Here is a 57,671-nt window from a genome sequence, read left to right as displayed (position 1 = left end):
GCGCCTCCACTCGCGGGATCACATCGCCCGCCTTGTAGACGGTCACGTGGTCGCCGAGCATGAGGCCGCGCCGGGTGATGTCCGCCGGGTTGTGCAGCGTGGCGTAGGTGACCACGCTGCCGTCCAGTCGCACCGGTTCGAGCACCGCGCGCGGCGCGATGACGCCGGTGCGGCCGACGTTCCACTCCACGCCGACCAGCTTGGTGACCTTCTCAACCGCGGGCAGCTTGTACGCGATGGCCCACCGGGGCGCCCGGGAACTGAAACCGGCCTGCTCCTGGTCGGCGGCCAGGTCGGCCTTGACGACGATGCCGTCGATGCCGAACGGCAGCTCCGCGCGGACCGCGGCGATCTCCTCGACACGGGCCTGAACCTGCTCGACCGTGGCGACGGCGATCACGCCGACGGGCGTCGCGCCTGTGGTCTGCACACCGAGGTCGGCGACCAGGTCCATGATCCGGCTGTGCGGCAGCTCCCGCAGCCGACCGGCCAGGTCGCCGTCGTCGTCGGGCGGCAACGGCAGCGCGCCGTATCCGAAGAACGTCATCTCGCAGCGGTATGGCCGGTCCTTGGCGCGCAGTGTGCCGGCGGCGGCGCTGCGCGGGTTGGCGAACGTGGTGCCGTCGTGGGCGGTGCGCTTGGCGCACGCCTCCTCGAACTGGGCGGCGGTCATCAGCACCTCGCCGCGGATCTCCACCGTCACCGGCTCCGGCAGCGCCTCGGGCAGGCCCTCGACGGTGCCGATCGCGTGTGACACGTCCTCGCCGGCCACGCCGTCGCCGCGGGTCACGAGCTGCACCAGCCGCCCGCCGTGGTAGCGGGCCGACACCGCCAGCCCGTCGAGCTTGGGCTCGACGCTCCACATCTCGACCGGGCGGCCCAGCCGCCGCTCCAGGCCGGCCGCCCACCCGGCCAGATCCTCGGCGGAGAACACGTTGTCCAGGCTCAGCATCGGGACGGTGTGCGGGACGTCTCCGGTCACGGCACCGCCCGCCACCTTTCCCGTGGGTGAGCCGGGCAGCACGTGCTCAGGGTGGGCGGTCTCGTACGCCTCGATGCCGCGCACCAGGCGGTCGTAGGCGTCGTCGTCCAGAGCGGAGTCGCCGGCGCCGTAGTACGCGGCGGCCGCGTCGACCGCCACCCGCACGGCCTGGGCGTATTCGGCCTGGTCGGCGAGGGGCGTGGCGTGGAGTGCGTCGGTCATGCGCACATAGTGCCGTGCCCGACCGACAAACGAGGACGGCGGTGCCGGCACCGCGCCGGGCCCCGACCGTAAATACCCGCGGCTATTATTGACACAATCATGACGCGACGGTGCGCATTCGTAGCATGTTAGGCGAAGGAGAGTCCCCTGAACGAGACATTGAAGATCGATGAGGGGCAGGGTCGGATGCTGGTCCGGCTGGACCGTCCTCACGTGCGCAACGCGATCGACGCGGCCATGGTGGCCGATCTTCACGAGGTGTGCGCCGAGCTCGAGAGGCGGCCCCGGCTGCTGGTGCTCACCGGGGCCGACGGAGTCTTCGCCGCCGGCGCGGACATCCGCGAGCTGCGCGAGCGCCGCCGCGAGGACGCGCTCGCGGGCATCAACAGCGGCCTGTTCGACCGGATCGCCAAGCTGCCGATGCCCACGATCGCCGCCGTCGACGGTCCGGCCTTCGGGGGTGGAGCCGAGCTGGCCTACGCTTGCGACTTCCGCATCGCCACGCCACGGGCCCGCTTCGGCAATCCGGAGGCGGGGCTCGGCATCATGGCCGCGGCCGGAGCATGCTGGCGACTGCGTGAGCTGGTCGGCGAACCGCTCGCCAAGGAGATCCTGCTCGCCGGACGGGTCGTGTCGGCCGAGGAGGCGCTGGCCTTCCGGCTGGTGAACGAGCTGGTCCCCGAGGAGGACCTGTTGGCCGCCGCGGATCGGTTGGCCGACCGCATCGGCAAGAACGCGCCGCTGGCGTTGCGCCTGACGAAGCTCGCCCTCGCCGCTCCGCCTGGCGCGCATCCCCGCTTCGACGACGTGGCACAGGCCGTACTGTTCGAGACCGAGGAGAAGCATGACCGCATGACCGCGTTCCTGGAGCGCCGCCGCTGACACCGGGCGGACGGACGGCGGGCCCGTCGTCACTCATCGTCTCGTTCCGTCCGCGTCGATCCTGCCCGGGTCATCCCTGCCCGGGTCGATCCGGCGCAGTTCGAGCCGATAGCGCTTGGCGTTGCCGAGGTACTCGCGTACGCCGTAGTCGATCCACTCGGCCTGCACCGCGCTGTCCATCGGCCGGGTCCGGGCGGGCACGCCGAGCGCCATGTGGTGCGTGGGGACCTCCAGGTCCTCGGGCACGAGCGCCTGGGCGCCGACGACGGATCCCGCGCGCACCACGGCTCGGTTGAGGACCACCGAGCCGGAGCCGATGAGGCAGCGGTCCTCGACCGTGCAGCCCTCGAGATGCGCGTTGTGCCCGACCACGCAGTCGCTGCCGATCACTGTCGGCCACTCCTCGGTGGTGTGCAGGATCGTGCCGTCCTGGATGGAGGTGCGTTCACCGATCTCGATGCGCCCGAAGTCTGCTCGCAGCACCGCGGTCGGCCATACCGACGACTCGGCGCCGATGGTGACGTCGCCGATGACGACGGCATCCGGGTGCACGTAGGCGTCCGGATGGATTCGGGGCACCTTGGGCCCAAGCGCGTAGACGGCCATCGGTCACCCGCGCGTGAACGGGGCCGCGGACGGAATCGGCGGCAACCCGGCGTACACCCGCATCGCGTTCCCGCCGAGCACGGCGGCGGCGACGTCGTCCGGCAGCAGGCCGGCGACGGCTCGCGCGTTGGCGGCCGTGCCCGGCACACCGGGCCAGTCGGTGCCGAAGATCCACCGGCGGGCAAGGCGGACGAGGTCATAGTTCGCGTAGTACTCGGGGAGCCGCTTCGGCGGCAGCCCGGAAAGTTCCAGCCACACCGTGTCGTTCGACAGCGCCAGGAAGGCGGCCGAGTCGTACCACCAGCCGCGCCCGCCGTGGGCCAGCACGACGTTGAGCCCCGGGAAGTCCCGCACGACCGGGATGAGGAAGCGCGGGTCGGCGTTCTCGTTCGCCGAACCGGGGAACGAGCTCGTGCCGCAGTGCACGACGAGCGGCACGCCCCGCTCCTCGAGCACGTGGTAGGCGGGGTAGAGCGCCGCGTCGTCGCAGCGGAACCCGCCGTGCACCGGGTGGAGCTTCAGCGCGGCGGCCCCGAGGTCAAGCTGCCGCCGTACCTCGGCCGCGATCGGGAAGTGCAGGTGCGGGTTGACGTTGGCGACCGGACGGAACCGCGCCGGGTTGTACTCGACGATCGACAGCAGGTCCTCGAAGGCCTGCATGCCCGTCGCCTTCGGGCTGTATTCGCAGAACAGGAGTGCGACGTCGACGCCCTGGGCGGCGAAGATCTCGTCGAGGCGCGCCGGCAGCGGCCTGCCGTCCTCGTCCCAGGCGTCCTCCATGATCCCGTCGACTCCGAAGTCGCGCGCCCACTGGAGCCAGGCGGGACGCAGCGTCTCCAGCAGCGGCACATGGACGTGCGCGTCGATGAGCGGGGTGCCGTCGAGCATGCTCACGTCTCCTGACGGTCCGCGACCATGGGGGTGTCCACGCCGATGCGCCCCGTCTTGTGCGCGCCTCCGGGCGCGCCGAGCGGCACGTCGCGGCCCGCCAGCGTCTCGACGAAGAACCGGCGGTTGTCCTCGACGAAGTCGACGTGCTCCGCGGCGACGCGCCTGTCCTGGCTGATCGCCTCAACGGGGCACACCGGCTCGCAGGCACCGCAGTCGATGCACTCCTTGGGGTTGATGTAAAGCTTCCTGTCCCCCTCGTAGATGCAGTCGACCGGGCATTCCTCCACGCATGACTGGTCCATGACGTCGATGCACGGGGCGGCGATGACGTACGGCATTGGATCTCCTGATGTGCGAGAACTCGGAGCTGTCGGGCTGCCGCCTCAGACGGGGACCGGCTGCGGCGCCGATGCCGGGTTGTCAGTCGAGTGGCCCGGGAATAGCTGGGCATTCGGATCGATGTGCACCGCGGCGTTGTTGACCGCGGTCGCCACCTCACCGAAACCGACCGCGATCAGACGGACTTTGCCGTCGTAGTCGGTGATGTCACCGGCCGCGTAGATGCCGGGCACATTGGTCCGCATCGCGGAGTCGACCACGAGGTGGCGGTTGTCGTGCAGGTCGATGCCCCACTCGCGCAGCGGCCCGAGGTTGGCGGTGAAGCCCAGGGCCGCGACGAGTTTCTCGCACGGCAGGGTGCGCTTTCCCTCCTCGCCGGTGACGGCGACCTCGATCCGCTCCAGCCGGCCGTCGCCGGTGGTGGCGGTGACCTGAGCGTTGACGATGACCTCGACGGGCGAGGCCCTGAGCCGCTCCACCGAGCCGCGGTGGGCCCGGAACGCCGCGCGGCGGTGCACGAGCGTCACGCTTCTGGCGACGGGGTGGAGCATCAGCGCCCAGTCCACCGCGCTGTCGCCCCCGCCGACGATGACGACGTCCTTTCCGGCGTACTCCGCGCTGTCCGGCACGAAGTACTCCAGGCCGTTGCCGAGGAATTCCTCCCCGGCCGGCAGCGGTCGCGGCGTGAAGGTGCCGATCCCGCCGGTGACGACGACGGCTCCGGCGGCGATCTCGGTTCCGGCGCTGGTCTTGACGACGAGCAGGTCGGGCCCGCCGTCGCGGGGGACACGGTCGAGCCGTTGCGCCTCCTGGCCGAGCAGGTACGTCGGGTCGTACTGCGCGGCCTGCTCCACCAGGTTGGCGACGAGCCGGCGGCCGGAGACGGCGGGGAAGCCGGCGATGTCGAAGATCTGCTTCTCCGGGTACATCGCGCTGACCTGGCCGCCGACCTGGCTCAGGGAGTCGACGACGGCGGTCCTGAGGCCGCGCACGCCGGCGTAATAGGCGCCGAACAGGCCGACGGGCCCGGCCCCGATGATGAGGAGGTCGACTTCGGGGGCGCTCACTGGTGCGCTCCTTCGCTGGTGGGTGCCGCCTCGGCGGTGTGGTCCGCGGACGGTGCCGCGGTGATGTCCGCCACCATCTGACGGACCTTGAAGCGCTGCATCTTGCCGGTGGCGGTCTTGGGCAACGCGTCGACGAAGACGATCTCGCGGGGACGCTTGAACGAGGCGAGGCCGTCGCGGCACCACTGGACGAGCTCCTCGGCCGTGACCTCGCCACTGGTGACGACGCACGCGACCGGCTTGTCGAGCCCGTGGGCGTCGGAGACGCCGACCACCGCGGCCTCCGCGACGGCGTCGTGCTCCAGCAACCGGCTCTCGACCTCGGCCGGCGAGACCCAGATGCCGCCCGCCTTGAGCAGGTCGTTGCTGCGGCCCATGCAGGCGTAGAACCCGTCCACGGTCCGCACGTAGGTGTCACCGGTGCTGAGCCACTCCCCCGCGAAGACGGTGCGGCTGGCGTCCGCTCGGCGCCAGTAGCCCAGGGCGATGGATTCGCCGCGGACGTAGAGCGATCCCGGCTCGCCGTCGGGCACCTTCTGGCCGTCGGCGTCGCGCAGCTCGATGTCGTAGCCCGGCACGGGGCGGCCCGTGGTGCCCGGACGGATCTCGCCGGGCCGGTTGGACAGGAAGATGTGCAGCGCCTCGGTGGAGCCGATGCCGTCGATGATCTCCACGCCGAAGCGCCGGGTGAACCTCTCCTGGAGCGCCGCCGGCAGCGCCTCTCCAGCCGACGCGCCGAGCCGCACCGGCGCGAAAGCGTCGTCGGGGAGGTCGCTGACGACCAGCGCCGCGTAGAAGGTCGGGACGCCGAAGAACAGCGTCGGCCGGTCGGCGGCCACCCGCTCGGCCACCACCGCGGGGCTGGGACGGCGCGGTTCGAGAACGGTCGCCGCGCCGACCGAGAGCGGGAAGAACATCGAGTTGCCGATGCCGTACGCGAAGAAGAGCTTCGCGATTGAGAAGCAGACGTCGTCCGGCCGGATGCCCAGCACCTGGTCGCCGTAGGTCTCGCAGACGTGCCGGATGTTGGCGTGGCGGTGCATGGCGCCCTTGGGCGATCCGGTGGTGCCGGAGGTGTAGAGCCACAGGGCCCACGAGTCCTCCGACGTGGCGGCGGGCGCCCGCCCCTCGACGGACTCCCGCTCCCCCGCCGCGACGAGCTCGGCCCACGTGCTCGACGTGGCCCAGGCCGGAGCGGTCAACGCGGCGTCCCCGTCGCACACCAGGTGGCGCAGCTCAGGCGCCATGGCGACCGCCTGCTCGATCTGGGGTTCGTATTCGGCGCTCACCACGACCACCGAGGCGCCGGAGTCGGCGATGATCTCACCGAGCTCCCTGGCCCCGAGCATGGTCGACACCGGTACGGCCACGAACCCGCCGCAGAAGGCGGCGAGGATCCCGGTGAACATGGGCACGTCGTCGTTGGTGACGAACACGACGCGGTCGTCGCGCCGTAACCCGAGAGAGCGCAGGCCGGCGGTGACGATCCCGACGAGGTCCGACAGCTCGGCATAGGTGAGCCCGGCGCCGCCGCGAACCGCGGCCCGGTCGCCACGTCCCTCCTCGACGTGGCGGTGGGTCAGCCAGGAACCCGCGTTGAACTCCACGGCGCTCATGGATCACACTCGCTTCAGGTCGTAGTCGCCCTTGCGGCCGGAGCCGTAGCGTGGCAGGGCGCCATTCGGGCCGGAGGCGTTGGGACGGATGAAGATCCAGTTCTGCCAGGCGGTCAGCCGGCCGAAGATCTTGGTCTCCACGGACTCCGGACCGACGAAACGGTGGTTGGCCTCCATGCCGGTCAGCGCGTCGGGCGACAGTGAGGCCCGCTCTTCGAGCACGATCCGCAACTCGTCCTCGAAGTCGATGTCGTCGAGGGCCAGGGTGACCAGACCGACGTCGACGGCGGCGGCGGCGTCGAGCGGCTGACCGATCCTGCCGCGGGCGGTGTCGAGGTCGTCCTGCTTGCCCCAGAAACGGGACTCCAGGCGGGAGAGGCCGTTGCCCATCGGGAAGGCGCCGTTGTTCGACTCGCTCAGCTGGATGGCGGCCGGCGCGGCGTCGGGATCGCGGTCCTCGTAGATGCCCTCGAGCATGTACTGACGGTCGGACGCGAGGGCGAGCTCGAGCAGCAGGCCGGCGAAGGCGGTGCCGGGCTCGATGACGGCGATGAGGCTGCGGCTCGTGACGTCGAGACGCTTGAGCGTGCGCTTGTAGAACTGGGACACCTCGTTCACGAACCAGTCGTCGGCGAGTTCGCGGAGCTGGGCGTCGTAAGCCAGGACCTTCTCGGTGTCGCCGACGGCACGGAACACCCAGATGCCGAGCTCCAGCTCGTTGGTGCGCAGGTGCAGGATCAGGTCGTCCAGCGCGCGGGTCAGGGCCAGCGGCCAGTAGTCGACACCCTGCGCCAGCACGGCCGCGGCGTCGGCGGGCGGGGCGTCCTTCGGGCCTTCGACCGTGATCTCGACGCGGCGGCCCGCGCGGTCGATCTTCGCCGACACGTACGGGTAGGTGATGGTGTCGGCGTCGTCCGTGCGGTCGAGGGGCGTCAGCCGTACGCCCTTGGCGGCGGACGGGCGCTTCGACAGGGCCGCCGCCTCCCGCGCACGCCTGCCGATCTCCTCGTTCCAGGCGTTGCGCGGCACGGCGGCGTCCACCAGGCCCCACTCGACGGCGGTGCGGCCGCGGTAGCCCTCGGACTTGGTGGCGAAGAGGTCGGCGCGGTCCTTGCGGACGTGGCGCTTGTCGACGACGCGGGTCAGGCCACCGGTGCCGGGGAGCACGCCGAGGAGCGGAACCTCGGGGAGGGAGACGGCGGATGAGCCGTCGTCGACGAGGACGATCTGGTCGCAGGCGAGCGCGAGCTCGTAGCCTCCGCCGGCCGCGGTCCCGTTGAGCGCGGCGATCCAGGTCTGGCCGGAGTTGGCGGTCGCGTCCTCGATCCCGTTGCGGGTTTCGTTGGTGAACTTGCAGAAGTTCACCTTCCACGCGTGGGTGGACTGGGCCAGCATGCGGATGTTGGCCCCGGCGCAGAACATGCGCTCGAGGCCGCCGGTCATGACGACCGACTTGACCTCGGGATGCTCGAAGCGGAGCCGCTGCACGAGGTCGTAGAGCTCGATGTCGACGCCGAGGTCGTAGGAGTTCATCTTGAGCTCGTAGCCGGGGACGAGGCTGCCCTGCTCGTCGACGGTCAGCGTGGCGGTGGCCACCTCTCCGTCCACCTCGAGCTTCCAGTGACGGTACCGCTCAGGGGATGTCACGAAGCCGACCACCGGAGGCGTCACCGTCGTAGCCGGCTCGGCATCCGCCCTGCTGTGCACGGTTTCAACGTTCTCGGTGACGGTCAATGCGCACTCCGTGGGGGTTGGGGAGGGACCTTATATCGAACAATAGTCGACGCATTCAGAGTCTTACGTCAAGTATTTGTAGTACTTATTCTCGACGTGAGGCGGATCCCGCACGCCTTGCCAACGGTTACCGCGCAGAGGTTCCCACCTGGGAGAATGCGCCTCACCGAGGGTGTCGAGCGACAGGAGAGTGATGTGGCCACGCGCGAGAGGCGCAAGCCGGCCGGTCCGGCGGCCGAACCTTCCGAGGGGCGGCGGGAGCCTTCCGAGCGCCATCGGGAGACGTCCCCGAGCGCGCGCTCGCTCCTGCTGACGATCCTCGGCGAGTTCGTCCTCCCCCGCCAGGGCGAGGTCTGGACGGGCACCCTCGTCGACGCGCTGGGCGCGCTCGGCGTCGAGGAGAAGTCCGCGCGCCAGGCGCTGTCCCGGACCGCCGCCGAGGGGCTGCTCACCTCGACCCGGCACGGCCGAAAGGTGCGCTGGAATCTGACGCGGGCCGGGGAACGCCTGCTCCAGGAGGGCACCGAGCGCATCTACGGCTTCATGCGCAAGCCACACGGATGGGACGGCCGTTGGCTCGTCGTCACGGTGGGAGTGCCGGAGACCCAGCGCCAGCTGCGGCACCGCCTGCGCACCAGGCTGACCTGGCTCGGCCTCGGCTCTCCCGCCCCCGGTCTGTGGATCATCCCTGACGCTTCGAAGGAGGACGCCGTCCGCGCGATCATCACCGAGCTCGACCTCGACGACCGGGCCTTCGGGTGGACCGGCCCGTCGGCGGGGATCGGCGACCCCGCCAAGCTGCTCATGTCAGCCTGGGACCTCGACGACGTCGAGCAGCGCTATGTCGGCTTCATCGACCGCTTCGAGGGGCTGTCGGCCGCGTCAGACCGGGAGGCGTTCGTCAACCAGGTTCAGCTCATCCAGGAATGGCGGCGTTTCCCGTTCCTGGACCCCGACCTCCCCGCCGAGCTGCTCCAGCACGATTGGCCCGGCCCGCGAGCGGCCGCCACGTTCCACGATCAGCACGACCGCTGGCATCGGCGGGCACAGGACGAATGGGATCGCATGAGTGCCGAGGCCGGCGCCCGCAGCTGAGCACCTCGCCCGCCCGATGGGCGTACGGCCGCCCCGCTCCTCAGTTCCAGATCCAGCGCGAGCGCGGCGGTGAACAGACGCGCGCCCGGCACCGCCACGCGGGCGGTCAGGCGAGTCCTTCGTCTGCCAGGTGCACGTAGTCGAACTCGACCGGCTGCTCGTTGGTGCCCGTCAGCGGCGGGGCGATCCAGCCGGCGAACTTGCCGTACTCGTACTCCGGGATCATGAGCGCCCGCACGTCTTCGCGGTCCTGGGCGCTGGGGAGCCACTCGTCGACACGGGCCACCCAGGTGGCCTCGTCGACGACCTCGCCGTGCGGGCTCACGCGATGGCCCGCGTACACGCCGACCTTGCGGTTGAAGCCCTCGTGCGGCAGGTACAGACGCTCCGGCAGTCCGGCGTCCTCGAGCGCCTGGTTCCAGCGGCGGACGCCGTTGGCGCAGTCGGCGACGTACTCGTCCCGCAGGTCGAGGTTGAGCGCGCTCAGCAGCGGCACCGTCTTGGTCCTGATCTGGCCGTCTTCGACGTAGTTCATCTCGCGGGTGGCGTCGAGCAGGACATGGTCGTCCTTACGCCGGGCCTCCATCCAGCGGCCCTTCAGGCCCGAGGAGTAGTAGTTGCCGGCATTGGTCGACTGCTCCGAGCCGAACAGGTCCATGGAGACCGAGAACTGGAAGTTGAGGTACTTCTGGATCACCTCCAGCGGGATGCCGCCGTGCGGAAAGATGTCCTTGGTGTCGTGCTGCTTCATCAGCTCGGCAGTGCGCTCCACGGTCCGCTGGACACCCGTGGTGCCGACGAACATGTGGTGGGCCTCCTCCTTGAGCATGAACTCACAGGTGCGGGCCAGCGGGTCGAAGGCCGACTCCTTGAGGGTGCCGAGCTGGTACTTCCCGTCACGGTCGGTGAAGTACGTGAACATGAAGAACTGCAGCCAGTCAGTGGTCTCCTCGTTGAACGCGCCGAGGATGCGCGGAGCGTCGAGGTCGCCGGAGTTGCGCTTGAGCAGCTGCTCCGCCTCCTCGCGCCCCTCCCTGCCGAAGTAGGCGTGCAGAAGGTAGACCATCGCCCAGAGGTGGCGGCCCTCCTCGACGTTGACCTGGAACAGGTTGCGCAGGTCGTAGATGCTCGGGGCGGTGTTGCCGAGGGTGCGCTGCTGCTCCACCGAGGCCGGCTCGGTGTCGCCCTGGACGACGATGAGACGCATCAGGTCGGCGCGGTGCTCGCCCGGCACCTCCTGCCAGGCCGGCTCCCCCTTGTGCTTGCCGAAGTTGACCTTCCGGTCGGGGTCCCGCTCCGCGAGGAAGATGCCCCAGCGGTACTGGTCCATGGGCACGTGGTCGAAATGCGCCCAGCCGTCGCGGCCCACGGCGATCGCGGTGCGCAGGTAGACGTCCTTGGTCGGCAAGGCCGGGCCGAGCTGTTTCCACCACTCGAGGAACTTCGGCTGCCATCCCTCGAGCGCGCGCTGCAGGCGGCGGTCACTGGCCAGGTCGACATTGTTGGGGATCCGCTCGCTGTAGTCGATCTGGCTGAGCGGTCCGGTGGGCAAGGGTGCGGTGCCGGTACGAGAGTCGGTGCTCATCACTGCTCTCCTGTCGCTAGGGATACTGCTACTCTTTGACGTTCTACACTTCTTTTGCGTTCTTGCATATATTCTGTCGACTATTTCCGCGACCGGGCGCCCACGATCGCCTCCAGGACGGCAGGGCCGCCCTGTACGGCGGTACGCCGCAGGTGGGCATGAACGGCACGCAGACCGCCCTCCTCCTCGCCACCCCCGGCACGGCCGGGGCCGCCGTGGACGAGCTGGGGCATGGGCGTGCCGTGGCCAGTGGACTCCACGGCGCTGTCGCGGTCCAGGACGAGGATGCGGCCGTGATGCGCGGCCGCCCCGAGCACGACCTCACAGACGAAATCCGTGTCGTAGGAGACCACGGAGCCGGCCAGGGACCCCTCTCCACGGGCGATCAGATCGTGCAGCCGCGCGGTGTCGCCGTACGGCATGAGTGTGCTCACCGGGCCGAACGCCTCCACCTCGTGGGGCTCCGGCCGGTCCACGTCGTCGACGCGCAGCAGCAGCGGCGAGAGGAAGGCGCCGCGCTCGGCGTCCGCTCCCACCACTTCGACCGCGTCCGGATCGCCATGGACGACGCGCCCGGCCGAGGCGAGGCGCGCGGCGGCCGCGCGGACGTCCTCACGCTGCGGGAGGCCGACGAGCGCGCCCATGGTCACGCCGTCCGCGCCCGGGGCCCCCACGACGACCTCGGCGAGCCTGGCCTCGATCGCCTCCGACACCGCGTCGATCCGGGCCGCCGGGACGAACGCGCGGCGGATGGCCGTGCACTTCTGCCCCGCCTTGACCGTCATCTCGGTGACCAGCGCGCCGACGAACAGGTCGAACTCCGGCTGCCCCGGAACGGCGTCCGGACCGAGTACCGAGCAGTTGAGCGAGTCGGCCTCGGCGTTGAACCGCGCCGAGCGCCGGGTGACGGCCGCGTCGGCCCGCAGCCGGGCGGCCGTGGCCGCCGAACCCGTGAACCCGATGTGGTCCTGTCCGCCGAGGAGGTCGAAGAGGCCGGGGATGCCGCCGCAGACCAGCTGAATCGCCCCCGGCGGCAGGGCGCCGGACTCCTCGATGATGCGCACCGCGCGCGCGGCGATGTACGCCGTGGGCGTCGCCGGCTTCACGATCGTCGGCAGGCCGGCGAGCAGGGCGGGCGCGAGCTTCTCGAGCATGCCCCAGACCGGGAAGTTGAACGCGTTGATCTGCAGGGAGATGCCGCGCGGGGTGGTGAGGATGTGCTGACCCGCGAAAGTGCCCCCCTTGCCCAGCGGCACCGGGTCGTCCTCGACGATGACCGTGCTGTCGGGGAGGCCCCTGCGGCCGAGGCCGGCGTAGACCAGCGCGGTGCCGATGCCACCGTCGACGTCGACCTTGGCGTCGCGCCGGGTCGCGCCGGCCCGCGTGGAGAGGTCGTACAACTCCTGCTTGCGCGCCTCCAGCGCCAACGCGGCCGCCTTGAGCGCGGCGGCCCGCTGCGGAAAGGTCAGCTCACGTAGCGCGGCACCGCCGGTCTGGCGCGCGAAGTCGACCGCCCTGCCGAGGTCGAGCCCGTCGCTGGTCACCCGGGTGACGGTCTCCCCGGTCACCGCGTCGGCAACCGGGACGCCGTGGCCGTCGCCGGCCCGCCAGGCGCCTGCCAGGTAGCTCTGCAGAATCTCGGTGCTCATGCCTGATCCTCGCTCCAGTCGTAGAAGCCCTTGCCGGTCTTACGCCCCAGATGCCCCTGCTCGACGAGCTCGACGAGCAGCTTCGGCGGCGCGAACCGCGGGCCGAGCTCGCGCTCCAGGTACCTCGCGATGCCAAGGCGGACGTCAAGGCCCACGAGGTCGGTGAGCCGCAGCGGCCCGGTCGGATGGCCGTAGCCGAGCGTCATCGCGGCGTCGATGTCCGCGGCGGAGGCGACGCCGGCTTCGACCATGCGGATCGCCTCGAGCCCGAGGGCGACTCCGAGCCTGCTGCTGGCGAAGCCGGGCGCGTCCTTGACGACCACCGCGGTCTTCTTGATCTGCTCGACCCAGGCGACGGCCCGCGCACGCAGTGCGGGGTCGGTGGCACCGGCGATGACCACCTCGACGAGCTTGCTCGCGGGTACGGGGTTGAAGAAATGGAACCCGAGGAGCCGCTCGGGCCGGGCGAGCGCCTGGGCGAGCGTGTCGAGCGAGATGCTGCTGGTGTTGGAAGCGATGACCGCGTCGGGGGACACCGCGTCCTCGACGGCGCGCAGGGTGACGAGCTTGAGGTCGAGGTCCTCGGGCACCGCCTCGACCACGAGGCCGGACCCGGCGAGATCTCCGTAGTCGGCCACGGCGGCCAACCGGGCCATCACCGTCCCCGCGTCGTCGACCTGGCCCCGCTTCGCACTGCCCTCGACGGCGCGCTCCACCCGGCCCCTGGCGGCCGTCACGGACTGGGCGTCCCGCTCCACGAGGGTGACGTCGCACCCGGCGAGGAGCAGGGCGTGCGCGATGCCGGCGCCCATCCGGCCGCCGCCCACCACGCCGCAGCGGACGGGCAGCCGGGGGCTTCCCGTGACGGCGCCCGTGCTGTCGGCATCGGTCATCGCAGTCCTCCTGTGGCGTCGATGACCGTCCCGGTGACCCAACCGGACTCCTCGGCGCAGAGCATGAGCACGGCGCCGGCGATGTCGTCGGGGGTCCCGAGCCGCTTCATGGCGTTGGACCCGGCCATCGCCTCGATGGCGCGGGGTGATGTGGTCTCGTGCAGTAGCGGCGTGTCCGTCGCGCCGGGGCGTACGACGTTGACGGTGACGCCCCTGCCGGCGACCTCCTTGGCGGCGACTCTGGCCGCGGCCTCCAGGCCGGCCTTGGCGGCGGCGTACGTGCTCTGCCTGGCGGGGGCGACCGCGGCGGCGGCGCTGGAGAGCAGGACGACCCGGCCCCCATCGACGATCCGGCGCGCGGCCTCGCGCAGGGTCAGCAGCGCGGAGCGGAGGTTCAGGGCCAGCGTGGCGTCGATGGACTCCTGCGTGAGCTCGGTGACGCGGGGGTAGTCCCAGCCGCCGACGCAGTGCACCACCACACGCAGCGGGCCGAGCGCCTCCGCGGCGTCGAATGCCTCCACGACGCCCTCATCCGTGGTGGCGTCGGACTTCACGAGGGCGACCGTCCGGCCCGCCGCCCGGAGCCGCTCCGCGAGGGACTCGGCGCGGTCGACGTGATGGAGGTAGCCGATGGCCAGCGCGTGTGTCTCCGCGAGCCGACCACTCACCGCCGCGCCGATTCCTCCGGCTCCTCCGAGCACCAGCGCACTGGATGCCGTCATGACGATTCCTCATCTCGATGCGTGAACGTGGACCCGCCCTAAACTTGCCACACTTCTATTGCGTATCGGAAGACAAATGTAGCAAGTCTCCCTCCGTCGGCACGGTGAGCCGGTCCCACGATGGCCTGCCGCCCATCGCACCGGCGAGGAGGTCTTTCCGTTCCGGGCACGGTTCACCCCGGACGGGAAGGAGATGGCCTACCTGGATCAGGACGGCGCGCTGTGGGTCCTCAACGTCACCACCGGCGACATCCAGAAGATCTTCGACGCGACCTTCGAACCAGGGCGGCCGACCTGGTCGCCGGATGGGAAGACGATCGCCTTGGCCGCGGTCGTCCCGTACTCGCGACGCTACCGCGAGGGCCTGTCCAAGATCCTTCTCGTTGACCGGGCAACAGGTGCCGGTACGTACGTCGACCCGACCCCGCACTGGTCTCTGCAGACCCGTGGCGACGACGGCCCCGTCTGGTCACCAGACGGCACCATGCTCGCCTTCGCCATGGAGTCGCTCCTGTGGGTCCTGCCGGTCGACAAGACCGGACGGCCCACCGGCCCGGCCCGTCAGGTCACCCGAGAGCTGTCCGACGCCCCGACCTGGGCCGGCGACTCCGCCACCCTGCTCTACTTGAACGGCGGGAGGGTCAGCTTCTCGGCCCTGAAGGACCGAGCTTGCAGCTCCTCGCCGTACCTGGCAGGTACAGGTCAGGCCGCGTCGTCGGCAGCGTGACTCACTGCCCAACCCGCGACACCGCGCGAGGCGATGTTGCGGGCCGCGTTGACGTCGGCGTGCTCAGCGAAGCCGCACGACGTACAGGAGAAGGTTGCCTGGCCCGGCCGGTTGGCCTTGTCCACATGCCCGCAGGCCGAGCAGGTTTGGGAGGTGTAGGCCGGATCCACATGGATCACGGCGACCCCGTGCCGGGCCGCCTTGTAGACGATGAAGCTCCCCAACTGGTGGAAACTCCACGAGTGCAGCGTGACCCGCTGGGGCTTGCGGAGCCGTACCCGGTCACGGATGCCGCCCAGGTCTTCCAGGGCGATGCCGCGTCCGGTGCGTTCTGCCTCGGTCACGATGCGTTTGGCGATGCGATGATTAGTGTCGGCGGCGAACCGCGCCTCCTTGCGGCGGCGCTTCTTCAGCAGCCGTTTGGCGGACCTGGTGGCCTTGGCCTGCAACCGGCGGCGTAGCTCCCGGTTGCGGTGGCGGACCGCGTTCAGGCCCTTACCGCAGTGGCGGGCGCCGTCGCTGGTGGTGGCGATGTTGGCGATGCCCAGATCCACCCCTATGAACCCGTCGGGTTCGGTGACCGGAACATCAGGGATCTCGCAGGTCGCGTACAGGAACCACATGCCGTCCCGGCAGACCAGGTCGGATTCGCCCTTCCGGTGGAAGGCGAGCGTCTTGAGCTGGTCGGCCGACCCCGTGAACGCGACATTGCGCACCCGGCCGGCCGTGGTCCAGATCGACACCGTGTGGGCGGTGTGGTCCCAGGACAGGCACCGGTCATCGAACGGCTGCGCGGCATCGGCGCGGAAGGCGATCGGTTTACTCTCGGCCCGCGTACGGCGCCGGGAGCCTCCCGGTCCCAGGTTCCCGGCCCGGATGTTGGCTTTCAGTGTGGTGTAGGCGTCGGCGACCTTCTTGATCACATGCTGGGCGGCCTGCGCCCCCAACCCGCGCGCTTTCACCTCGCGATAGGTGTGCTTGCGCAGCGCGTACTCGCGCCGGTCGCCGGTTGTGAACGCGGTCATCGAGGCGAAGTTGGCGGCGTCGTTGCAGGCGCGCAGCGTCGCCTCCAGCGCCGCCGCCTGCTCGGGCGTCGGCCGGAGCCTCACCTGCACCACCAGCTTCACATCGAACACATTATCGGTTGGTTCATGTCGCCGTGATGGAAACCGAAAACCGGATATCCGCCAAGGTCGCGGTGTGGTCTATAGGTCTACAGCCTCCACGCGCATTCGGTCTTCCCTACCAAGTAGCGGAGGCGGCCGTTTCTGGTCACCGTCGCCCTTCGCGGCGTCCTGCGGCGATGGCCCACTGTCGATCATCAAGGAGTACATCGAGAACCAGAAACGCCCGGACTAGCGTCCTGGTGGGGAGAGGGAAGCGATTCCTCCCGGGCGTGAACGCCCGGGGTTCCTCGCTATACACCGCTGAAGACCGTCCGCGTCGACGGCAAGTCCGGCCGGTCCATCCCCGTCCAGCTGTCCTGGCGGAACGACCCCGGCCCCGACCAGATCGTCGTCCACGCCGGCCGTATGTGGGACGGCGTCTCCGCGACCGTCGCCCGCGACGTCGACATCGTCGTGCGTGGCCAGCGCATCGCCGCGGTCGAGCCGCACAGGGAGGGACGGCCCGGCACCCTGATCGACGCCAGCGACAAGTTCGTCATGCCCAGCATGATCGACATCCACCACCACCGCGAAATGCAGGGCTACGCCTACGGGTCCCGGCAGGGGCCGCTGTGGCTCGCCCTCGGCATCACAACGACCCGTTCACCCGGCTCGCCCGCCTACCACATGGTCGAAGAGCGGGAGTCGGTCCAGTCTGGCGCCCGGCTCGCGCCCCGCTACCTGGGCACCGGCCAGGCCGTCGACGGGCCGCGCATCTACTACAACTTTATGCGCCCGACGTTCTCCCACGACCAGCTGCGACTCGAACTCGAACGGGCCGCCAACCTCGCGACGTCTCCAGCACCCTCTACAAGGAGGACACCTCGCTCGTCACCGACGAATGGGTCCGTCGGCTCTACCCGAACCGGCGGATGGCGAAGCTACAGGAGTCGGTCACCTCCGCGCAGACCACCGACCAGACGGCGCCACCACACGGTCGAGCAGCTGCTCGCGCCGTACCCGTCCTCCACGACCACCGACCAGGCCGCTCCCGGTGCCCCGGCACCTCGCGGCAAGGTCAAGGCCCGCGTCCCGGCCCACCCGAGCACCGCGGGCTTCTGGTGGAACAATCCTGCCGAGTTGGAGAGAGCCCGCGTCTCCTGCGACCACGACCACTGACATCCCCGGTCATCCCTAATGCCGTGACCGGCAAGGTTTGCCCGGATTGACGGGAGGGGCACCAGCACACGAGGGGCGGCTTCCCAGTATCGCGATGCGTGAGGAAGCCGCCCACATCTCAGATACCCCAACTGACGCAATTCATCCCAGATGACACGTTCTATTCCATTAAGTGCAGCGTTGCGCACGCGCCGCCACGGCGACCGAGGCGGACCACGTCCTTGCCGTCGAGCGGACCGATACGTGAACACGTCCGCGTGGCCGGGGCCACGTAGGCGGAAGGCGGTCAGATCGTTCCGGTGTACGTCCAGGCTCCGGCGTGCCGGACGAAATGGCTGTGCTCCTCCATCTCCCCCGGGGTCCCGTGGTCCCGGTAGTGAGCACGGAACCGCACGGTGCCCTCGGCGTGGAAGGCGCTGCCGCCGGTCGTCTCCAGGATCTCCAGGCGGACCCATCGCGGCCCGCCGTCGAGGTCGACCCGTTCCGGGCGGGTCGAGGGATGCCAGGTGCGCAGGAGATAGTCGGCGTCCCCGACGCTGAAGGCGCTGAACCGCGACCGCATCAGCGCCTCCGCGGTGGTCGCGGCGGCCTCTCCCCGGTGCAGCCGCCCGCAGCAGTCGCGGTACGGCGCGGCCGTCCCGCAGGGGCATGCGGAAGCGGCGGCGGGACGGAGCTGGGAGCGTGCGCGGCTTCGGGACATCTCCTCATTCTGCCCGGTGCCCACGTGGCGGGCACACGCCCGCACCCACAACCAATTACGTTCAGTAGCCAATTGGTTACGGTAGGTTTTTGGCGGGCTTCCTGCTGTAGCGCCCAAGCCCGGCGCAGATCGACAAGGACCAGTGATCTCATGTCCAAGCGAACCCGGATCATCACCCTGCTGTCCGGCGTCCTGACCGCCACCGGGACGGCAGCCCTGACCGCCGCCCCCGCTCACGCTGACACGGTTGGCAACCTGCTCGGTGGCCTGCCGCTGGTCGGTGGACTGCTGAGCGACCGCAACATCAAGACCGCTGTCACCCCCATCCGCTGGGACCGGTGAGAGCGCCCCGCGCCTGGCGGAGTCGCCGGTGGGGCCGGACGGCCCCACCGGCGACTCCGGCTTACGCACCGCCCCCGCCCCCCATCGGCCCGGCTCCGGAACAGACGGTGCCCGCCGATCCGGTCAACGGATACGACATCCTGGACAAGGTCGCCGGCCTGCCCATCAGCACCTGGCGGTACGAGTGGGAGCCCGGCCACGTCCGGCACCTCGGGCCCATGGCCCAAGACTGGTCTGCCACCTTCGGCCTGGGCGACACCGACACCCTGATCTACGGCGTCGACGCCAGCGGCGTCGCCCTGGTGTCCATCCAGGCCCTGCACCGCCGCATCGCCGACCTCGAACGGAGACTCGACGCGCTGACCGGCACGCCACCAGCCGGGTCCCCCTCATCGGTATAGCGGGCCAGGGGTCAGAAGCCGAACGGCACGCTCGCTCTCGCGGCGCCTCCCATGCCGGCGGCTGCGAACAGGGCCCGTACGCGGCCCGGCGGGCAGCCCGTCTCCCGGCGCACCGTCCTGGCCATGTGAGCCTGGTCGGCGAAACCGAGTTCGGCCGCCAGCCGGGCCAGGTCGGTCTCGCCCTCCTCTATCCCGGCCAGCGCCCTGCTCACCCGCACCCGGTTGCGGTAGCGGCTGAACGTCATGCCGCAGTGGAAGCGGAAGGTGCGGCTGAGGTGGCCGGGAGAGACGCCGAGCGCACGCGCCAGCCGTACCTGGTCGGCGGCCTCGGGGTCGCCGGACAGCACCGCCTCGCGTGCCAGCGCGGCCAGCTCCGGCCGCCCCTGGACGGCGGGCACGGCGGCGACGATCTCAAGCGCGCGCAGCACCAGCGGCTCGGGGTCGGCGCCGCATAACAGCAGCCGGTGGGCCAGTTCCAGGCGGCCGTCCACGGGGACGCCCGCGCGCACCGGCCGGCCGCCAGTGACCTCGTGCCACAGCCGCTCGCCGACGGCGATCGTGGTGCAGACGTCTCCCCCCATCGGGTGGGAGACGCGGTGGTCGCGGCCGGGGATCAGCAGGTAGCCCAGGCTGGGGTCGGCGGTCAGCCGCTCGCCGTCGCTGTGCACGCGGAAGCCGCCGCTCCTGACGAAGACGATCTGGTGGACGTCGATCGGCCGGGGCGGCGACCACCCGGGGCCCGTGTCGGCGCAGGTGACCACGCGTACGGCGAACTCCACGGCCGGGGATCATATTCGTTCAAGACGGCCCGGATCCCGGCGGGGGATGGTGGCCGCCATGAGAACCGCCCAACGGACCGTTCTGCCGATCCTCCTCGCCGGGCAGGCCATGGCGTCCCTGGACGCCAACGTCGTCACGGTCGTGCTCCCCTCCATCCAGCGCGCCTACGGCGCCGACGGCGCGACCGTGCAGCTGATCGCCACCGGATACGGGCTGACGCTGGGCGTCCTGATCGTCACCGGCGCCCGGCTCGGCGACATGATTGGCCATCGCAGGGCCTTCCTCTCCGGCGTCGCCCTCTTCACCGCGGCCTCCGCGCTGTGCGGGCTCGCGCCGTCGGTCGCCGTCCTGGTCGCGGCGCGGGTCGCGCAGGCGGTCGCGGGCGCGCTGCTCATCCCGCAGGTGTTCTCGCTGATCCAGCTGCGGTTCGCCGGGCGGGCGCGCGAACGGGCCGTCGGGCTGTACTCGATGGTGCTCGGCCTGTGCGTCGCGGTCGGCCAGCTCTTCGGAGGCCTGCTGGCGGGCGCCGATCTGCCCGGCCTGGGGTGGCGAGCCGTGTTCCTGATCAACCTGCCCATCGGCCTGTTCGTGTTCGCCTCCGGCCGGCGGACGTTGCCCGCCGACGAGGGCGACCGGTCGGTGCGGCTGGACCCCGCGGGTGTCGCGCTGCTCACCGCGGCCATGCTCGCCCTCACCGTCCCGCTGATGCTCGGCAGGCAGTACGGCTGGCCGGCCTGGACGTGGCCGGCCCTCCTGACCGGGGCCGGGCTGCTGGTCGCCTTCGCCCGCCACGAGAGCGGGGCCGCCGCTCCCCTGCTCGACCTGCGCCTCGTCCTGCGCGCGGGGATCGTGCCGGGGCTGGTGAACTGCTGCCTGGTGGCGGCCGCGTACGCGGGCCTGATCTTCTCGCTCACCCTCCACCTGCAGGGAGAGCTGGGGGTGGGACCGCTCGGGGCGGGGCTGGCCTTCCTGCCGTACGCCGTCGGGTTCGGCGGCACCAGCCTGCTCGCCCACCGGTTGCCGGGACGCCACCTGCCCGCCGTCGGCACCGCCGTCTTCGCCGCGGCCGTCGCGCTGCTGGCGGCGGGAGGCGGCTGGCTGGGCGCGTGGTCGGCGCCGGTGTTGCTGGTCGCCTCGGCGGGGCACGCGGCGGGCTACACCCCGCTGATCGCGAGGCTGACCCGCCGTGTCGGTCCCGAGGGCGCCTCGGCGCTGACCGCGCTCAACTCGACCGGGCCGATGCTCGCCCAGGTCACCGCGGTCGCCGTCTTCGGCGGCCTGTACCTGAGCGGCGGGCTGGTCTGGGCCGAGATCGCGATCGTGGCGACGCTCGCCGTCGGAGTCCGCTGCTGCCTGCCTTACCCGGACTAGAGACGCTCTCCCACAGCACCCGCACTCGCCTGAGCCGCTCTGACGGAAGCGGTCCTGCTGGGAGAAAAGGCACCCCAGCGCGGGGCGCCGTTTCGTCGTGGCCCATAATCTTGCCCCCAGGGCCGCACGCCGGGACCCGGAGGCCGGGCCCACGTCGCTCCGCGCCGAACCGGGAAAGGATCTCCCTTGCGACCTGACCAGTCCGACAACCACGCCGACTCCCCACAGACCCCGTCCGGCCGTCGCCTGCCCGCCCGGGACCTGGCGCTGATCGCCGTATTCGCCGGCCTCATCGCCGCTCTGGGCCTCGCCCCGCCGGTCTACCTCTTCGGCGGCAGCGTGCCCATCACCCTGCAGACGCTCGGCGTCATGCTCGCCGGGTCCGTCCTCGGCGCCCGCCGCGGCTTCCTCGCCTGCCTGGTGTTCCTCGCCCTGGTGGCCATCGGCCTCCCGTTGCTGTCCGGCGGCCGCGGCGGCCTCGGGGTGTTCGCGGGACCGAGCGCCGGCTACCTCGTCGGCTGGCCGCTCGGCGCCTTCGTCACCGGCTGGATCGTCGAGCGGTCGCGGCGCTACTCGATACCCGTGGGGTTGCTGGCCAACGTCGTCGGCGGCGTTCTCGTGGTCTACGCCCTCGGCATCCCGGTCCAGTCGTGGCGGATCTCCACCTCGACGTTCGTCGGCACCCTCATCGCCGCCGCGGTCTATCTGCCGGGCGACCTGACCAAGGCCGTCGTCTCCACCCTGGTGACCCGCGGCGTGCGGCGCGCCCTTCCCACGCCGGCCGGGCCGGGCCGTACCGGATCGGATCGGACATGACCCCGCGCGACCGCGCGCTGGCGGTTCTCGCCGAGGCGGGCCTGCTGCGGGTCCGCGACGGGCGCGAGTGCCTGGTCCTGCGCACATCGGGGAGCACCGACGTTCCGCGCGCCGTGGTACGCACCGTCGACTCGTGGGTGGACAGCTTCGACTCCTTCTCGGAGATCATCGGGATCCGGCCCCAGGACCGCGTGCTGATCCCGGCGCCGCTGTCCTCCTCGCTGTTCGCGTTCGGGGCCGCGCACACGGCGGCGGCCGGAGCCGCCGTCCTGGCCCTGCCCCGCTGGCACCCCCGGGAGGCGGCCGCCGCGGCCGAGGAGTGCACAATTGCCCACGTGACTCCCCCGATGCTCACCGCGCTGCTGGACCGCCTCCCACCCGGCGTACCCCTGCGCACAGTGGTCTGCGGCGGGGCGGACCTCCCGCGGGCCACGCGCGAGCGCGCGGCGGCGGCGGGCATACGGGTGGTGGACTACTACGGCGCGGCGGAGTTGTCGTTCGTCGCGATCCGCCACCCGGACGCGGCGATGCGCGCGTATCCCGGCGCCGAGATCGCGCTGAGGGACGAGGTCATCTGGGTGCGGAGCCCGTTCCTGTCCGACGGTTACGACGGGCCGACGGCCGGCCCGCTGCTGCGGGACAAGGAGGGCTGGGCCAGCGTCGGCGACCGCGGCGTCTGGAGCGACGCCGAGGGCCTGACCGTGCTCGGCCGCGGCGACGACCTGGTGCTGACCGGCGGCGCGTCCGTCCTGCCCGGCGACGTCGAGCGGGTGATCGGCGACGCGCCCGGGGTGGCGGGCGTCGTGGTGGTCGGCATGCCGCACCATTCGCTCGGCCAGGTCGTCACCGCCGTCATCGTCCCGGACGCGGAGCTCCCCCCGACCGGATCGATCCTGCGTCAGCACGCCGCCGCCCGGCTCGCGCCGGCGCACCGCCCCCGCCGCTGGTACAGCGTGAACCAGATGCCCCTCACCCCGGCCGGCAAGCCCGCCCGCGGGCGGGTACGGCAGGGCCTGGCCGACGGCACCCTCGGCGCGCGGACGCTCTCCTGAAGACCATCATGGATCCCCTGACACCCGTCATCGTCGCGGCCCGGCGCACCCCGATCGGCAGCGCCGGGCACGCCCTGCGCGAGGTGACCGTCGAGCGGTTGGCCGCGCCGGTGCTGCGGTCGGTCCTCGGCGACCTCGACCTCGATCCCGGCCAGGTGGCCGACGTCGTGCTCGGTAACTGCATGGGCCCCGGAGGCAACGTCGCCCGGGTGTCCGCCCTGGCCGCCGGACTCCCCGACACGGTGGCGGGACTCACCGTGGACCGGCAGTGCGGAAGCGGCCTGACCGCCATCACGGTCGCCGCGTCCTTCGTCCGCGCCGGACAGGGAGACGTCTACATCGCCGGTGGCGTCGAGAGCGCGAGCACCGCGCCGTGGCGGCACTGGCCCCCTTCGGCGGACGGCGAGGCGCCGCGGCGTTACTCGCGGGCGCCGTTCGCGCCGCCCGAGGTCGGCGACCCCGAGATGGGGCTGGCCGCCGAGGAGGTCGCCCGCCGGGCCGGCATCGGCCGGGCGCGCCAGGACGCCTACGCCGCCCGCAGTCACGCCCGCGCGGCGGCGGCGCAGGACGCCGGCCGCTTCGCCGCGGAGCTCGTGCCCGTGGCGGGTCTCGAACGGGACGAGCGGGTACGCCGCGGGATCACCGTGGAGCGCCTGGCCCGGCTGCGTCCGGCGTTCGCGGCGGACGGCACTGTCACCGCGGGAAACTCCAGCGGCGTGAACGACGGAGCGGCCGCCGTCGTGATCGTGCCGGAACGGGTTCGTGCCAGGTTCGGCTGGCCGGGACTCGCCATCCTGGGCTGGGAGACGGCGGGGGTGAGTCCCCTCCTCCCCGGGCTCGGGCCGGTCCCGGCGGTGCGCCGGCTGCTCGGCCGGAGCGGGCTGAGCGTGGACGATCTCGGGGTCATCGAGGTCAACGAGGCCTTCGCCGGTCAGGTGCTGGCCTGCTACGACGCGCTCGGCCTCGACCCCGACCGGGTGTGCCGCGACGGCGGGGCGCTGGCGCTGGGGCACCCCTGGGGCGCGTCGGGTGCCGTGCTCGCGGTCCGCCTGTTCAGCCAGATGGTCGTCCACGGCGAGGCCGGCCCCGGGCTGGCCGCCATCGCCGTCGGCGGCGGCATGGGCGTGGCCCTCCTGGTGGAGCGGGTCGCATGATCAGACTCGACGACGTCGGTCACGCGTACGGCGATCGGACGGTGCTCCGCGACGTCTCGCTGCGGCTGACCGAGGCGAGGGTCGGCGTGATCGGAGCCAACGGCTCGGGCAAGTCGACGTTCGCGCGCCTGCTCAACGGGCTCGTGGTGCCCACCACCGGCAGGGTCACCGTCGACGGGCTCGACACCCGGACCAAGGGCCGCGAGATCCGGCGCCGGGTCGGCTTCTGCTTCACCAACCCGGACGCCCAGATCGTCCTGCCCACGGTGGCCGAGGACGTGGCCTTCTCCCTGCGCCGGTCGGGGCTGTCGCGCGCGGAGATCGCCGCCAAGGTGACGGACACGCTGCGGCGGTTCGACCTGAGCGACTTCGCGGACGCTTCGGCGCACCTGCTGTCCGGCGGGCAGAAGCAACTGCTCGCCCTGGCGGCCATCCTCATCATGGAGCCGTCGATCCTCGTCTGCGACGAGCCGACGACGCTGCTGGATCTGCGGAACGCGTCAATGGTCAGCGAGCTGCTGGCCTCCCTGCCGCAGCGCGTCGTGCTCGTCACCCACCACCTCCACCTGCTGGACGGCTTCGACCGGGTGCTCGTCTTCGACCAGGGGCGGGTGGTCTGCGACGCCGCGCCGTCCACGGCGATCGACCACTACCGGCGGCTCATGCGATGAGCGCCCTCGGCGTCTACCTTCCGGGTGACTCCCCACTGCACCGGGCCCCCGCCGGAGCCAAGCTCCTCGGCCTGACGCTGGCCGAGGCGGGCGCGGTGCTGCTGCCCGGACCGTGGAGTGTCGGAGCCGCCCTCGCCGTGGTCGCCGGTCTGTACGCGTTCGCACGGGTCCCGTTCCGGGTCGCCTGGGCGCAGACACGGCCCATCCTGCTGATCGCCCTGCTCGTGGGCGGGTTCCAGATGTTCGGCGCGGGAGTCGACCGCGCTCTCGTCGTCGCCGGGCAGCTCGTCCTCTCCGTTTCCCTCGCCGGTCTGGTCACCCTCACCACGCGCAGCGCCGACCTGCTGGACGTGATCGAGCGAGGGTGCCGGCCGCTGCGCTTCGTGGGCGTGGACGGGGCACGGGTCGCGCTCGTCCTCGCCCTCGCGATCCGGGCCGTCCCCGTCGTGGCGGCGCTGACGCAAGAGGTCCGGGAGGCCCAGCGCGCCCGCGGGGTCACGGGTGGTCTCACCGCGTTCGCCGTCCCCCTCCTGGTGCGCACCCTGCGGTACGCGGACAACCTCGGCGAGGCGCTCGCCGCCCGCGGCGTCGACGACTGACGGCGAGTTCTCCGTCAGCGGCCCGCGAAAATAGAACATGTTCTTGCCAACTGTACGGCGGGCGAGCATGCTGGGGCGCATGGATCTGATCACCCTGGAAGAGATCCGCCAGGCGAAATACCGCTACGTGCGCTGCCTGGACCTCAAGCTCTGGGACGACTTCGCCGAGGCCTTCACCGAGGACGCCGTGGCGGAGTACGACACCCCCATGCTCCGCGACCCGCTGCGCCTGGTCGGGCGCGACGCCATCGTCGACTACATGCGCTCCAACCTGGGGCCCGGGATGATCACGGCGCATCTCGTCAGCCACCCCGAGATCGAGGTCGACGGCGACCACGCCACGGGCACCTGGTGTCTCGAGGACACCGTCATCGTCATGGCGTACCGCCTGCTGATCCGCGGAGCCGCCTACTACGAGGACAGTTACCGGCGCTGCGCCGACGGGCGGTGGCGGGTCAGCCGCACCGGACACCGGCGGACGTACGAGTACAGCGTGTCTTTCGACGACCTGCCCAGCCTGACGTTCACCGCGAACCGCTGGGCGCCGCCGGCCGCGACCTGACCGGCGCCTCGCCGCCGAGTTCGGCGGTGACGGCGGCGGCGGCCGCGACGAGCATCGCCATTGACCATCCCTTAGAACGAGTTCTACTCTCCTGGGAGACAACCTATCGCTTGGGTACATACTTGTACCGCAACCCGAGGGAGTCCGGTGGCCACGCAGTCATTCGCCGAGGCGATCGCCGAAGCCGAGCGGATCATCCGCTCGGCGCCGCACGTGCGGACCGATCAGGATCTGGCCGAGGGCCTGGACTACCTCGCCGGCAGCATCAAGGCCACGCTGCACATGGTCTGGGCCTACGAGCGCGACTTCCCGTTCTTCGCGGCCTCTACCGGGCCGTACACCAAGCTCGGCCTCGACAATCCCGACACGCTCTACTTCCACGCGTACATCCGCGACGACGCCGAGTACGTCGTCACGGGCCGCCGTGGCACCACCGCCGACCTGAGCTTCCAGGTGCTCAACGGCGACTACTCGCCGGCGCGGTCGCCCGACAGCCTCACGGCGTTCGACGACCGCGACATCGAGATCGCCGCGGACGGGTCGTACGAGCTGCGCTTCGGGCCCGCGCGGCCGGACGCGGGCCCGAACCACTTCACGCTCGGGCCGGGTGCGGCGATGCTGGTCGTACGCGAGGTCTTCAGCGACTGGGAAACCGAGCGGCCCGGGGAGATCCGCATCCACCGCGCCGACACGCTCGGGTCGGCTCCCCCGCCGGTGCCGGCGGAGCGGATGGCCAGGCGCTATGACGTGGCCGGCAAGATGCTGGTCTCGCGGCTGCGCACCTTCCTCGCGTTCCCGGAGTGGCACTACCTCACGCTGCCGGTCAACACGATGACGGAGCCGCGGCCCACGCCCGGCGGCCTCGCGACGCAGTACTCGTCCGTCGGCCACTACGACCTCGACGACGACCAGGTCATGGTGATCACGGTCCCGGCGGCGGCCCGCTCGGACGCGCCGTACCAGGGCTTTCAGCTCGGCAGCATGTGGTACATCTCGCTCGACTACATCAACCACCAGACCAGCCTCACCGCCGACCAAGCGCGCGTCGATCCCGACGGCAAGATCCGTTACATCGTCAGCGAGCGTGATCCCGGCCTGGCCAACTGGATCGAGCGCACCGGGCACCGCCGCGGATATCTGCAGATTCGCTGGCAGCGGCTCGCACGCGAGCTCAAACCGGACGACGGTCCCGAGGTGGAGGTGCTCCCGTTCGACGAGCTGCCGGAACGGCTGCCCCACTACGAGCGGCAACGAGTGAGCCCACAAGAGTGGGCGAGCCGGATCGCCGCACGCCAGACCGCCGTCGCGAAAAGGATGCTGGGCTGATGTCACTACAGAACCGGGTCATCGTCATCTCCGGCGTCGGGCCGGGCCTCGGCCGCGGCCTGGCGCTGCAGTGCGCCAAGGCCGGCGCCGACGTGGTGCTCGCGGCGCGGAGCGAGCCGCGGCTGGCCGAGGTCGCGAAAGAGGTCGCGGAGCTCGGCCGTCGCGCGGTGCCGGTGCCGACCGACATCACCGAAGAGGCGTCCTCCCAGCGGCTGGTCGAGACGGCGCTGGAGTCGTTCGGTCGGGTCGACGGCCTGGTCAACAACGCCTTCGCGATGCCGCCGATGACCGATCTGACCGCCGTGGACCTCGACGCCGTACGCGCCGCCTTCGAGACCAACGTGCTCGCCGCGCTGCGGCTGACCCGGCTCCTCACGCCGGCACTCGCCGAGAACGGCGGCTCCGTCGTGATGATCAATTCGGCGGTGCTGCGGCACTCGCGGCGCACCTTCGGCGTGTACAAGATGGCCAAGACGGCGCTGCTCTCCCTCGCGCAGAGCCTGGCCACCGAGCTCGGGCCGCGGGGCGTCCGGGTCAACTCCGTCGCGCCCGGATACATCTGGGCGGACAACCTGAAGTGGTACTTCGACTTCCTCGGCAAGCAGCGCGGCGTCCCGGCCCGGCAGGTGTACGACGAGACCGCCGCCACCTTGGATCTGGGCAGGCTGCCCGAGCCGGACGAGGTCGCCGACGCCGCGGTGTTCCTGCTGTCCCCGCTCGCCCGGGCGATCACCGGGCAGTGCCTCGACGTCAACTGCGGCGAGTGGCACCACTGACCCGGGAGGAGCTGCGGGATGACCACAGGACGTGACAGCGTGGGCACGGCCGAGGATCTCCACGCCACGGCCGTCAAGATCACCCGCCTGACCGATTTCGGCGAGCACGACTACCGCGACGGCCTCTACGTGCTGCTGGAGTCCTACGCCCGCGACGCGGAGCTCACGCCGCTGGGCAACAAGGCGACGCGCGCGTTGCTGCGGGGCTCGCTGACCGCCCGGCTGCTGTCCGAGGCGGCGTGGAAACAGCACCCCGAGCACGCGGACGTACGCGTCGAGCGGCCCATCTTCGTCACCGGCCTGCCACGCACCGGCACCACGGCGCTGCACCGGCTGCTCACCGCCGACCCCGCGCACCAGGGTCTGGAGGTCTGGCTGACCGAGGTGCCCCAGCCTCGCCCGCCGCGGAAGACATGGGCGCGGAACCCGGTGTTCCAGTCCGTCCAGGCGGGCTACGAGCGGCACAACGTGCGGAACCCGGAGTTCATGGGCGTGCACTACATGTCGGCCGACATGGTCGAGGAGTGCTGGCAACTGCTGCGCCAGTCGATGCGGTCGATCTCCTTCGAGTGCCTCGCCCACCTGCCGGCGTACTCCGCATGGCTGGACACGCAGGACTGGAGACCGGCCTACCGTCGGCACCGGCGCAACCTGCAGCTCATCGGGCTCCACGACGCCGACCGGCGCTGGGTGCTGAAGAACCCCAGCCACCTGTTCGCCCTCGACGCACTGCTGGAGGTCTATCCCGACGCGCTGATCATCCAGACCCACCGCTCCCCGCGTACGGCGATGGCGTCGATGTGCAGCCTCGCCGCCCACGCGACCGCGGGCTGGTCGGAGGTGTTCACCGGCGCCGTGATCGGGCGGGACCAGCTGGAGCTGTGGAGCCGCGGCCTCGACCGGTTCCGCGCCGAGCGCGCGAAGCACGATCCGGCGCGGTTCTTCGACGTCGACTACGACGATTTCGTACGGGACCCCCTCGGCACGATCGACGCCGTCTACGCCCATTTCGGACTGACTCTCGACGGCGCCGCGCGTACGGCCATGACCCGCCTGCACGATGACAGCCGCTCGGGCGCGGGCCGGCCGGCGCATCGGTACGAGCCGGCGGACTTCGGCCTGACCGGCGAGGAGATCGACGAGCGCTTCGCCGACTATCTGACGAGCATCGCGCGGTAATCCCCGCGCCCCGCTCCACCACCCGGCCGCGGATCAGAGGCGGACGACGGCGACGGGGCCGCGCGCGTGATGCACGACGGCGTGGGCGACGAAACCGAGGCCGAGCAGTGAGCGGCCTCCTCCGTGCGCTCCGACGATCGTGAGATCGTGTTTCGCCGACGCCTCGATCAGGGCCTTCGCCGGATGCTCGCGCACGACCTGCTGCACCAGACGGACGTCGGGCCGGCTCTCGCGCCACCCGGCGACGGCCTCGGCGAGCAGGGTCTCCTCCTCCTGCCCGACGGCCTCGACGTCGTACACGATAGGGAGCATGTCACCTGGACCGGTGCTGGTGGGATGGGTCCACGCGTGGAGGACGCGCAGGACCGCTCCGCGCAGCTCCGCCTCGCGGAACGCGAACTCCAGGACGGCGTCCTGGTCCGCCAGGCCCGTGATGCCCGCGACGATCTCCCCACGCCGCTGCTCGTGCGGCTCCCGGACGATGACCACGGGGCACGGCGCCCGGGAGGCGACGTACCGGCTCACGGAGCCGAGCAGCAGCTCGGCGAAGCCGCCACGGCCCCGGTTTCCGACGACCAGCAGTTGCGCTCCCTCCGCGTTGGCGACGAGTGTCTCCCCCGCTCCGCCATCGAGGATCTCGGTGGTGACCCGTACGTCCGGGTGACCGGCCCGGACCTGGTTGGCCGCCCGCTGGAGCAGCTCCTCCACGGCTTCGGCCCGCTCCGGGCTCCAGCGGCTCGGCTGCGGGGCCAGCGGAACGTGGTAGGCCCACTGCGGGGTCACGTGGACGATCCGTACCGGCGCGCCGCGCAGCGCGGCCTCCCGTCCGGCCCACTCGGCCGCCTCGAGCGAGACCTGCGATCCGTCGACGCCGACCACGATCGGATCCCTCATCGAACCCACCTCTCCTCCGGCGCCGCATCCCGAAACCCCGGCTCGTAGAGCATGTGCCCCGGCTCCGAACCACATACCTCCGGTCGGGAACCGCGTGCCCCGTATCGAGAAGGGCATGCCCCCAGTTCGGCGACATTTGTCCTCGACGATCCGCGAACCGTGTTCTCGTGTTCTCGTGTTCTCGTGTTCCCCTGGACACGCCCCGGGAGAACGTCTGGGAGCACTCCGGCCGGCAGTGCTCCCGGCCAGCCGAGGACGGCCGCCTCACCGAGGTACGGGTGACCTCGATCGACGCCACGCCGGCTACCAGGGGAAATAGCCTGCTTTATGGTGTTTTTCACCGCGAGTTGCGGGCACCCGGACAATAAGCGGACGTTGAGGAACGGCAGCGAGCCGACGATTTCGCGATCGACAGCGGCGGGCCGGAAGCACGGGCCGGGTACGCCGGGTCACGAGCCGACAGGCCAGGAGCAAACGAGTCAACAGCGTGGAGCCAGCCATGGCCGAGAGCCGGAGCGAAACCCTGTGTGTCGAGTGGCATGGCGGTGGCCGCTTCGACATCCATATGCGCGGGCACTCCGTGCGGGTCGACGAGCCGAAAGACTTCGGCGGAAGCGACACCGGTCCCACACCGACCGAACTGTTCGTCGGCAGCCTCGCCGCGTGCGTCGCGCACTGCGCCGAGCGCTACCTGCACCGATGCCAGCTGCCCGCCGGTGTCACGGTCACCGTGCGTTACGACTTCGGCCTGCAACCCGCGCACCTCAGCACGGTCGTGATGGAGATCGCGGCTCCCGGCCTCCCGGAGGGGCTGCGGGACTCCTTCATGGCGGCCGTCGGCCACTGTCCGGTGCTCAACACCCTGTACAGGCCGCCTGAGGTGACGTTCCAGGTCCTGACCACAGGCCAGGAGGCCGTCTGCCACCGGAACTGACCGGCCGGCGCTGTGCCCGAGATCATTGACCGTTGACGTTCGCGTCCGCGCCCCACCCCCGCCGGTCACGGCACGATCGGCGGCCGGTCGCCGGACACGAGCCAGGCCCTCGCCCGCCGCGGGCTGTCACCGCTGTCGTCAGTGGCACCCCATGTCGCCCGCGACCTTGTTCAGAACGGCGCGTTTGATCGCCGCGTACTCGGCGTCGGAACCTGAGGCGAATACATGCACGAATCTGGCGGTGCCACCGTCTCCGCACACCAGGCGCGTCGCGGCGTCGCGGTCGTAGCGGAGGTCCTCGCGGGTCAGCTCCACGGGCCTGCCAGGCGATACCCGCACCGTGGCTCGAACGCCGTCCGGTGAGAGGGCGTTCAGAATCGCCTCGTCGTGCAGGACGACAGCCGAGAACAGACCCAGGTCGTGCGCGTCGTCGCCATTGCCGAGGGCGGCGCACCTGGCGACAGGGCCCTCGCCGAGGGCGCCGAGCTGTGCCAGCTCACTGTTCTTCTTCCGTACGGTCGTGGGTAGCTCCACACCGCAGGGTGATTCGCCCGGGGCGAGGCGTACGGACTCCATCCCGGACCAGTCGAAGGTCCCAGGATCGGGGAACGGCGTGCCGCCACACTTGGCGATCCTCGCGTTGCCGACGGCGAGCAGGGTCTTCGCGGCGAAGTCAGCGGCGCCGCGCCGCTCCGACGCCGCGCCGGGGACGTTGACGTTCACGAGTTCGTTCCCGCACGGGGGCAGATAGAGCCAGCCGTCGACGCGCTCGCCGCTGGGCTTGATCATCCCTGGCAGGCCGTGGCCCAGCGGGACGATGCCGAGCCTCCACCACAGATGGGCCTTGAGTGGCGTCTTCATCACGGTGGTGCTGAGCCGCCAGTCGCCGGTCTTGACGGTGCACTCCGCGTCACCCCATCGGTCCTCCCCCTCGGTGACCTCCCAGGACGTGTCGCCGGGTGGTGCCGCGTCCGACAGCAATGATCGGTCGATGGAGTTCCAGCACGACCGGACCGGCAGCGCGCCGCTCCACGGCCACGCCCGGTTCACCGTCGCCCAGGCCGCCACGAGCAGCGCCACCGCCCCAAGCGCGACGGCGGTCCACAGGGCTTTGGTACGTCTTCTGCTGCGGTCCATATCTCCCCATTGATCGATTCGCGTAGACACGTGAACCTAACGCGCGGGGCATGCCGCCGGCGCGTAGGGAGCGGATTGCGGGCATGGGGGCGCTCAGCAGGGCGGTGTGGCCTCGGGCCGTGGTCGGTCCATCACCGGGGTCGGGGTGCCGTGGTCGTTCCACCCGATCAGCCCTTCACCACGCCGAGCGGCACCAGCTTGGCGACGTTGCCGCACAGACCCGCGCCGACACCGGCCGCGACGACGGCGTCGACGTCCTTGTACGCGGTGGGGGTCTCCTCGGTCAGGCCGCGCCACGACGACGCGCGTACGGCGATGCCCTGCGCCTCCAGCCGGTCGCGCAACTCCCGGCCCCTGACGGAGCGGGCGGCCTTGTGGCGGCTCTGGACCCGGCCGGCGCCATGGCAGGTGGAGTGGAAAGCATGGCCCTCGGTCACACCCGTGAGCACGTAGGAGGCGGTGCCCATGGTGCCGGGGATGAACACGGGCTGGCCGTAGGGCGCCAGGTCGGCCGGGAGGTCGGGATGGTGGGGCGGGAGCGCCAAGGTGGCGCCCTTGCGGTGCACGCACAGCCGTCTGCCGTCGTGCTCTTCCAGCTTGGCCATGTTGTGTGACACGTCGTACACGAGGTCCAGAGGAGCGTGGGTGACGTGCTCGAAAACGCGCCGGGCGGCCTGGGACAGCAGCTGGCGGTTGGCCCGGCCGTAGTTCGCCGCAGCGGCCATCGCACCCAGATATGCCCGGCCTTCCGGTGAATCGACGGGGGCGCAGGCCAGTTGCCGGTCGGGAACGTGGATGCCGTACCGCGCCATGGCCTTGTCCATGCTGCGAACGTGATCGCTGCATATCTGATGCCCGAGGCCGCGGGATCCGCAGTGGATCATGACGCATACCTGCCCGAGCCGGAGGCCGAACGCGGCGGCCGCCTCGGAGTCGTAGATTTCGGCGACCGCTTGGACCTCGAGGAAATGGTTTCCCGAGCCGAGGCTGCCGACCTGGACCGTACCCCGTTCGACGGCACGTGTGCTGACCTGCGCCGGGTCGGCGTCGGCAACCGCCCCCTGATCTTCGCAGCGAGCCAGATCGCGAGGCACCCCATGCCCCTGTCCCACGGCGTAGCGTGCCCCCTCGCGCAGCACCTGATCGAGCTGGGCGAGCCCCGCCAGCCGCCATACACCGCCCCTGCCGAGCCCGCGCGGTGTGGCGAGGTCGAGCTCGTCCATCAGCCGATTCAGCCGGGGCGCGAGCTGATCACGCTGGAGATCGGCGGCGAGAAGGCGCACCCCGCAGGAGATGTCGAATCCGACCCCGCCGGGAGAGACGACTCCCCCTGCCGCCACATCCGTGGCGGCCACGCCACCGATCGGGAAGCCGTATCCCCAGTGCAGGTCGGGCATCGCGTACGACGCCCCGACGATGCCCGGCAGGGTCGCCACGTTGACGACCTGCCGCAAGGCCTCCTCCTCAGGAAGGAGGTCCTGCGAGGCGAAAACGATCCCCGGCACCCGCATCGACGCGTGCCGCTCGATCCGGAATCGGAAGGGTGTCTCCTGAATGAGTTTCACGGCAGGCCTGATTCCGTCATGCCCGTGATTCGACCGACCGGGGCCGCGCGGGGCGGCGGCCGACCGGCGTTTCGGCGGTCACGGTCGGCTCCTCGGCCGCGGACCAGATGTCTTCTCTCCATGCCGTCTCTCTGCCGACCTTCTCCATCGATCCTCCGCCGGGACAAGCGCCCCGTCCGCCGACCAGAGGCCCGGATCGGCGGGACGAAAGTCCCTCCGCCGGAGGCGGAGGGAACCGGAGTGCGGGAGTGGACCGCGTCGAAGGGACCTTCGCCTCTGGGGAAGCAGGGCCGTCCGGGCATGGGATGGAGAACGTGGAAGCCGTGACGTCGTCGTGCGGAGGCACACCGTCCGGCGGGACGGCTCGCCGCCATCCAGGGAGTACGCGCATGACCGACAAACGCTGGAACGTCACCATCGATATCACCGAGCACGGCGACGACACGCATGCCCGTGCCGAACTGGCCGTCGCGGAAGGCGTCAGCGTCTCCGGCACCGGGCACGCCCGCCGCAGTCCGGACGACCACCTGGTTCCGGAGATCGGCGACGAACTGGCCGCCGCCCGCGCCCTGGCCAGGCTGAGTCATTGCCTTTATCAGGCCGCGCTCAAGGAGATGACCTCCCGTCAGGCGATGATCGGGGGCACGGCCGACCTGGACCTGTCGTGACGAGAAGGGGCACTCACCCAGGCCGTCTCTTGATCACGACCCGCTACACGCCCTGGCGCAGCCACCGCACAGCGGCGTCGGCGCAATCCTCGGGGCTGCTGTTGAAGGCGATGGCGGCGTCGGGCGCGTGCTGCCGGACCAGGTTGACCACCTTCTCGAAGAATTCGAGCAACGGCTCGTGCGTGCGGATGCCGCCCCCGATCACCACACAGGCGTAGTCCTTGCGGGTCAGCGCCTCAACGATCGCTCCTTCGGGGTCCTCGTCGAGTGCCACCAGGCAATAGTCGGCCTCGATGCCCTGATCGTCGAAACGGGCCTGGCCGCGTGCTATCGCCGCCTGAACCGGCTCCGGGTCCCAGCCCTGGATCTTGGCGGGATCAAGACCGATTACCAGTACTCGCGCCACTGCCCCTCCTTCTTGGAACGTCTCCACGCCAGTGCGATGGTCGAAGGTGGTGCCTGGCGCCATCGTCGCACACGCGTCACGCAAGACGATCTAACAGCCCAAGCCCCGCCGTGAGGACGAATCCCGCACATTGATCACGACTCGATACGCGCCCTAGCGGCCATCACGACCGGAAGGTGGTACCAAAAAGTGGTACCACATGGGGTATGGCTGAGACCAGGCTGTGTCTCCCCGATGAGATTTACGAGCAGATCAAACAGATCGCCGGCGGGGACGCGCAGAGCGTGAATTCCGCGATGGTCGTCGCGATCGAGGAGTACATCGCCCGGCGTCGACGTGAACGCTACGAGGCGATGGGCAGGAAAATCGCACAACGCGATCGGGAACTGCTGGATCGCCTGGCGCGATGACCTCCTTTCCGACGACGGAGGACCTTCTCGCTCTGGCTGGAACCATCCTCCCTACCGTCGACGTGCGTGACGGCGGTCAGTTGCATGCGGCCGTGCTACGCCCTGATCCGAGGTGGCCTCACTGCCGCTGGGCCGCCGGCAGCTCGGCCTTCCCTGCCGCAGGTCACTGAGGACATGCGGTGCGTGCGGTGATCTACCAGCCCGTTGGTCGTCAGGTCAGTGCAGCGCCTTTTTCATCACGTGCTCCCTGGTCACGCCGTCGGCCAACAGGTCCCCGAGTTCTCCGGAGGCGACGAACCCGTTGCGCTGGTAAAGGGCGATGGCGGGTTCGTTCCCCGGGATCACCGTGAGTCTCAACACCGTTGCCCCGGACTGCAGCGCCCAGGTCTCGACCGCCGCTATCAGCCGTTCTCCGACCCCGCGGCCTCGCACTTCGGGACTGACCCACACGGACTTCAGCTCCCTTGTGCCGTCGTCGCCAGGAACGCCGTCGGCCATTCCGACGGCTCGACCATCCAGCAACGCGACGACATGGTGAGCGTCGGGCATCTCCCAGCGGGCATGCCACCGCTCTTCTCCGCCCCTGTGCCAGTCGGCGAGCCGAGACTTGAACGCATGCGGCGCCTCGGTCAGCGCAGCAAGGCGAACGTCTCTCCACAACGGCCAGTCATTCATCGTGAGAACCCGCAAGGTCAGCATGCCGGCGATTCTGTCGCAAATGCTCGCCAGGTGGTCCACGGCGCCGCCGGCAGGTCACGATTTGAGCATGGCTCATGTTTTTTCTGATCATCGTTCCTACTCTTGGGCCATGCGCCCCCAGCCCATCCTCCTGATCGCGCTGATCGTCGCGCCCGCGTTCGAGACACTGCGGTTCGCCTTCCCGAGCCTCGCTCACCTGGCCGACACCGCCGGATACGTGACGCTGAGCGGCGTGGTCGCCGCCCTCGCCCTCACCCCTCTGCTCGCCCTGCCGGTCAGACGGCTGGCCGGGCGGCGAGGTCTGCTGTACACCGGGGCCGCCGCGCTGGTCGCCGTCCGGCTCGCCGTGCTCGTCCACGGCCCCGCCGTACCCCTTGGCGTGGCGGCCGGAGCGGTCGCGCTGTTCGCCCTGACGTGCCTGCTGGCGGCGGCCCCGGCGCCGGCTCTGCCGTACGGCCTGCAACTCGGCGTGGCGATCGACCTGGCGGTCCGGCTCTGCTTCGTGACGTGGGATCCGATGGGCCAGCGCTCGGCGCCCGCGCTGGTCTTCTCCGGCATGGTGTCGGTCGTGCTCGCCCTCGCGGCGGTCAGGCTCGCCGGCGACTCCATGTCGAACACCTCCGTGTCGAACGGCGACGGCGCGGCGTGCGCCGACGGCGGTGCCGGATCAATCGGCGAGGTCGCCGGACGCGGGCTGATCGCCGTCGGCCCCTGGCTCGCCGTGCACCTGCTGATCCTCACCAATCCGGCGGCGCTGGCCGCGGCGACGGGACTGCCGCTGCGGGGCGCGGGACCACTCTTGCTGTCCGGGCAGGTGATCACGCTGGTGGCGATGAGCGCGGTGGCCGGGCTCCGTACGGCGGTACCGCGAGCCGTCGTGGCAGGAGTCGCCTCGCTCGCGCTACCGGTGATCACCTGGACGCTGACCGGTCCGGAGGGCGTCAGGGGACCGGGCGCCGCCCCGCTGGTCGTCCTGGGGGGCGTGCTCGCGGGAGCGGCGCTCGTCATGTCGGTTCGGCCGGGCGGCACAGGATCAGGGGTACCCAGCGCATGGTTCGGCCTGTTGGCCTTCGTAGTGCTCGTGTTCGGCTACCAGATGTCCTACCTCGTCCCGCTCGGCCTGCCCGCTTCCGCGTTCGCCGCGTTGGCGGCGGCCGTACCGGGCGTGGCCGCCCTCGGAGCGGTACGCGGCGACGCGGGAATCCGGCCGCGGTTCTGGTGGCCGCTCGGAGTGGCCTTCCTCGCGGTGCCGGTGCTGCTCGCGACACCGGAGGACGGAACGCTGACCGGTTCCGGCGGGCCGATCCCGGGAGAAGACCTGCGGGTGATCTCCTACAACATCCATGAGGGAGCCGACCCGGGCGGCCTCTTCAACCCCGAGGCGATCGCCGCCACGCTCGAACGACTCGCCGACGGACCAAGCGTGATCATGCTCCAGGAGGTCGGGCGCGGTTGGCCGACCTCGGGCACCACCGACCTCGCGACCTGGCTCGCCGACCGGCTGGGCATGCGGATGGCGTACACCCCGGAGGCGGAGACCTGTTTCGGACTGGCGGTGCTGACCAACGTCCCCGTGGTGGACGTGCACGGCGAGCGTCTCCCCCGTCATCCCGACGCTCTGCAGCATCGCGCGCTCCTCCAGGTGACCGTGCTCGGCGCGGACCGGCGGAGGTACGTGATCGACGGCACGCACCTCAGCCACGACAGTTCGGCCGCGCGACTCAACGAGATCGACGGCCTGCTCGGCCGCGTAGGGGACACCACCCTCCTGATCGGCGACCTCAACGCCGCACCCGAAAGCCCGGAGATCGCCCGGCTCACCGGCAGAGGGCTCAAGGACGCCGGTGGAGCCGGCCCGGCGACCTTCCCCGAAACGGGCAAGCGCATCGACTGGATCCTCACCGGCCCGGCGGTGGAGCTCGCGCCCGGGAGTTATCGAGTCACCGAGTCGGCCGCCTCCGACCACCGACCGATCTCCGCCATTCTGCGCACGCGCTCTCCGTAGCCGATCGCCCGACGGAAGCCCGAGGAAAGGCCGAGGAAAGCCCGAGGGAAGCCCGGGGGAAGGCCCGCCTGCTCGCCGCCGGAGCCGGCGGCGACGGTGGGACCTCCGGACGGCGGTGGCACTTCTCTCACGCCGAACAGCGGGCGTCGACGCAGGTCAGCAGGTGGTACGCGTCAGCGCCGGCAGGACCGAGGCGGCCATACCACAGGAGGCGCGGCCGGCCGTCGGGACCGGTGGCGAGATCGAAATAGCCGAACCCGTACGCGGGCACGAGCCGGGCGGTCGACCGGCTCGTGCAGGCGTCGTCCTCGCAGGCCAGGATGGACACAAGCGGATAGACACGGTCATATCCGACCAGCAGGAGCCGGCCACGCGGGTCCAGCGTGAGCCCGGGTGTGCCCAGCGCGACCACTTCGGTGACCCGCGCGGCGCGCGGAGTCCCCGAGCACATCCGATCGCGGCAGACCACGATCGTCGTGGAGAGATCGTGCGGATCGTTGCGCACGATCACCGGCCGGCCGTCCGGCCGGACCGCGACCTGCACACGCAGCGGCCCCCAGGACCAGGCGCCCTGCCGCCACTGAGCCGGATCGAAGGTACGGGTCACCGGGTGCGCGCAGGCGGCGGAGTCGCAGATCGCCAGGGTCGTCTTCTGCGTGTACCTGTCCGCGTACGCGACGATCGGGCGGCCGTCCGGTGACGCGGTGACGGCGAGGGTGCGCTCGTCCACCGTCACGTCCGTGACATCCGACAGCAAACGGCCCAGCCGGACGGTGGCCGGGTGCGCGCACGTGATCTCCGGACACGTCGTCAGCTCGACGAGCGCGTTCCGGCCATTCCGGCCGTCCCGGTCATCGGGGTCGGGGGCGATCGAGGCGATGACGATGCCGTTCCGCGTGGCGACGGCGGCGGCGCGCACCTCGAGCTCGGCATCCTTCGCGACCCGCAGCGGCGAGCCGGACCGCCGCGCGCAGCCATCGGGACGGCACGAGAACGTCTCCAGCTCCCTCCTCCAGCCAGGCTTGTGCGTCCACCCCGCGACCGCAAGCGAGCCGTCGGCTGCCATGGCGACGCCCGGATGGATGTCGAAGTACTCCCTCAGCTCGGTGGTTCGACGCCCGGTGCAGGCGGCGTCGTCACAGAAGATCAGTTCCGGGTAGCCCGAGGCGCGGAAGACGACCGGCCGCCCGGCGGGGTCGAAAAGGACCTGGGTCGTCGCGGCGCGCTCATGGAAGCCGATCACACCGATCTCGTCGTCCAGCACGCTGACCAGGCCGAGCGGATTGCCCGCCGCGTAACTCCCGTACAGCAGGCCCGGAAGCAGGGCACACGCCAGGACGAGGGCGATCGGCCACCGCGCGGCCCGCCGCCGATTCTCAGCGACACCCGGGTCCTGCACGGGCGCCGCCTCAGGCAGGGGATCCTTCTGCCCCGCCTGCCGGAGATAGGCGTAGCAGCACGCCAGCGTGGCGGCCTGGACCGGGGCGAGCAGCACCGACGCGATCATCCGGACCGCGTCGACGATCGGCGCACCGGCCGGAGCGGGGAGTTCCACGCTCGCCCAGAACAGCCCCAACTGGACCAGACCGGGAAGGCCCGCGAAACCCAGCGCCGTCATCCAGACGGCTCCGCCGTAGTCCCGCGAGAACAGTTTCTCGACCGTACGCAGCGGAGGGACCCGGTCGGCCAGCGTGGCCCAGGCCGTCATGGCGGGCAGCAGGAGGAAGATGCCCACCCCGAGCAGCAGAATCAGCCCAGGAATGACGGATCGCACCGTGACCGACAGCCACAACGCGGCGCCGACCAGGGCGGTGAAAGCCACGCCGAACTGAACGGCGAGCAGCAGGAACGAATGCGGTCGGCGGAGGATCGCCCACAGGGCGCGGGTGGCCGACACGGGCCGTCCGCCGATGTGGTCCAGCACGACGCGGCTGCCGGCGACCAGGAAGAGCAGTCCGGACAGGATCGCGGCGAGCCCGGCGGCGGCGAGGGCGCCGATCCCGGCGAGGGTGTAGTGGACCAGATGCGGCGACCCGTTGACGATGACGATCCGGTGTCCCATGGCGACCAGCACGATCAGCGGCAATCCCACGCCGGGGGCGAGAGTCATCGCGCCGACTGCCAGCAGGTCTCGGTACACCCGGCGGGCTGTGCGGTAAATGATTGGGAGCTGGTGGGGGCCGTCCGCCATCTGGGCGAATGTCTCCGGCGGCCATCCTGGTGATTCCACCGTCGTGCTCACAAACCGTTCCAGAGGCACTTTCTCTCCTCCCGGGAGTCCTGCGGCGACGTGGAGCACTTTCCGAGCGAAGGCCGTGCGTGAGCGATTCCATCCTCGATGAAGCAGATCTCACAAGAGTCTCGGGCGGCAGTCCGATACGGTATGGCGTATACGAGATCGTCCCGTCCACGCTTTCCGTCACGTCCAGACTGGAATTACGCATTTATTGCGCTTTCCGGGGCGCGATTCGCCTCGATTCGATACAAAGAGCCGATGATCTTCATATCGGCGTCCAGGAATCTCCGTCGGGCTGCGACGCTGCTGTGCGTCGTCGCCGCCATCGGGTGCAGCGCGAGCGGGGCGGGCGACCTGCCCGTGCCGCGCGTGGCGTCCGATCTCGTCCTGCCGCTGGACGCCTACCACCTCGCCCCCGAGGATCAGGCCCGGGTCCAGCGTGCGCGGTTCATGCTGGTCAAGGACTGCATGCGACGCTTCCGAGTCGACTTCCAGGGCCCCTCGCCTGGAAGGACCCGAGGATCCGCGCCGCCGAGCACTCGTGGAGCGCATGCATGAAGCGGGCCGGTTTCGACTACGCGACGCCCGCTGACGCACGCACCCCGATGTGCCGGCACGGACCGATCGGGGCGCTTCGGCGGGCGGTTCAGAGGCAACCCCACCACCCGTTGCCGATCTGTACGCGTGGCTGGCTGCTGTATCCGCGCTTGCTTTCGCCGGGGTAGAGCCACAGCAGGCCGGTTTGGCCGTCGACAGCCAGGATGTCCTGGTGACCGTCACGGTCCCAGTCCGTCACCCCGCAGACCGCGATTCCTGGCCATGCGTTCCACCCGTTGCCGATCTGTACGCGCGGGTACCAGCCGTAGCCGCGCTTGCCTGTGCCGGGATAGAGCCACAGCAGCCCGCTATTGTCCTGGGCCAGGAGGTCCTGGTGGCCATCGCGGTCCCAGTCTGCGATACCGACGACCCAGATGTCGGTCCAGCCGTTGCCGATCTGTACGCGTGGCTGGCTGCTGTAGCCGCGCTTGCTTTCGCCGGGATAGAGCCACAGCAGCCCGTTCTTGTCCCGGGTCACAATGTCTTGGTGGCCGTCGCCATCCCAGTCTGCGGTGTGGCCGGTCGCGAAACCTCTACCGATCTCCACCCGCGGCTGGCTGCTGTAGCCGCGCTTGCTTTCGCCGGGATAGAGCCACAACCGATCGGTGCTGTGTTCATAAGTCACGATGTCCTGGTGGCCGTCGCCGTCCCAGTCCGTGACCGAGTCGTGGAGGCGATAGTTCCACCCCCACCCGTTCCCGATCTGTGCGCGTGGATACCAGCCGTAACCGCGCTTGCCTGTGCCGGGATAGACATATAACAGATCGGTAGTCAGGTCTCTGGCCACGATGTCCTGGTAGCCGTCGCCGTCATAGTCCCCCACCCCTGCTATTTGGTACTGGAATCCATCAGAGGATGCACGTGCGGGCGCCAGAAACCCCAGGACGGCGGTTGCTGCGAGGCCGAGAGCCATCGCGATGCGGTAGCGCGTCAACAGACGCGACTTGTATTTCACGGAAATACTCCTTATTCTTCCCTTTTGGTCGAACAGAGAGTATTCTCCTCAGCTTTCACCCGGCAAGTATCCCCATGGCGCCAAGAAGGTGGCGGCAGCCCTCGTGTGGGTCTACGGGCGTTTGGCTCCGATCCTCATAGCTGTCCGCTGAGGGGAAGGGCTGTCGATATGCCGGCGAACCGGTGGCGACGGCTCGGCATTCGGAGCAGCGCCTTTACGTTGTAGATTTCCAAGCATGCAACGGGGCTACCGAGTCGGTCCCGCCATCAATCCGCCAGGGGCCAGGCCGCCCGAAGTGCCGTGCGCGTCCGCCCCAACACGCTCCCGCCCGGACAGGCGAGCCGAAATCGCAGCCCCTGAAGCTGACAGCACATAAATCACGCCAACCGCAATAGCGCCTGTGAGGCAGATTTATACCGGTTCGGCACCAGATATGAGACATATCATCGACTAGTTGATCATTGCTGTCTAATCTCAGCCCCCGTGACCATTCATGTGGCGGTGACGGCCCAGGCGAAGCGGACACCCGACGCGATCGCCTATGTGGCCGGTGACCTGCGAATCTCCTACAAGGAGATGGATCGGCGCGCGAACCGGATCGCGCACGTCCTCCTGCGGAGCGGCGTGACCCGTGAGGAACCTGTCGGCGTGCTGCTTGACCGGGGCGAACATCTGATCCCCGCGTTGCTCGGCGTCCTGAAGGCGGGAGCGGCATACGTGCCGCTGGACCCGGCCTATCCCTCGGACCGGCTCCGGCTGATCGCCGCCGACAGCGGCCTGAAGTCGTTGATCACGCTTCCCGGACTCGATCACCCGCTGGATGCGCGCGTGATCCTCGCCGGGACCGATGACGCGGCTGCTCCAAATAGCGATCCCGGCACGGCGGTGTCTCCGGACGATCTCGCCTATGTCATCTACACGTCCGGATCGACCGGCCGGCCCAAAGGTGTGGCCGTCGAGCACCGCAGCGTGATGAACCAGCTCGCCTGGATCACCGAGACCTGGACGCAGGAGGCGCTGGCCGGCATGCTGGCCGCCGCGTCGGTCAGTTTCGACCCCTCGGTGATGGAGATCTTCGCTCCGCTGCTGGTCGGCGGCACGGTGATCCTGGCGGACAACCTGCTCGCGCTGCCGCATCTGCCCGCGCGCGACGAGGTGACGGCCCTCGGCGGCCCCCCGTCCGTGCTGGCGGCGCTGCTGCGCTCGGGCCCGCTGCCGCCACGTACGCGCTTGGTGCACTACGGCGCGGAAGTCGCGTCGGCCGAGCTGATCGACGCGATCTACCGGAATCCGCAGGTCGAGCGGGTCTTCAACCTGTACGGACCGACCGAGTGCACGATCCAGTGCCTCGCCTTTGAGATCCCACGCGGGACGACCGGTGTCCCACCGATCGGGCTGCCCATCGCGGGCGCCGTGGTGAGCGTCAGGGACGCCGACGGCGCCGAGGTCGCCGAAGGCGAGACCGGCGAGCTGTGGGTGAGCGGCCCCGTGGTGGCGCGCGGCTACCTGAACCGCCTCACGGGCGACCGCCACGCGCGGAACCGCCCATCGGAAAGCCTCACCGAGGGGACCCGCATCGCCGGCGGCCGCCCTTCCGGTGACTCCCCCACCGGTGCCCGGCCCGAGGACCGGCCCGAGGACCGCTTCGTCGAGCTTCCCACCGCCGGTCGGACCTACCGGACCGGTGACCTGGTGAGGTTCGACGGAGGCGTCTACCACTTCGTCGGACGGGCCGACGACCAGGTCAAGATCCGCGGCCACCGGGTGGAACTGGGCGAGGTCGAGCGCGTCCTCGCCGCACATCCCCACGTCACGGCCGCCGCCGTACTGGCCCTGCCGGACGCGGACGGCACCCGGCGGCTCGCGGGCTACGCCCAGGCGGAGGCCGCGGACGAACGGGAGCTGCTCGGCTACCTGCGCGAGCACCTGCCCGGATACATGGTGCCCGACCGCCTGACCCTGCTCGACCGCCTCCCGCTGACCCCGAACGGCAAGATCGACCGCCAGGAGCTCGGCGCCGTACGGGCCGCCGCGCGCGAGGCGACGACCGCGCCCCGTGACGACGTCGAACGGCGGCTCGCCGCGATCGTCGCCGACGTGCTGGCGATCGCGGCCGCGCAGGTGGGCGTGGACGACCGTTTCCCCGATCTCGGGGGGCACTCGCTCGCGGCGGCCCGGGTCGTGGCGCGGGCGGGTTCGGAACTGGGGACAGAAGTGCCGTTGCACGAGTTCCTCGCCGAGCCCACGGTGGCGGCGCTGGCCCGGCGCGTACGCTCCGGAGACGGCGGGCGCGCTCCCCTGGTCCGACACGCCGGGCGTGACCGCTACCCGCTCACCGACATGCAGCGCCAGTTCTGGGCGCTGCGGCAGATCGCGCCGGGGACGCGCGCCACGACGATCGCCATCCGGCTCCGCGTCTCCGGGGCGTCGAGCGCGGGAGCCTTCCGGTCCGCTCTCGACGGCATCGTGCGCCGCCACGAGTCGCTGCGCAGCGGGATCGAGCACCACGACGGAGAGCCGGTGGCCCGCGTCCGCGTCGCCGCACCCGTACGCGTGGACGAGCACGACCTACGCGGCCTGGAACCGGCGGCGCGGGAGGCCGAGATCCTGCGTCTCGCCGACCTGGCGGCGACCCCGTTCGATCTGACTGAGGATGTGCCGTTGCTCCGCGCGGTCCTCGCCTGGACGGGAACGGCCGAGGCCGAGCTGATCGTCATCACGGATCACATCGCTTCCGACGGCTGGTCGACGCGGGTCCTGATCGACGAGCTCGCGGCCGGACTCGCCGGGCTGCCGGTGCCGGAGCCGGACCTCCAGCTCGGGGACGTCGCACTGCGTGAGGAGGAGCGCCGGGAGGCGGCGCTGGAGCGCGAGACGGCCCACTGGCGGGAGGCGCTCGCCGACGCGGCCGTGCCGTACGACCTGCTGGGCGCGGAGCACGCGGCGACGCACGAGGGGCGCCGGCTCAGGCGGCCGATCGACCCCGCGCTCGAAACGCGGATCCGGCGGGTCGCCGCCCGCCATGGCGTCACCCCGGCGGCGGTTCACCTGGCCGCGCTCTCCACCGTGGTCGGCGGCCTGACCGGCCGCGCCGAGACGGTGATCGGCCTGACCGCGGCCGAACGCGACCGGCCCGGACTGGACCGGATCATGGGACCGCTGCTCGGCGTGCTGCCGATCCCGGTGCGGTTCGGCGACGATCCGGCGTTCGGAGACCTGGTGACCGCGGCGGGCGCGGCGATCACGGCAGCGCTCGCCCACCAGGAGCAGGCCGGGTCGGCGGTCTCCGGCGCGGTGCCCCGCCCTCCGGGGGCCAGTCCCTTGCCGATCGTGCTGTCGGTGCAGCCCGAGGACGTGCCCACCGTACGTGAGGTCGCCCCGGAGCGCGGCCACACCGGCCGGGAGAGCGGCCCGGAAAGCGGGACCATCCGGATCGAACTGGCCGGCGAGCTGGACTGCGGCGGCGCGGTGGCGGAGCTGACCGTCCTGGTCAACGCCACCGCGGAGGGGCCGGAGCTGCAGGTCGAGTACGCCACCTCGCGTTTCGGCGCGGCCGACGCGGAGCGGGTCGTCGACGCGCTGCTCCACGCGCTTGAACACGGTCTGGACGACCCGCGCACGCCGGTCTCCGCGCTGCGGCTGATCTCCGAAAAGGAGCGTACGGCCCTGCTCGCGGCGGGGACCGGAGCGGAGGTCCGCCCGCCCGCCACGATCGTGGAGGCGATCCTCGCGCAGGACCGGAACCGGATCGCGGTCGAGGCAGCCGGGAACCGGCTGACCTACGGCGAACTGGAGGAGAACTCCGCCAAGGTCGCCACGGGACTCGTCGCCGCGGGTGTCACCGCGCAGGAGCCGGTCGGCGTGAGCCTGCCCCGCGACCACCGCCTGCCCGCTGTCCTGCTCGGCGTGCTGCGGGCGGGAGCCGCGTACGTGCCGATGGACCCCGACCTGCCGGCCATGCGGCTGGCGGCGATCGCCGAGGACGGCGGGGTACGGCGGGTGCTCGCGCTCGGTGACGAGGCGCACGCCGCGATCGCACCGCTCGACGGCGTGACGGTCCTCGACGCGGAGGCGTTGACGGCGGTGCCGAGCGGCGAGATTCCGGAGGTCGATCCCGACGGCATCGCCTACGTGATCTTCACCTCGGGCTCGACCGGACGCCCGAAGGGCATCGAGATCACTCATCGCGGCCTGGCCGCGTTCGTCGCGTCCATCCAGGCCGATCCGGGGATGACCGGGGACGACGCCGTGCTGGCCGTGGCTCCGCTGGTGTTCGACATCTCCGCGTTCGATCTGTGGGCCACGCTGACGGCCGGGGCCCGCGTGGTCATGGCCGACACCGCGACCTCCTTCGACGGCCGGGCGCTCGCCGAGCTCTGCGACTCTGCCGGGGTCACCCTCGTGTTCACCACACCGAGCCGGATGCGGCTGATGGTGGAGGCGGGTTGGCGGGGCCGTACCAGCATGCGAGTCCTGACCGGCGGCGAGCTGCTCGACTCCACGCTGGCGCGGGAGCTCCAGGCGCGGGCCGGGAAGCTCTGGAACGGGTACGGCCCGGCCGAGGTGACGGTGGCCTCCACCTTCCATCCGGTGACCGGGCCGGTCGGGGACAGCGTGCCCATCGGCCACCCGATCCCCGGCGAGCGGCTCTATGTTGTCGATCCGCTCGGCCGGCTGCTCCCGCCCGGTGCGCCCGGTGAGCTGTGGCTGGGCGGTCCCGGCGTGGCCCGGGGCTATCGCGGACGCCCCGAGCTGTCCGCCGCCGCGTTCGTCCCCGATTCCGAAGCCGCCGGTCCCGAAGCCCCCGACCCCGAAGCCACGGCCGCCGAGCCCGCTCGTCTCTCGGCCGCCGACGTCGGCGCGGAAGCCGCTTCCGCGCGGCGCTACCGGTCCGGCGACATCGTGCGCTGGATCTCGGACGGCGCGGGCGGGCTGGTGCTCGACTTCGTCGGCCGCAGGGACGGACAGGTCAAGGTACGCGGATACCGCGTCGAGCTGGGCGAGATCGACAGCGTGCTGCGCGCGCACCCGGCCGTCGCCGATTTCGCCGTCGTCGCCACGACCGGTCCCGACGCGCACCTGATCGGCCACGTCGTCTGGCGCGGCGAAGCACGATTCACCGAGCTGGAGGAGTACGCCCGGGACCGGCTGCCCGGCTACATGGTGCCGCGCCGGTGGGCCGCGCACGACACGCTCCCCCGCACGGCCAACGGCAAGCTCGACCGGCGCGCTCTGGAAGGCGTCGAGGTGGCCTCCGCGCCGCACACCCCGCCGGAAGGCCCGATGCAGGAGTTCACCGCCGAGATCTGGCAGGAGGTGCTGCGGATCCCTCTGGTCGGGGCGCGTGACGACTTCTTCGCGCTCGGCGGCACGTCGCTGCTGGCCACCCGGGTGACGGTCCGGTTGCGCGAGGCGCTCGCCTGCGACCTGGCCGTGCGCCTGCTGTTCGACCATCCCGTGCTCGCCGACTACGCCGCCGAAGTGGAACGACTGGTCATCGCCGAGATGGCCGGACAGGAGGCTCGTTCATGACTGTCGTCTCCGGCGAAGACCGGCTGCGCGAACTGCTGAACCGGCGCATCGCCCAGGCCCGCCAGACGGCCCCGGCGGGCATCCCGCGCCGCACGGACACCGGCCCCTGGCGCCTGTCTCCCGTGCAGCGGCGGATGTGGCTCGCGTCCGAGATGGAGCAGGACAGCCCGGCCTACAACGTGCCCGTGATGCTGCGGCTGCGCGGCGAGCTGGACGTGGCCGCACTGCGCCAGGCCGTGGTGGACGTGGTCGAGCGGCACGAGGTGCTGCGTTCGACGGTGGAGGTTCGCGACGGCGAGCCGTACGCGGTCACCGGCCGCGCGGACGGGATCGACGTCACGATGGAGGACGTCGATCCGGAGGCGCTGGAGGAGCGCATCACGGAGCTGTCGCGGGTGCCGTTCCGGCTGGCGGAGGAGTATCCGCTGCGGGCGACGATTCTCGCGACCGGCCCCCGCGAGCACGTGCTGCTCCTGCTCATGCACCACATCGCGATCGACGCGTGGGCGCAGCCGCTGCTCCTCGACGACCTCGCAGCGCTGTACCGCTTCCGGCTCGGGACCGGGCCCGCTCTCGACCCGCCGGCTACGCGCTACTCCGATGTGGCCGCGTGGTCGGTCGCCCGTGCCGCCTCCCCGCAGACGGAGCAGGCCCTGGATTGGTGGGAGGACCATCTGGCCGGGCTGGAGCCCGTGCCCGGCCTGCTTCCGGACCGTACGAACCTGGCGGATCCGCCGACCCCCGACGCGGCGCCGGGGTGGCGTGGCGACGTGGTGGACGTCGTACTCGCACCCGAGACCGTCGAGCGGTTGCGCGTCCTGGCCGCGGAGAGCGGCGCGACCGTGTTCATGGTGCTCCTGGCGGCGCTCCAGGTCACGCTGGCGCGCGTGGCCGGCGGCCCGGACATGAGCCCGGACATGAGCGCCGACGTGAGCGCCGACGTGACCGTGGGCGTTCCGGAGTCCGGCCGGAGACATCCGGAGACCGAGTCGCTGGTCGGCTGCCTGGTCGAGACCCTGGTCATGCGCGGAACCGTCGACGGCGGCCGCACCGGCAGGGACCTGGTCGGGCAGGCCCGCGCCCGGGCCCTCGACGTGTTCGGGCACGCCGACGTGCCGTTCGACCGCGTGGTGGAGCGGGTGCGCCCGCAGCGGTCCGGTACGGCGGCGCCGCTGTTCGACGTGCTCCTCAACGTCTACGACGCCGCCGCCGAGGTCACCGGCTTCCCGGGGCTGACGGCCGAGACGGTCGAGGTGCCGCCGTTCGCCGCGAAGTTCGATCAGACGTGGACGTTCGTCGACGACGGCACCGCCCTGCGCGGGAGCCTGACCTACCGGTCCGACCTGTACGAGCCGGACACGGCGGTCCGCCTGGCGGGCTGGTTCGGCTCCCTGCTCGCCCAGCTCGTGGCCGACCCGGAGCGCCCGGTGGGTGAGCTGGAGCTCGAACCGGGCGCGGACCTCGTCCTCGCCGAGCCGGCGCCGCCCGTACTGGGCGAGCCGACCCTGCACGGACGGATCTCCGCGCAAGCGGCCCGTACGCCGTCGGCCACGGCCGTCGTGGCGGCGGACGGCACGCTCACCTACGCGGAGCTGGAGGAGCGCGCGAACGCTCTCGCCGCCCGGCTGCGCGAAGCGGGAGCGGCGCGCGGCGACCGGGTCGCCCTCCTGATGGAACGGACCCGGGACCTGCCCGTGGCCCTGCTCGGCGTGCTCAAGGCCGGGGCGGCCTACGTCCCGATCGACGACGCCGCGCCCGCCGACCGGGTCGCCGCCATCGTGACCGGTGGCGGGGTCCGCGTCGCGGTCTGCGCGGCGGAACTCGCGGACCGCCTGCCCGCCGACGTCACGGTGATCTCTTCTGGCGACCACGCGTACGGACCCGCGGGCGGGCGCCAGGACGGCGACGGGCACGGCGATGACGGGCACGGCGATGACGGGCACGGCGACGGCGCGGGCGGCACGGCGGGCGCCGGCGACCTCGCCTACGTGGTCTTCACGTCCGGTTCGACCGGCGCGCCGAAGGGCGTGGCGGTCGAGCACCGTCAGGTGACCGCCTATCTCGACGCGGTACTCTCCCGGGTCGGCCAGGACGGCACGCCGCTCCGCTCGTACGCGCTCATGTCGACGATCGCCGCCGACCTCGGCCTGCTGAACGTCTTCGGCGCGCTGACCACGGGCGCGGCGCTCCACGTGCTCGGCCGGGAGACGGCGGTCGATCCGGAGGCGTACGCGGCCTGGCTGGGCCGGCACGAGGTGGACGCGGTGAAGTGCGTGCCCAGCCAGCTCGAACTCCTGGCGGCGCACGGAGACCTCGCGGCCGTGCTGCCCCGCCGGCTGCTCGTGCTCGCCGGCGAGGCCACGCCCTGGACACTGATCGACCGGATCGCGGGCGTACGGCCCGACCTGGAAGTCCAGGTCCACTACGGTCCGACGGAGACCACGGTCTCGGTGCTCGGCTGCGTCGCCCGCGACGCCCCGCGCGCCGGGTCGGTGGCGCCGCTCGGCACGCCCTTCGCGGGAGTGCGCTGCTTCGTCGCCGATCCGGCCGGGCGGGCTGTGCCGTACGGCGTGGCGGGCGAGCTGTGGATCGGCGGCCCGCAGGTCGCCCGCGGATATCTGGGCGATCCCGGCGGCGACGCACGTTACGCGGAGCGCGCGGACGGCCGCTACTACCGGTCCGGTGACCGCGTACGGATCACCCGGGACGGGTTCGTGGAGTTCCTCGGCCGCGTCGACGACCAGGTGAAAATCCGGGGGTACCGGGTCGAACCGGGCGAGGTCGCCGCCGTGTGCCGGGCGCTGCCGGACGTCGCGGAGGCCGTCGTCCTCCCGGCGGGCGAAGGAACGGCACGGCGGCTGGTCGCGTGGCTCGTGCCGCGCTCCCCCACGCCCCCGGCCACCGGCGTCACGGTCGATGCCGTCCGCGCGGCGCTGCGGCGCGTGTTGCCCGACTACATGGTGCCCTCGGCGATCATCTTCGTGGACGCGCTGCCGCTCAACGCCAACGGCAAGGTGGACCGCGGGCGGCTGCTCGACCTGCTCGCCGCCGACCCGTCCGGAGGCGTACCGGCGGGCGGTACGGGACCCGCGCCGCAGACGGTCACCGAGCGCCTGATCGCCCAGATCTGGGCCGAGCTGCTCGGAACTGACACGATCGGCGGAAGTACTGTCGGCGTGACGAGCGCGAGCCACTCCGACCACTCCGACAGCGGGACCGACACGATCGGTGTGAACGCCGACTTCTTCGCGCTGGGCGGCGACTCCTTCGCCGCCGTGCGCGTGGCCGGGCGGCTCTCCGTCGAGCTCGGGGTCACGGTCCCGCTACGGCTGCTCTTCGAGCGTCCGGTGCTCGCCGATCTGGCCGCCGCGCTGGACGCGCTGCCCCGGAGCGGGGCGGCTCCGGCGCCCGCCACGATCCCCCCGCGCGAGGGCACCGGTCCGGTCCCGCTGTCGCCGGTCCAGCGCCAGATGTGGCTGGCCGGGGAGGTGGACCCGGACAGCGCCGCCTACAACGTGCCGGTCGTCATCCGGCTCGACGGCGAGCTGGACGTGGAGGCGCTCCGGCTCGCCGTCGTGGACCTGGCCGAGCGGCACGAGGTGCTGCGCTCGACCGTCGAGGTCCACGACGCGGAGCCGTACTCGGTGACCGGTCCGGCGTCCCGGGTCGTCGTGGAGCTGATCACGGACCTGAAGGACCGGCCTGCGGAGGAAACCCCACCGGACACCGCCCGGCATGACCACGCGGCTGACCACGCGGCTGACCACGCACCCCAGACGCACGGCGCCGGAGAGCACGCCGCCGAGGCGGGAACGCCTGACGAGACCCCGGTGGGAAGACGGCTCGCCGAGTTGGCCCGGCTGCCGTTCCGGCTGGCGGAGGAGTATCCGCTGCGGGCGGCGATCCTCGCCCTCGGCCCGCACGCGCACGTGCTCGCCCTCGTGCTCCATCACATCGCCAGTGACGCCTGGTCGCGGGGCGTCCTCCTCCGGGATCTCGCCGATCTCTACGCGGCGCGTACGGGAGCCCGGTCCGCGCCTCCGGCGCTCGACCGCCAGTTCGCGGACGTCGTGGAGTGGCAGCGGTCGGCCGCCGAGGCCGCGGATCCCGGCTGGTGGACGGCCAAGCTGGACGGGTCGCCGACCGAGATCGCGCTTCCCGTGGACCGCGTACGGCCCGCCGCCCCCGGAACCGGGGTGGGCCTGCTCGACCTGGAACTGCCGGACGAGCTGGCCGCCCGGGTGCGGGCGCTCGCCTCCACGAGCGGCGCGACGGTGTTCATGGTCCTGCTCGCGGGGTTGCAGGCCATGCTCGCGCGAGTGTCGGGCGGCTCCGACATCGCCGTGGGCGTGCCGGAGTCCGGCCGACGGCACCCCGAGGCCGAGCGCCTCATCGGCTGCTTCCTCCAGACGCTGGTCATCCGTACCTCGGTCGAGGACGACCTCACCGGCAGAGAGCTGGTCGAGAGGGCCCGCGCGGAATCGCTGGACGCCTTCGCGCACGCGGGCGAGCCACTGGGGTCGGTCTCGCCGCAGGTCCTGCTCAACGTGTACGACGCGCCCGGCCCGATCACCGGCTTCCCCGGCCTCGACGCGCACGCCGTGGAGATGAAACCGGTCACCGCGAAGTTCGACCTGAGCTGGACCGTCCAGGACACCCGTGCCGGGCTGTGGGGTGGCCTCGCCTACCGTCCCGAGCTGTTCGACGAGGCGACGGCACGGCGGATCGCCGGATTCTTCGTCGCGGTCCTCGACCAGCTCACCGCGGATCCCGACCGCAGGATCGGCGACCTCGACCTCGATCCGGGCGTGGACGCGCTGCTGACCGGGCCGCGAGGAACGCCGGTCGGCGGGCCGACGCTGCACGGGCGGATCTCCGCCCACGCGGTACGCACCCCGTCGGCGACGGCGGTCGTGGCGGCGGACGGCACGCTCACGTACGCGGAACTGGAGGAGCGCGCGACACGGCTCGCCCACCGCCTGCGCGCGGCGGGAGTGGAGCGCGGGGACCGGGTCGCCGTCCTGATGGAGCGGACGCGGGACCTGCCGGTGGCCATGCTCGGCGTGCTGAAGGCGGGGGCGGGCTATGTCCCGATCGACGACGCCGCCCCCGCGGACCGGATCGCGGCGATGCTGGCCACCGCCGGGGCCCGCATCGTGGTCTGCGCCGCCGACCTGGCGGACCGGCTGCCGGAGGACGTCACCGCCGTCGCCCCCTGGCTCCCCGACGAAGACCCTCCACATGGCAGCGCCGCCGCCGACGTAGAACCGGGCGACCCAGAACCGGTGGGCGACACAGAACCGGGCGGCGTCGTGGTCGGGCCCGAGGACCTCGCCTACGTGATCTTCACGTCCGGCTCGACCGGAACCCCCAAGGGCGTGGCGGTCGAGCACCGGAATATCACGACCTACCTGGACGGGATCCTGTCCCGGCTCAGCCCGGCGGGTCCGCTCGAATCGTGGGCGCTGGCGTCAACGGCGGCCGCTGACCTCGGCATCCTCAACGTCTTCGGCGCGCTGACGACGGGCGCGGCGCTGCACCTGCTCGACCGGGACACGGCCACCGACCCGCCCGCCTTCGCCGCTCACATGACCGGGCACGGTGTCGACTTCCTCAAGTGCGTGCCCAGCCACCTGGAACTGCTGGCCTCGCACGGTGACCTGTCTGCGGTGCTGCCGCGCCGCGTGCTCGTCCTGGCGGGCGAGGCCGTCCCGTGGACGCTGGTGGACCGGATCGCGGACGTACGGCCCGACCTGGAGGTACAGGTCCACTACGGCCCGACCGAGACGACCGTCGCCGTGCTCGGCTGCTCCACCGGGAACGCGCCGCGCGTGACCGCGAACGTGCCCCTTGGACTCCCGTTGCCGGAGGCACGTTGCTTCGTCGCCGACCAGGCCGGGCGCGCCCTGCCGTACGGCGTGGCGGGCGAGCTGTGGATCGGCGGCCCGCAGGTGGCGCGGGGCTATCTGGGGCATCCCGAGGATCCGCGCTACGTGACCCGGGACGACGGGCGTTGGTACCGGTCGGGCGACCGGGCCCGGGTGACCTCCGAGGGGTACCTGGAGTTCCTCGGCCGGATCGACGACCAGGTGAAGATCCGGGGATACCGGGTCGAACCGGGTGAGGTGGCCGCCGTGTGCCGGGCACTGCCGGGCGTCGCGGAGGCCGTGGTCCTCCCGGTGGGCGAGGGGACGGGACGGCGCCTGGTCGCCTGGCTGGTCCCGTCCGCGTCCGCGGTGGCGCTGACCGTGGAAGGGGTCCGCGCGGCGCTGCGGGACGCGCTTCCCGACTACATGGTGCCGTCAGTGATCGCATTACTCGACGCGTTCCCGCTGAACGCCAACGGCAAGGTGGACCGTACGCGGCTGGTGGCCGAGTTGGGCGCGGTGAGCGCGGGCGAGCAGGTGGCGCCCGCGACGGACACCGAACGGCGGGTCGCGGAGATCTGGGCACGGCTGCTCGGGGTGGCGTCCGTCGGCGCGACCGACGACTTCTTCGCGCTCGGCGGAGATTCCTTCACCGCGGTCAAGGCCGTACACGAGATCGACGAGGGACTGCGGGTCATCGACCTGTTCACCAACCCGACCGTGCGCGAGCTCGCCGCCCACCTCGACGGCCGTTCCGGCGGTCAGGGCGGGCTGCTGCACCGGCTCGGTGGCCCGAAGGCGGGCGCGAAGGCGACCGCCACCGTGGTCTGCGTGCCGTACGGCGGAGGCTCGGCGGCCGTCTACCGGCCGCTCGCCGAGGCGCTGCCGGACGGGGTGGAGCTGCTGGCGATCGAGCTGCCCGGCCACGACCCCGCCCGCCCCGACGAGGCGCCGCAACCGCTGGAGGAGGTGGTCGAGCGGTGCGTGACGGAGCTGGCCGCGCGAGAGAACGGCCCCATCTCGGTCTACGGCCACTGCGTCGGCACCGCGCTCGCCACCGCACTGGCCCTGCGGCTGGAGGAGGTCGGCGTCCCGGTCACCAGTGTGTTCCTCGGCGGGAGCTTCCCGACCGCGCGGCTCCCCGGACGGCTGTCCGCGTGGTTCAACCGGCATCTGCCGGCCGACCGCTGGTTGTCGGACCGCGCCTACCGTGACGTCCTGCGCGCGATGGGCGGCCTGCCCGAGGATCTGGAGGGCACCGCGGTCGACACCGCCGTCAACGCGCTCAGGCACGACGCCCGGCAGGCGCAGGCGTGGTTCACCCGCCGGCTCGCCGACCCGGCGCACAGCAGGTTGCGGGCGCCGGTGCTGGTCGTCATCGGCGGCGCCGACCGGGCCACGGAGCTGTACGAGGAGCGCTACCGGGAGTGGACGGCCTTCGCGGACCAGGTCGAGCTCGCCGTGATCCCGAACGCCGGACACTACTTCCTTCGTCACCAGGCGGACCAGCTCGGCGACCATCTGGCCGCGGCGCTGCACCGCTGGGCGGAGCCGTACGAGCGATCGGACGGGCCACCCGGCGGACAGCCGGACGGGAACCGGCCCGGGCAAGACGACGCGGATCGGCCCGGGACGGACGCGTCGGCGAACAGCGCACCGGCGAACGGGGCATCGGTGAACGGCGCGTCGGCGGCGCCCAGTCCGCGTGACCTGCGCGGTTTCCCCACCGTGGCGGTCGGCCAGCTCGTGTCGATGGTCGGCAGCTCGCTCAGCTCGTTCGGCCTCGGCGTGTGGACGTTCCAGCGCAGCGGCGCGGTCTTCGACTTCGCGCTGGTGACGATGCTGGCGCTGCTGCCCACCGTGCTGGCGGGACCGGTGGGCGGCGCGTTCGCCGACCGGTACGACCGGCGGCGGATCATGCTGGTCTGCGACGCGCTCAACGGGCTCGGCATGGCGGCCGTGGCGCTGCTGCTGTGGTTGGACCGGCTGGACTTCGTCGTGGTCTGCGCGGTCGTGACCCTCACGTCGGTTGTCACGGCGTTCCACCGGCCCGCGTACCTGGCGGCGATCGCCCAGCTGGTGCCGAAGCCGTACCTGCCGCAGGCCAACGCGCTGGCGCAGGCGGGGCTCGGCCTGGGCAACCTGGTCGCCCCGCTGGCGGGAGGCGCGCTCGTCGCGCTCGCCGGGCTGCCCGTCGTGGTGGGCGCCGACGTGGTGACGTTCGTGATCGCGTTCCTCTCCCTGCTCGCCGTACGGATCCCGAACCGGATGTTCCGGCGCAGGGAGGAGTCGTTCCGCGCGGCGGTGGCCGGTGGCTGGCGGTTCTTCGTCCGGCGGCCGCCGCTGATGGTGATGGCCGGCTATTTCATGGTCGTCAACTACTTCACCGCGCTGACGCTGGCCGTGGTGTCGCCGATGGTGCTGTCGCTCGGGGACGCCACCGACCTGGGCGTGGTGACGGCCGTGGGCGGGCTCGGCGCGGTGCTCGGCAGCGTCGTGATGATGGTCTGGGGCGGCACGCGGCGGCTGGCCGACGGGATGGTCGGGTTCGTGGCCGTCGCGGGGCTGGCAACGGTGCTGGTCGGGCTGACCGGCGCGCTGGCGGTGATCCCGATGATCGCCGTCGGGCTGGCGCTGCGCTGGGGCGCGACCAGTGTGATCAACGCGCACTGGTTGTCGATCATCCAGCTCAAGGTCAGGATCGAGCTGCAGGGCCGCGTGCTCGCCACGAACCAGATGCTGGCCACCACGATGACCCCGGTCGGCTACCTCACCGCGGCGCCGCTCACGACCTGGTCGGAGTCGCTGACCGGGGCCGCGACGGGTCCGGCGATCGGGGTCATGCTGGGCGTCTCGGGCGTGCTCCTCACGCTGTGGGGTGTCGCCGGGTTGCGGATCAGACGGCTGCGCCACATCGAGGACGAGCTACCGGACGCCCTGCCCACCGCGGTGATCAGCACCGACCTGGACGATCTCCAGGTGGAGGCCGACCGGCACGCCCTGGTCCGCTGATCCGGGGGCGGGTCACATGGCGGTGCGGGCGGACCACAGCTCGGGGAAGACGTCCCTGGTCATCGAGCGTTCGAGCCAGCTCGCACCGCTGGAACCGCCGGAGCCGATCTTGGCGCCCATCGTCCGCCGCACCGACATCAGGTGCCGGTATCGCCATTCGGCGAACCGCTCGGCCACGTCGGTGAGCGTCTCGGCCAGCTCCCACAGGTCGTCTCCCGGCCCGTGCTCGGTGTAGACGCGCACCCAGGCGGCCTCCACCGCGGGGCTGGGCGCGTACGGCTCGGCCGGGTCGCGGGCGAGCGTCCCGGCGGGGATCGGGTGGCCCCGCCGGGACAGCAGGGCCAGCACGGCGTCGTAAAGGCTCGGCGTGCGCAGGGCCTCCAGCAGCTCCCGGTGGGTCTCCGGGCTGCCCCGGTGCGGCCGGGTGAGCGGCTCCGACTTGTTGCCGAGCAGGAACTCCACATGGCGGTACATCGCGGACTGGAACCCGGACGCCTCGCCGAAGCTCTCCCGGAACGCGTTGAACTGGATCGGGGTGAGCGCGCCCAGCGCCGACCAGGCCGCGTTCAGCACGTCGAGGTAGCGCGTGACCCGGCGGAGAACGGCGGTCGCGGCGACGACGTCGTCCTCGTCCAGCCGCCTTACGGCGAGGCGCAGCTCGGTCCGCATCAGCCCGAAGTACAGCTCCATCACCTGCGTGGTCACCAGGAAGGCGGGCTCTTCGGGGACATCGGTCCGCGGCCTCAGCAGGGCGTGCAGGACGTCGGTGCCGACGTACTCGTCATAGGGCGTGCGGTGTGCGAAGTCCACCGTAGGTGATCTCATGTCCCCTCCTCGTTCCTCCTTCAATGATCTGCGATCATGACAAAGCGTGAAATAGCATGAGTAAGGCGATGGGGCGGTTTCACCTTCCGATCGGAAGCCAGATCGGCCGATCACCTTTCATGCCGGTCACCTTTCATCTCGGCGGGCTCCACAGCTCGTCTCTACGGCTCATCTCAGGGGGCGTGGTCATGGACACGATGGACTGGGCGATCCTGGCCGAGTTGCAGGCCGACGCGCGCCTCTCGTACAGCGAGCTGTCACGCCGGGTGCACATGTCGGCCCCGGCCGTGGCGGAGCGGGTCCGGCGGCTGGAGGAGACGGGGGTGATCGCGGGCTACCACGCCCACGTGGACCTGGCGCTGGCCGGGCGGACCGTGCGCGCGCTGATCCGCATGTCCTGCTACGGCGCGCGCTGCGTGCTCCGCGACGAGGAGGCCCTCGCCTGGCCGGAGATCCTCCAGGTGTACCGGGTCACCGGGGACACCTGCTGCCTGCTGCTGGTCGCGGTGCCCTCGATGGGCGCGTTCGAGACGCTGATCGACCGGCTCGCGCAGTACGGATGGCCGTCCAGCACGATGGTCCTGTCCAGCCCGGTGCCCTGGCGGCCCGTCACCGCTCCGCCCCCGCCCGCCCCGCACCACCGTGACCGCCACAACGCGGCCGACCCCGGCTGACGCCCAGCCCAGGCGCCGCCGCCGGTCGCGCGGCTCTCTCAGGCGACCGGCAGCCGAGCGGCGCGGGCGTGGAGGTAGCGCTGCTCGGGCAGGCTGGCCGTACGGCGTGCGGCCAGCAGGTAGCACTCGCGCGCGGCCGCGTGGTTCCCGGCCATCTCCAGCAGATGGGCGCGCACCGCGTGCAGGCGGTGGTGACCCGCCATGCGGTCGTCACCTTCCAGGGTCCGCAGC

The 57,671-nt window shown here is 71.3% G+C and carries 48 protein-coding genes (2 of these 48 cut by a window edge); 25 read left to right on the top strand and 23 right to left on the bottom strand.

Annotated features, from left to right (window positions below):
• Positions 1-1,204, bottom strand: partial view of an NAD-dependent DNA ligase LigA gene (gene ligA / locus QSK17_RS12960; RefSeq protein WP_285704915.1) — the 5' portion only. It extends 893 nt beyond the left edge of the window; the window shows 1,204 of its 2,097 coding nt (coding positions 1-1,204); its start codon is at positions 1,202-1,204; the stop codon falls past the left edge of the window.
• 186 nt (positions 1,205-1,390) lie between these two features.
• Here ligA and QSK17_RS12955 point away from each other — a divergent pair, with 186 nt between their 5' ends.
• On the top strand, positions 1,391-2,086 hold the full coding sequence (locus QSK17_RS12955; protein WP_285705049.1) for an enoyl-CoA hydratase/isomerase family protein: 696 nt from the start codon (positions 1,391-1,393) through the stop codon (positions 2,084-2,086).
• A gap of 33 nt (positions 2,087-2,119) precedes the next feature.
• Here QSK17_RS12955 and QSK17_RS12950 read toward each other — a convergent pair whose 3' ends face one another.
• Genes QSK17_RS12950 through boxC form a run of 6 tightly spaced genes read right to left on the bottom strand, consistent with a single transcriptional unit; the run spans position 2,120 to position 8,339 of the window.
• Positions 2,120-2,692 (bottom strand): gamma carbonic anhydrase family protein, encoded by a 573-nt coding sequence (locus QSK17_RS12950; RefSeq protein WP_285704914.1) that lies wholly within the window; start codon positions 2,690-2,692, stop codon positions 2,120-2,122.
• Between the two features lie 3 nt (positions 2,693-2,695).
• Positions 2,696-3,580 carry an amidohydrolase family protein gene (locus tag QSK17_RS12945; protein WP_285705048.1) on the bottom strand — a complete coding sequence of 295 codons (885 nt, stop codon included), beginning with the start codon at positions 3,578-3,580 and terminating at the stop codon, positions 2,696-2,698.
• A gap of 2 nt (positions 3,581-3,582) precedes the next feature.
• The gene (gene fdxA, locus QSK17_RS12940; RefSeq protein WP_285704913.1) at positions 3,583-3,921 is read right to left on the bottom strand and encodes a ferredoxin; all 339 of its coding nucleotides are present in this window, start codon (positions 3,919-3,921) and stop codon (positions 3,583-3,585) included.
• A gap of 45 nt (positions 3,922-3,966) precedes the next feature.
• The gene (locus QSK17_RS12935; protein WP_285704912.1) at positions 3,967-4,989 is read right to left on the bottom strand and encodes an NAD(P)/FAD-dependent oxidoreductase; all 1,023 of its coding nucleotides are present in this window, start codon (positions 4,987-4,989) and stop codon (positions 3,967-3,969) included.
• The gene (locus QSK17_RS12930; RefSeq protein ID WP_285704911.1) at positions 4,986-6,605 is read right to left on the bottom strand and encodes a benzoate-CoA ligase family protein; all 1,620 of its coding nucleotides are present in this window, start codon (positions 6,603-6,605) and stop codon (positions 4,986-4,988) included. Before QSK17_RS12930 ends, QSK17_RS12935 begins: the two co-directional genes overlap by 4 nt.
• Before the next feature lie 3 nt (positions 6,606-6,608).
• Entirely contained in the window at positions 6,609-8,339 is a 1,731-nt protein-coding gene (gene boxC / locus QSK17_RS12925) for a 2,3-epoxybenzoyl-CoA dihydrolase (RefSeq protein WP_285704910.1), read from the bottom strand.
• A gap of 195 nt (positions 8,340-8,534) precedes the next feature.
• Here boxC and QSK17_RS12920 point away from each other — a divergent pair, with 195 nt between their 5' ends.
• Positions 8,535-9,434: a PaaX family transcriptional regulator gene (locus tag QSK17_RS12920; RefSeq protein ID WP_285704909.1), complete on the top strand. Its 900-nt coding sequence runs from the start codon at positions 8,535-8,537 to the stop codon at positions 9,432-9,434.
• 106 nt (positions 9,435-9,540) lie between these two features.
• On the opposite strand, the gene boxB is transcribed toward QSK17_RS12920, so the two are convergent.
• The 4 genes from boxB to QSK17_RS12900 form a co-directional block, all read right to left on the bottom strand.
• Positions 9,541-11,019 carry a benzoyl-CoA 2,3-epoxidase subunit BoxB gene (gene boxB / locus QSK17_RS12915; protein WP_285704908.1) on the bottom strand — a complete coding sequence of 493 codons (1,479 nt, stop codon included), beginning with the start codon at positions 11,017-11,019 and terminating at the stop codon, positions 9,541-9,543.
• A gap of 80 nt (positions 11,020-11,099) precedes the next feature.
• A complete protein-coding gene (gene paaZ, locus QSK17_RS12910) occupies positions 11,100-12,668 on the bottom strand; it encodes a phenylacetic acid degradation bifunctional protein PaaZ (RefSeq protein WP_285704907.1) in 1,569 nt (522 codons plus the stop codon).
• Positions 12,665-13,561, bottom strand: a complete 897-nt coding sequence (locus QSK17_RS12905) for a 3-hydroxyacyl-CoA dehydrogenase family protein (RefSeq protein ID WP_285704906.1) — start codon at positions 13,559-13,561, stop codon at positions 12,665-12,667. Before QSK17_RS12905 ends, paaZ begins: the two co-directional genes overlap by 4 nt.
• The gene (locus QSK17_RS12900) at positions 13,558-14,283 is read right to left on the bottom strand and encodes an SDR family oxidoreductase (protein ID WP_285704905.1); all 726 of its coding nucleotides are present in this window, start codon (positions 14,281-14,283) and stop codon (positions 13,558-13,560) included. The genes QSK17_RS12905 and QSK17_RS12900 overlap by 4 nt, the downstream gene beginning before the upstream one ends.
• 193 nt (positions 14,284-14,476) lie before the next feature.
• On the opposite strand from QSK17_RS12900, the gene QSK17_RS12895 reads away from it, so the two are divergent.
• Complete coding sequence (locus QSK17_RS12895) at positions 14,477-15,010, top strand: TolB family protein (protein WP_285704904.1); 534 nt, start codon at positions 14,477-14,479, stop codon at positions 15,008-15,010.
• On the opposite strand, the gene QSK17_RS12890 is transcribed toward QSK17_RS12895, so the two are convergent.
• On the bottom strand, positions 14,986-16,137 hold the full coding sequence (locus QSK17_RS12890; protein ID WP_285704903.1) for an RNA-guided endonuclease InsQ/TnpB family protein: 1,152 nt from the start codon (positions 16,135-16,137) through the stop codon (positions 14,986-14,988). The two genes, QSK17_RS12895 and QSK17_RS12890, sit on opposite strands and share 25 nt — an antisense overlap.
• Here QSK17_RS12890 and QSK17_RS36140 point away from each other — a divergent pair.
• Positions 16,022-16,369 (top strand): transposase, encoded by a 348-nt coding sequence (locus QSK17_RS36140; RefSeq protein WP_352231795.1) that lies wholly within the window; start codon positions 16,022-16,024, stop codon positions 16,367-16,369. The genes QSK17_RS12890 and QSK17_RS36140 overlap by 116 nt on opposite strands.
• Before the next feature lie 173 nt (positions 16,370-16,542).
• Positions 16,543-17,295, top strand: coding sequence for a hypothetical protein (locus tag QSK17_RS12885; RefSeq protein ID WP_285704902.1), 753 nt, complete (start codon positions 16,543-16,545; stop codon positions 17,293-17,295).
• A 286-nt stretch (positions 17,296-17,581) separates the two neighbouring features.
• Here the strand turns inward: QSK17_RS12885 and QSK17_RS12880 are convergent, their stop codons facing one another.
• On the bottom strand, positions 17,582-17,995 hold the full coding sequence (locus QSK17_RS12880) for a YchJ family protein (RefSeq protein WP_285704901.1): 414 nt from the start codon (positions 17,993-17,995) through the stop codon (positions 17,582-17,584).
• A 150-nt stretch (positions 17,996-18,145) separates the two neighbouring features.
• On the opposite strand from QSK17_RS12880, the gene QSK17_RS12875 reads away from it, so the two are divergent.
• Together QSK17_RS12875 and QSK17_RS12870 are read left to right on the top strand one after the other, a co-directional pair.
• Positions 18,146-18,337, top strand: coding sequence for a hypothetical protein (locus QSK17_RS12875; RefSeq protein WP_285704900.1), 192 nt, complete (start codon positions 18,146-18,148; stop codon positions 18,335-18,337).
• 107 nt (positions 18,338-18,444) lie between these two features.
• Entirely contained in the window at positions 18,445-18,738 is a 294-nt protein-coding gene (locus QSK17_RS12870; RefSeq protein ID WP_285704899.1) for a tail fiber domain-containing protein, read from the top strand.
• An 11-nt stretch (positions 18,739-18,749) separates the two neighbouring features.
• On the opposite strand, the gene QSK17_RS12865 is transcribed toward QSK17_RS12870, so the two are convergent.
• Positions 18,750-19,517 carry a helix-turn-helix domain-containing protein gene (locus QSK17_RS12865; RefSeq protein WP_285704898.1) on the bottom strand — a complete coding sequence of 256 codons (768 nt, stop codon included), beginning with the start codon at positions 19,515-19,517 and terminating at the stop codon, positions 18,750-18,752.
• Between the two features lie 58 nt (positions 19,518-19,575).
• Here QSK17_RS12865 and QSK17_RS12860 point away from each other — a divergent pair, with 58 nt between their 5' ends.
• The 10 genes from QSK17_RS12860 to QSK17_RS12815 all read left to right on the top strand — a co-directional run bounded on the left by QSK17_RS12860 (position 19,576) and on the right by QSK17_RS12815 (position 29,024).
• Positions 19,576-20,889, top strand: coding sequence for an MFS transporter (locus tag QSK17_RS12860; RefSeq protein WP_285704897.1), 1,314 nt, complete (start codon positions 19,576-19,578; stop codon positions 20,887-20,889).
• A gap of 186 nt (positions 20,890-21,075) precedes the next feature.
• Entirely contained in the window at positions 21,076-21,705 is a 630-nt protein-coding gene (locus QSK17_RS12855; protein ID WP_285704896.1) for a biotin transporter BioY, read from the top strand.
• Entirely contained in the window at positions 21,702-22,757 is a 1,056-nt protein-coding gene (locus tag QSK17_RS12850; RefSeq protein WP_285704895.1) for an ANL family adenylate-forming protein, read from the top strand. Before QSK17_RS12855 ends, QSK17_RS12850 begins: the two co-directional genes overlap by 4 nt.
• Before the next feature lie 8 nt (positions 22,758-22,765).
• Positions 22,766-23,911 (top strand): thiolase family protein, encoded by a 1,146-nt coding sequence (locus QSK17_RS12845; RefSeq protein WP_285704894.1) that lies wholly within the window; start codon positions 22,766-22,768, stop codon positions 23,909-23,911.
• On the top strand, positions 23,908-24,582 hold the full coding sequence (locus QSK17_RS12840; RefSeq protein ID WP_285704893.1) for an energy-coupling factor ABC transporter ATP-binding protein: 675 nt from the start codon (positions 23,908-23,910) through the stop codon (positions 24,580-24,582). Before QSK17_RS12845 ends, QSK17_RS12840 begins: the two co-directional genes overlap by 4 nt.
• On the top strand, positions 24,579-25,181 hold the full coding sequence (locus QSK17_RS12835) for an energy-coupling factor transporter transmembrane component T family protein (protein ID WP_285704892.1): 603 nt from the start codon (positions 24,579-24,581) through the stop codon (positions 25,179-25,181). The genes QSK17_RS12840 and QSK17_RS12835 overlap by 4 nt, the downstream gene beginning before the upstream one ends.
• Before the next feature lie 79 nt (positions 25,182-25,260).
• Positions 25,261-25,743: a nuclear transport factor 2 family protein gene (locus QSK17_RS12830; protein WP_285704891.1), complete on the top strand. Its 483-nt coding sequence runs from the start codon at positions 25,261-25,263 to the stop codon at positions 25,741-25,743.
• 147 nt (positions 25,744-25,890) lie between these two features.
• Entirely contained in the window at positions 25,891-27,069 is a 1,179-nt protein-coding gene (locus QSK17_RS12825) for a hypothetical protein (protein WP_285704890.1), read from the top strand.
• A complete protein-coding gene (locus tag QSK17_RS12820) occupies positions 27,069-27,845 on the top strand; it encodes an SDR family oxidoreductase (RefSeq protein WP_285704889.1) in 777 nt (258 codons plus the stop codon). The genes QSK17_RS12825 and QSK17_RS12820 overlap by 1 nt, the downstream gene beginning before the upstream one ends.
• An 18-nt stretch (positions 27,846-27,863) precedes the next feature.
• Complete coding sequence (locus QSK17_RS12815; RefSeq protein WP_285704888.1) at positions 27,864-29,024, top strand: sulfotransferase family protein; 1,161 nt, start codon at positions 27,864-27,866, stop codon at positions 29,022-29,024.
• A 33-nt stretch (positions 29,025-29,057) separates the two neighbouring features.
• Here the strand turns inward: QSK17_RS12815 and QSK17_RS12810 are convergent, their stop codons facing one another.
• Positions 29,058-29,918 (bottom strand): universal stress protein, encoded by an 861-nt coding sequence (locus QSK17_RS12810; RefSeq protein ID WP_285704886.1) that lies wholly within the window; start codon positions 29,916-29,918, stop codon positions 29,058-29,060.
• 499 nt (positions 29,919-30,417) lie between these two features.
• Here QSK17_RS12810 and QSK17_RS12805 point away from each other — a divergent pair, with 499 nt between their 5' ends.
• On the top strand, positions 30,418-30,852 hold the full coding sequence (locus tag QSK17_RS12805) for an OsmC family protein (protein ID WP_285704885.1): 435 nt from the start codon (positions 30,418-30,420) through the stop codon (positions 30,850-30,852).
• A 138-nt stretch (positions 30,853-30,990) separates the two neighbouring features.
• Here the strand turns inward: QSK17_RS12805 and QSK17_RS12800 are convergent, their stop codons facing one another.
• Both QSK17_RS12800 and QSK17_RS12795 read right to left on the bottom strand, forming a co-directional pair.
• Positions 30,991-31,989 carry a hypothetical protein gene (locus tag QSK17_RS12800; protein ID WP_285704884.1) on the bottom strand — a complete coding sequence of 333 codons (999 nt, stop codon included), beginning with the start codon at positions 31,987-31,989 and terminating at the stop codon, positions 30,991-30,993.
• A gap of 167 nt (positions 31,990-32,156) precedes the next feature.
• Positions 32,157-33,554, bottom strand: coding sequence for an RtcB family protein (locus tag QSK17_RS12795; protein WP_285704883.1), 1,398 nt, complete (start codon positions 33,552-33,554; stop codon positions 32,157-32,159).
• Positions 33,555-33,943: 389 nt separating this feature from the next.
• Between QSK17_RS12795 and QSK17_RS12790 the strand changes: the two genes are divergently transcribed.
• Positions 33,944-34,222 carry a dsRBD fold-containing protein gene (locus QSK17_RS12790; RefSeq protein WP_285704882.1) on the top strand — a complete coding sequence of 93 codons (279 nt, stop codon included), beginning with the start codon at positions 33,944-33,946 and terminating at the stop codon, positions 34,220-34,222.
• A 43-nt stretch (positions 34,223-34,265) separates the two neighbouring features.
• Here QSK17_RS12790 and QSK17_RS12785 read toward each other — a convergent pair whose 3' ends face one another.
• Complete coding sequence (locus QSK17_RS12785) at positions 34,266-34,628, bottom strand: hypothetical protein (RefSeq protein WP_285704881.1); 363 nt, start codon at positions 34,626-34,628, stop codon at positions 34,266-34,268.
• A 206-nt stretch (positions 34,629-34,834) separates the two neighbouring features.
• Here QSK17_RS12785 and QSK17_RS12780 point away from each other — a divergent pair, with 206 nt between their 5' ends.
• Complete coding sequence (locus QSK17_RS12780; RefSeq protein WP_285704880.1) at positions 34,835-35,038, top strand: CopG family transcriptional regulator; 204 nt, start codon at positions 34,835-34,837, stop codon at positions 35,036-35,038.
• Positions 35,039-35,254: 216 nt separating this feature from the next.
• On the opposite strand, the gene QSK17_RS12775 is transcribed toward QSK17_RS12780, so the two are convergent.
• Entirely contained in the window at positions 35,255-35,737 is a 483-nt protein-coding gene (locus tag QSK17_RS12775) for a GNAT family N-acetyltransferase (protein WP_285704879.1), read from the bottom strand.
• Between the two features lie 109 nt (positions 35,738-35,846).
• Here QSK17_RS12775 and QSK17_RS12770 point away from each other — a divergent pair, with 109 nt between their 5' ends.
• On the top strand, positions 35,847-37,742 hold the full coding sequence (locus QSK17_RS12770) for an endonuclease/exonuclease/phosphatase family protein (protein ID WP_285704878.1): 1,896 nt from the start codon (positions 35,847-35,849) through the stop codon (positions 37,740-37,742).
• Positions 37,743-37,869: 127 nt separating this feature from the next.
• Here QSK17_RS12770 and QSK17_RS12765 read toward each other — a convergent pair whose 3' ends face one another.
• Complete coding sequence (locus tag QSK17_RS12765; RefSeq protein WP_285704877.1) at positions 37,870-39,933, bottom strand: hypothetical protein; 2,064 nt, start codon at positions 39,931-39,933, stop codon at positions 37,870-37,872.
• A 303-nt stretch (positions 39,934-40,236) separates the two neighbouring features.
• On the opposite strand from QSK17_RS12765, the gene QSK17_RS12760 reads away from it, so the two are divergent.
• Entirely contained in the window at positions 40,237-40,536 is a 300-nt protein-coding gene (locus tag QSK17_RS12760) for a hypothetical protein (RefSeq protein ID WP_285704876.1), read from the top strand.
• An 88-nt stretch (positions 40,537-40,624) separates the two neighbouring features.
• On the opposite strand, the gene QSK17_RS12755 is transcribed toward QSK17_RS12760, so the two are convergent.
• A complete protein-coding gene (locus QSK17_RS12755; RefSeq protein WP_285704875.1) occupies positions 40,625-41,530 on the bottom strand; it encodes an FG-GAP repeat domain-containing protein in 906 nt (301 codons plus the stop codon).
• 483 nt (positions 41,531-42,013) lie between these two features.
• Between QSK17_RS12755 and QSK17_RS12750 the strand changes: the two genes are divergently transcribed.
• Together QSK17_RS12750 and QSK17_RS12745 are read left to right on the top strand one after the other, a co-directional pair.
• Positions 42,014-47,062 (top strand): non-ribosomal peptide synthetase, encoded by a 5,049-nt coding sequence (locus QSK17_RS12750; RefSeq protein ID WP_285704874.1) that lies wholly within the window; start codon positions 42,014-42,016, stop codon positions 47,060-47,062.
• A complete protein-coding gene (locus QSK17_RS12745) occupies positions 47,059-55,941 on the top strand; it encodes a non-ribosomal peptide synthetase/MFS transporter (protein ID WP_285704873.1) in 8,883 nt (2,960 codons plus the stop codon). Before QSK17_RS12750 ends, QSK17_RS12745 begins: the two co-directional genes overlap by 4 nt.
• Positions 55,942-55,953: 12 nt before the next feature.
• On the opposite strand, the gene QSK17_RS12740 is transcribed toward QSK17_RS12745, so the two are convergent.
• Complete coding sequence (locus tag QSK17_RS12740) at positions 55,954-56,766, bottom strand: tryptophan 2,3-dioxygenase (protein WP_285704872.1); 813 nt, start codon at positions 56,764-56,766, stop codon at positions 55,954-55,956.
• Between the two features lie 188 nt (positions 56,767-56,954).
• Between QSK17_RS12740 and QSK17_RS12735 the strand changes: the two genes are divergently transcribed.
• A complete protein-coding gene (locus QSK17_RS12735) occupies positions 56,955-57,440 on the top strand; it encodes an Lrp/AsnC family transcriptional regulator (protein WP_285704871.1) in 486 nt (161 codons plus the stop codon).
• 38 nt (positions 57,441-57,478) lie between these two features.
• Here QSK17_RS12735 and QSK17_RS12730 read toward each other — a convergent pair whose 3' ends face one another.
• Positions 57,479-57,671 carry the final stretch of an RNA polymerase sigma factor gene (locus QSK17_RS12730; RefSeq protein ID WP_285704870.1) on the bottom strand. It continues 1,055 nt past the right edge of the window, so the window shows 193 of its 1,248 coding nt (coding positions 1,056-1,248); the start codon falls outside the window, past its right edge; it ends in the stop codon at positions 57,479-57,481.

It is taken from the genome of Microtetraspora sp. NBRC 16547, from assembly GCF_030268965.1.
In the GTDB taxonomy this organism is placed as follows: domain Bacteria; phylum Actinomycetota; class Actinomycetes; order Streptosporangiales; family Streptosporangiaceae; genus Microtetraspora.
The sequence above is the reverse complement of the archived record's forward strand: the minus strand, read 5'-3'. Positions and strand labels throughout refer to the sequence as shown.

What these genes read in the sequence shown, in the direction of transcription:
- QSK17_RS12955 (WP_285705049.1), top strand. Translation starts at nt 1,391, where the DNA reads ATGCTGGTCCGGCTGGACCGTCCTCACGTGCGCAACGCGATCGACGCG.
- QSK17_RS12950 (WP_285704914.1), bottom strand. Translation starts at nt 2,692, where the DNA reads ATGGCCGTCTACGCGCTTGGGCCCAAGGTGCCCCGAATCCATCCGGAC.
- QSK17_RS12945 (WP_285705048.1), bottom strand. Translation starts at nt 3,580, where the DNA reads ATGCTCGACGGCACCCCGCTCATCGACGCGCACGTCCATGTGCCGCTG.
- fdxA (WP_285704913.1), bottom strand. Translation starts at nt 3,921, where the DNA reads ATGCCGTACGTCATCGCCGCCCCGTGCATCGACGTCATGGACCAGTCA.
- QSK17_RS12930 (WP_285704911.1), bottom strand. Translation starts at nt 6,605, where the DNA reads ATGAGCGCCGTGGAGTTCAACGCGGGTTCCTGGCTGACCCACCGCCAC.
- boxB (WP_285704908.1), bottom strand. Translation starts at nt 11,019, where the DNA reads ATGAGCACCGACTCTCGTACCGGCACCGCACCCTTGCCCACCGGACCG.
- paaZ (WP_285704907.1), bottom strand. Translation starts at nt 12,668, where the DNA reads ATGAGCACCGAGATTCTGCAGAGCTACCTGGCAGGCGCCTGGCGGGCC.
- QSK17_RS12905 (WP_285704906.1), bottom strand. Translation starts at nt 13,561, where the DNA reads ATGACCGATGCCGACAGCACGGGCGCCGTCACGGGAAGCCCCCGGCTG.
- QSK17_RS12900 (WP_285704905.1), bottom strand. Translation starts at nt 14,283, where the DNA reads ATGACGGCATCCAGTGCGCTGGTGCTCGGAGGAGCCGGAGGAATCGGC.
- QSK17_RS12895 (WP_285704904.1), top strand. Translation starts at nt 14,477, where the DNA reads ATGGCCTACCTGGATCAGGACGGCGCGCTGTGGGTCCTCAACGTCACC.
- QSK17_RS12885 (WP_285704902.1), top strand. Translation starts at nt 16,543, where the DNA reads ATGTGGGACGGCGTCTCCGCGACCGTCGCCCGCGACGTCGACATCGTC.
- QSK17_RS12880 (WP_285704901.1), bottom strand. Translation starts at nt 17,995, where the DNA reads ATGTCCCGAAGCCGCGCACGCTCCCAGCTCCGTCCCGCCGCCGCTTCC.
- QSK17_RS12875 (WP_285704900.1), top strand. Translation starts at nt 18,146, where the DNA reads ATGTCCAAGCGAACCCGGATCATCACCCTGCTGTCCGGCGTCCTGACC.
- QSK17_RS12860 (WP_285704897.1), top strand. Translation starts at nt 19,576, where the DNA reads ATGAGAACCGCCCAACGGACCGTTCTGCCGATCCTCCTCGCCGGGCAG.
- QSK17_RS12850 (WP_285704895.1), top strand. Translation starts at nt 21,702, where the DNA reads ATGACCCCGCGCGACCGCGCGCTGGCGGTTCTCGCCGAGGCGGGCCTG.
- QSK17_RS12845 (WP_285704894.1), top strand. Translation starts at nt 22,766, where the DNA reads ATGGATCCCCTGACACCCGTCATCGTCGCGGCCCGGCGCACCCCGATC.
- QSK17_RS12840 (WP_285704893.1), top strand. Translation starts at nt 23,908, where the DNA reads ATGATCAGACTCGACGACGTCGGTCACGCGTACGGCGATCGGACGGTG.
- QSK17_RS12835 (WP_285704892.1), top strand. Translation starts at nt 24,579, where the DNA reads ATGAGCGCCCTCGGCGTCTACCTTCCGGGTGACTCCCCACTGCACCGG.
- QSK17_RS12830 (WP_285704891.1), top strand. Translation starts at nt 25,261, where the DNA reads ATGGATCTGATCACCCTGGAAGAGATCCGCCAGGCGAAATACCGCTAC.
- QSK17_RS12820 (WP_285704889.1), top strand. Translation starts at nt 27,069, where the DNA reads ATGTCACTACAGAACCGGGTCATCGTCATCTCCGGCGTCGGGCCGGGC.
- QSK17_RS12815 (WP_285704888.1), top strand. Translation starts at nt 27,864, where the DNA reads ATGACCACAGGACGTGACAGCGTGGGCACGGCCGAGGATCTCCACGCC.
- QSK17_RS12810 (WP_285704886.1), bottom strand. Translation starts at nt 29,918, where the DNA reads ATGAGGGATCCGATCGTGGTCGGCGTCGACGGATCGCAGGTCTCGCTC.
- QSK17_RS12805 (WP_285704885.1), top strand. Translation starts at nt 30,418, where the DNA reads ATGGCCGAGAGCCGGAGCGAAACCCTGTGTGTCGAGTGGCATGGCGGT.
- QSK17_RS12800 (WP_285704884.1), bottom strand. Translation starts at nt 31,989, where the DNA reads ATGGACCGCAGCAGAAGACGTACCAAAGCCCTGTGGACCGCCGTCGCG.
- QSK17_RS12790 (WP_285704882.1), top strand. Translation starts at nt 33,944, where the DNA reads ATGACCGACAAACGCTGGAACGTCACCATCGATATCACCGAGCACGGC.
- QSK17_RS12780 (WP_285704880.1), top strand. Translation starts at nt 34,835, where the DNA reads ATGGCTGAGACCAGGCTGTGTCTCCCCGATGAGATTTACGAGCAGATC.
- QSK17_RS12775 (WP_285704879.1), bottom strand. Translation starts at nt 35,737, where the DNA reads ATGCTGACCTTGCGGGTTCTCACGATGAATGACTGGCCGTTGTGGAGA.
- QSK17_RS12770 (WP_285704878.1), top strand. Translation starts at nt 35,847, where the DNA reads ATGCGCCCCCAGCCCATCCTCCTGATCGCGCTGATCGTCGCGCCCGCG.
- QSK17_RS12765 (WP_285704877.1), bottom strand. Translation starts at nt 39,933, where the DNA reads ATGGCGGACGGCCCCCACCAGCTCCCAATCATTTACCGCACAGCCCGC.
- QSK17_RS12760 (WP_285704876.1), top strand. Translation starts at nt 40,237, where the DNA reads ATGATCTTCATATCGGCGTCCAGGAATCTCCGTCGGGCTGCGACGCTG.
- QSK17_RS12745 (WP_285704873.1), top strand. Translation starts at nt 47,059, where the DNA reads ATGACTGTCGTCTCCGGCGAAGACCGGCTGCGCGAACTGCTGAACCGG.
- QSK17_RS12740 (WP_285704872.1), bottom strand. Translation starts at nt 56,766, where the DNA reads ATGAGATCACCTACGGTGGACTTCGCACACCGCACGCCCTATGACGAG.
- QSK17_RS12735 (WP_285704871.1), top strand. Translation starts at nt 56,955, where the DNA reads ATGGACACGATGGACTGGGCGATCCTGGCCGAGTTGCAGGCCGACGCG.